The 53,701-nt window shown below is 55.1% G+C and carries 41 protein-coding genes and 1 pseudogene; 16 read left to right on the top strand and 26 right to left on the bottom strand.

Going from position 1 to position 53,701, the window contains the following annotated elements:
* Positions 1–32 precede the first annotated feature (32 nt).
* Together G9X64_RS29325 and G9X64_RS29320 are read left to right on the top strand one after the other, a co-directional pair.
* Entirely contained in the window at positions 33–329 is a 297-nt protein-coding gene (locus G9X64_RS29325) for a hypothetical protein (RefSeq protein ID WP_171377931.1), read from the top strand.
* Between the two features lie 1,197 nt (positions 330–1,526).
* Entirely contained in the window at positions 1,527–1,964 is a 438-nt protein-coding gene (locus G9X64_RS29320) for a hypothetical protein (protein WP_168317638.1), read from the top strand.
* A 48-nt stretch (positions 1,965–2,012) separates the two neighbouring features.
* Here G9X64_RS29320 and G9X64_RS29315 read toward each other — a convergent pair whose 3' ends face one another.
* Both G9X64_RS29315 and G9X64_RS29310 read right to left on the bottom strand, forming a co-directional pair.
* Complete coding sequence (locus tag G9X64_RS29315) at positions 2,013–3,812, bottom strand: AAA family ATPase (protein WP_210259733.1); 1,800 nt, start codon at positions 3,810–3,812, stop codon at positions 2,013–2,015.
* Between the two features lie 597 nt (positions 3,813–4,409).
* Entirely contained in the window at positions 4,410–4,694 is a 285-nt protein-coding gene (locus tag G9X64_RS29310) for a hypothetical protein (protein ID WP_171377929.1), read from the bottom strand.
* 745 nt (positions 4,695–5,439) lie between these two features.
* On the opposite strand from G9X64_RS29310, the gene G9X64_RS29305 reads away from it, so the two are divergent.
* Positions 5,440–6,522: a hypothetical protein gene (locus G9X64_RS29305; protein ID WP_171377928.1), complete on the top strand. Its 1,083-nt coding sequence runs from the start codon at positions 5,440–5,442 to the stop codon at positions 6,520–6,522.
* 138 nt (positions 6,523–6,660) lie between these two features.
* Here G9X64_RS29305 and G9X64_RS29300 read toward each other — a convergent pair whose 3' ends face one another.
* Both G9X64_RS29300 and G9X64_RS29295 read right to left on the bottom strand, forming a co-directional pair.
* Entirely contained in the window at positions 6,661–7,923 is a 1,263-nt protein-coding gene (locus G9X64_RS29300) for a phage tail tip lysozyme (protein WP_171377927.1), read from the bottom strand.
* A gap of 25 nt (positions 7,924–7,948) precedes the next feature.
* Entirely contained in the window at positions 7,949–8,854 is a 906-nt protein-coding gene (locus G9X64_RS29295) for a hypothetical protein (protein WP_171377926.1), read from the bottom strand.
* Positions 8,855–9,852: 998 nt separating this feature from the next.
* Between G9X64_RS29295 and G9X64_RS29290 the strand changes: the two genes are divergently transcribed.
* Both G9X64_RS29290 and G9X64_RS29285 read left to right on the top strand, forming a co-directional pair.
* Positions 9,853–11,385, top strand: a complete 1,533-nt coding sequence (locus G9X64_RS29290; protein WP_171377925.1) for a toll/interleukin-1 receptor domain-containing protein — start codon at positions 9,853–9,855, stop codon at positions 11,383–11,385.
* A gap of 170 nt (positions 11,386–11,555) precedes the next feature.
* Positions 11,556–11,762, top strand: a complete 207-nt coding sequence (locus G9X64_RS29285) for a hypothetical protein (protein WP_171377924.1) — start codon at positions 11,556–11,558, stop codon at positions 11,760–11,762.
* A gap of 53 nt (positions 11,763–11,815) precedes the next feature.
* Here G9X64_RS29285 and G9X64_RS29280 read toward each other — a convergent pair whose 3' ends face one another.
* Positions 11,816–12,001, bottom strand: a complete 186-nt coding sequence (locus G9X64_RS29280) for a hypothetical protein (RefSeq protein WP_171377923.1) — start codon at positions 11,999–12,001, stop codon at positions 11,816–11,818.
* A gap of 152 nt (positions 12,002–12,153) precedes the next feature.
* On the opposite strand from G9X64_RS29280, the gene G9X64_RS29275 reads away from it, so the two are divergent.
* Positions 12,154–12,702, top strand: coding sequence for a hypothetical protein (locus G9X64_RS29275; protein ID WP_171377922.1), 549 nt, complete (start codon positions 12,154–12,156; stop codon positions 12,700–12,702).
* Between the two features lie 209 nt (positions 12,703–12,911).
* Here the strand turns inward: G9X64_RS29275 and G9X64_RS29270 are convergent, their stop codons facing one another.
* The 7 genes from G9X64_RS29270 to G9X64_RS36785 form a co-directional block, all read right to left on the bottom strand.
* Positions 12,912–13,868: an HNH endonuclease gene (locus tag G9X64_RS29270; protein WP_168317624.1), complete on the bottom strand. Its 957-nt coding sequence runs from the start codon at positions 13,866–13,868 to the stop codon at positions 12,912–12,914.
* 892 nt (positions 13,869–14,760) lie between these two features.
* Positions 14,761–15,714 carry a COG3904 family protein gene (locus G9X64_RS29265; protein ID WP_168317623.1) on the bottom strand — a complete coding sequence of 318 codons (954 nt, stop codon included), beginning with the start codon at positions 15,712–15,714 and terminating at the stop codon, positions 14,761–14,763.
* Entirely contained in the window at positions 15,711–16,820 is a 1,110-nt protein-coding gene (locus G9X64_RS29260; RefSeq protein ID WP_171377921.1) for a hypothetical protein, read from the bottom strand. Before G9X64_RS29260 ends, G9X64_RS29265 begins: the two co-directional genes overlap by 4 nt.
* Positions 16,821–16,847: 27 nt before the next feature.
* Complete coding sequence (locus G9X64_RS29255) at positions 16,848–17,258, bottom strand: hypothetical protein (protein WP_171377920.1); 411 nt, start codon at positions 17,256–17,258, stop codon at positions 16,848–16,850.
* A 104-nt stretch (positions 17,259–17,362) separates the two neighbouring features.
* On the bottom strand, positions 17,363–18,166 hold the full coding sequence (locus G9X64_RS36790) for a lysozyme inhibitor LprI family protein (RefSeq protein WP_246271058.1): 804 nt from the start codon (positions 18,164–18,166) through the stop codon (positions 17,363–17,365).
* Positions 18,167–18,258: 92 nt separating this feature from the next.
* Positions 18,259–20,190, bottom strand: a complete 1,932-nt coding sequence (locus tag G9X64_RS29245; RefSeq protein WP_171377919.1) for a toll/interleukin-1 receptor domain-containing protein — start codon at positions 20,188–20,190, stop codon at positions 18,259–18,261.
* 203 nt (positions 20,191–20,393) lie between these two features.
* Positions 20,394–21,326, bottom strand: coding sequence for a hypothetical protein (locus tag G9X64_RS36785; RefSeq protein WP_246271056.1), 933 nt, complete (start codon positions 21,324–21,326; stop codon positions 20,394–20,396).
* Between G9X64_RS36785 and G9X64_RS36780 the strand changes: the two genes are divergently transcribed.
* Positions 21,303–21,989, top strand: coding sequence for a hypothetical protein (locus G9X64_RS36780; RefSeq protein WP_246271054.1), 687 nt, complete (start codon positions 21,303–21,305; stop codon positions 21,987–21,989). The genes G9X64_RS36785 and G9X64_RS36780 overlap by 24 nt on opposite strands.
* Positions 21,990–22,096: 107 nt before the next feature.
* On the opposite strand, the gene G9X64_RS29235 is transcribed toward G9X64_RS36780, so the two are convergent.
* The gene (locus G9X64_RS29235; RefSeq protein WP_171377918.1) at positions 22,097–23,083 is read right to left on the bottom strand and encodes a S1/P1 nuclease; all 987 of its coding nucleotides are present in this window, start codon (positions 23,081–23,083) and stop codon (positions 22,097–22,099) included.
* A 135-nt stretch (positions 23,084–23,218) separates the two neighbouring features.
* Between G9X64_RS29235 and G9X64_RS29230 the strand changes: the two genes are divergently transcribed.
* Positions 23,219–24,286, top strand: coding sequence for a TIR domain-containing protein (locus G9X64_RS29230; protein WP_171377917.1), 1,068 nt, complete (start codon positions 23,219–23,221; stop codon positions 24,284–24,286).
* A 253-nt stretch (positions 24,287–24,539) separates the two neighbouring features.
* On the opposite strand, the gene G9X64_RS29225 is transcribed toward G9X64_RS29230, so the two are convergent.
* The gene (locus tag G9X64_RS29225) at positions 24,540–25,151 is read right to left on the bottom strand and encodes a TIR domain-containing protein (protein ID WP_312864179.1); all 612 of its coding nucleotides are present in this window, start codon (positions 25,149–25,151) and stop codon (positions 24,540–24,542) included.
* On the opposite strand from G9X64_RS29225, the gene G9X64_RS29220 reads away from it, so the two are divergent.
* Positions 25,152–26,615 (top strand): N-6 DNA methylase, encoded by a 1,464-nt coding sequence (locus G9X64_RS29220; protein ID WP_171377916.1) that lies wholly within the window; start codon positions 25,152–25,154, stop codon positions 26,613–26,615.
* Positions 26,616–26,644: 29 nt separating this feature from the next.
* Here G9X64_RS29220 and G9X64_RS29215 read toward each other — a convergent pair whose 3' ends face one another.
* The 11 genes and pseudogenes from G9X64_RS29215 to G9X64_RS29165 all read right to left on the bottom strand — a co-directional run bounded on the left by G9X64_RS29215 (position 26,645) and on the right by G9X64_RS29165 (position 45,006).
* Positions 26,645–28,753: a hypothetical protein gene (locus G9X64_RS29215; protein ID WP_171377915.1), complete on the bottom strand. Its 2,109-nt coding sequence runs from the start codon at positions 28,751–28,753 to the stop codon at positions 26,645–26,647.
* A 200-nt stretch (positions 28,754–28,953) separates the two neighbouring features.
* A complete protein-coding gene (locus G9X64_RS29210) occupies positions 28,954–29,778 on the bottom strand; it encodes a metallophosphoesterase (protein WP_171377914.1) in 825 nt (274 codons plus the stop codon).
* Positions 29,775–31,760, bottom strand: coding sequence for an AAA family ATPase (locus G9X64_RS29205; RefSeq protein WP_171377913.1), 1,986 nt, complete (start codon positions 31,758–31,760; stop codon positions 29,775–29,777). Before G9X64_RS29205 ends, G9X64_RS29210 begins: the two co-directional genes overlap by 4 nt.
* A gap of 56 nt (positions 31,761–31,816) precedes the next feature.
* Positions 31,817–32,413 (bottom strand): hypothetical protein, encoded by a 597-nt coding sequence (locus G9X64_RS29200; protein WP_171377912.1) that lies wholly within the window; start codon positions 32,411–32,413, stop codon positions 31,817–31,819.
* A 1,076-nt stretch (positions 32,414–33,489) separates the two neighbouring features.
* Positions 33,490–33,918: pseudogene (locus G9X64_RS29195) on the bottom strand (Ohr family peroxiredoxin).
* Positions 33,919–34,218: 300 nt separating this feature from the next.
* Positions 34,219–38,532, bottom strand: a complete 4,314-nt coding sequence (hyoA, locus tag G9X64_RS29190) for an NACHT domain-containing antiphage protein HyoA (RefSeq protein ID WP_171377911.1) — start codon at positions 38,530–38,532, stop codon at positions 34,219–34,221.
* Between the two features lie 275 nt (positions 38,533–38,807).
* Positions 38,808–39,581, bottom strand: coding sequence for an alpha/beta fold hydrolase (locus tag G9X64_RS29185; RefSeq protein ID WP_171377910.1), 774 nt, complete (start codon positions 39,579–39,581; stop codon positions 38,808–38,810).
* 65 nt (positions 39,582–39,646) lie between these two features.
* Complete coding sequence (locus G9X64_RS29180) at positions 39,647–40,165, bottom strand: Dps family protein (RefSeq protein WP_130794315.1); 519 nt, start codon at positions 40,163–40,165, stop codon at positions 39,647–39,649.
* Positions 40,166–40,192: 27 nt separating this feature from the next.
* Positions 40,193–40,378: a hypothetical protein gene (locus tag G9X64_RS29175; protein WP_130794317.1), complete on the bottom strand. Its 186-nt coding sequence runs from the start codon at positions 40,376–40,378 to the stop codon at positions 40,193–40,195.
* Between the two features lie 258 nt (positions 40,379–40,636).
* The gene (locus G9X64_RS29170) at positions 40,637–43,825 is read right to left on the bottom strand and encodes an efflux RND transporter permease subunit (RefSeq protein WP_168317612.1); all 3,189 of its coding nucleotides are present in this window, start codon (positions 43,823–43,825) and stop codon (positions 40,637–40,639) included.
* A 5-nt stretch (positions 43,826–43,830) separates the two neighbouring features.
* The gene (locus tag G9X64_RS29165; RefSeq protein WP_512700266.1) at positions 43,831–45,006 is read right to left on the bottom strand and encodes an efflux RND transporter periplasmic adaptor subunit; all 1,176 of its coding nucleotides are present in this window, start codon (positions 45,004–45,006) and stop codon (positions 43,831–43,833) included.
* Between the two features lie 208 nt (positions 45,007–45,214).
* Between G9X64_RS29165 and G9X64_RS29160 the strand changes: the two genes are divergently transcribed.
* From G9X64_RS29160 to G9X64_RS29145, 4 genes are all read left to right on the top strand, one after another.
* Positions 45,215–46,177 (top strand): GlxA family transcriptional regulator, encoded by a 963-nt coding sequence (locus G9X64_RS29160; protein WP_130794321.1) that lies wholly within the window; start codon positions 45,215–45,217, stop codon positions 46,175–46,177.
* A gap of 97 nt (positions 46,178–46,274) precedes the next feature.
* Positions 46,275–47,093 carry an alpha/beta fold hydrolase gene (locus tag G9X64_RS29155; RefSeq protein WP_171377909.1) on the top strand — a complete coding sequence of 273 codons (819 nt, stop codon included), beginning with the start codon at positions 46,275–46,277 and terminating at the stop codon, positions 47,091–47,093.
* Between the two features lie 130 nt (positions 47,094–47,223).
* Positions 47,224–47,982: an SDR family oxidoreductase gene (locus G9X64_RS29150; protein ID WP_168317610.1), complete on the top strand. Its 759-nt coding sequence runs from the start codon at positions 47,224–47,226 to the stop codon at positions 47,980–47,982.
* 76 nt (positions 47,983–48,058) lie between these two features.
* Entirely contained in the window at positions 48,059–49,297 is a 1,239-nt protein-coding gene (locus G9X64_RS29145) for an MFS transporter (protein WP_246271052.1), read from the top strand.
* 92 nt (positions 49,298–49,389) lie between these two features.
* Here the strand turns inward: G9X64_RS29145 and G9X64_RS29140 are convergent, their stop codons facing one another.
* Entirely contained in the window at positions 49,390–50,256 is an 867-nt protein-coding gene (locus tag G9X64_RS29140; protein WP_125849275.1) for an aldo/keto reductase, read from the bottom strand.
* 337 nt (positions 50,257–50,593) lie between these two features.
* Between G9X64_RS29140 and G9X64_RS29135 the strand changes: the two genes are divergently transcribed.
* The 3 genes from G9X64_RS29135 (at position 50,594) to G9X64_RS29125 (ending at position 53,660) form a co-directional block, all read left to right on the top strand.
* Positions 50,594–51,718, top strand: coding sequence for an HlyD family secretion protein (locus G9X64_RS29135; protein WP_171377908.1), 1,125 nt, complete (start codon positions 50,594–50,596; stop codon positions 51,716–51,718).
* A complete protein-coding gene (locus G9X64_RS29130) occupies positions 51,715–53,364 on the top strand; it encodes an MFS transporter (protein WP_246271050.1) in 1,650 nt (549 codons plus the stop codon). Before G9X64_RS29135 ends, G9X64_RS29130 begins: the two co-directional genes overlap by 4 nt.
* A 77-nt stretch (positions 53,365–53,441) precedes the next feature.
* Entirely contained in the window at positions 53,442–53,660 is a 219-nt protein-coding gene (locus G9X64_RS29125) for a hypothetical protein (RefSeq protein WP_171377907.1), read from the top strand.
* Positions 53,661–53,701: the final 41 nt, after the last annotated feature.

Genomic DNA, 53,701 nt, shown 5'->3' with positions numbered 1-53,701 from the left:
CGTATCGAAAACCGCCGAGGCTCTAATCGCCGTTGGATGAAGATTCAGAGGCAGGTCACGTCTACTTCAACTCGCCGGATAGAAAACGGAAAATCGACGACCGGGATCTACGATATTTCGAGACTTTCTTTCAGGTTCACGACTATTTTTCTCCTCGCATTCAAGCGTTGGCTTTGAGGACTTTGGCCAAAGACCTTGTGAGCGTGGCTTCTGTCATGCGCGAGGAGGATCTGCAGGATGCCCTGAGCCGGATTGCCTTGAATAGTGACGGCTCAGTCAATGTATTTTTGACCTACGAAAATTACCGTCCATATTTTGCCTTCGATTGATTGAAACCTGGAGGGCGCTCAACTCGATCATCGCTGAAAATCCGCAATGCGACTGTCTCAGTGCCGTGCCCCCTCCCCACCCTTCATCTCTTCTGAGATAGACCAATGTAGCTCTAGTGGGAGAGCATCAGAAACTGCGAGCACCTCAATATTCGGCGAGAGTATTAGCGGAACGCCGAATCCAGGGACCATGCCCTGGAAAAATTCTTATCCGCACACAAATCGGTCATCGAACCAACTGGCCTCTGGATCAGCGAAGATATGTTTAGTCCGGATGACTGCCCGAATATCGACCTTGTCGCCGATGAAACACTGAGATCTGTGCAGGTCAAGGCAGTCATTCGCAAGGGAGGTGTCATTGTCAATTCCGTGGATTTGCCGCGCATGGCTAAGGACACCCAGGGTTAGCCAGGCACAACCTCCTGACCGTACGGCGCCCACCGGCCGCCTGGCAAAAGCCCGCCTTCGAGTTCGACTGCTATCCCCGACTGTTACGCAAATCGCTCAAGCATTTTACGAAGTAGCTCGTTTTCGGAGAGCAGCGATTTCCGGTAGGCAGTCTCTTGCGCATTTCCTTGGACGAGCGCGTTGCCTTCGTCCTGTGCGCGAGCGACCACCCTCGCATGTGGAAGCGATGCATTCCGCCGGACCCTAGCCGTTCCGACCACCTTAGGTGGACCTGGCTTCGACAATTTAATTTGCTCACGCGGTATGCCGTTGGTTCCGGTTGCCTCGACGACCGGATGTACTTCGCTCGTTGACGAAGGCGCCTGCTCAATGGGCGGCCTGGCGGCCGGGATGACTGTCACCGTCTCCCTTTCCATTGACGCCCTTCCTGCGTCGACAATGCGCTGGTCTAGCTGTCGTATCCAATCTTGGTATTTCTCACGCCAGGGACTGCCTTCGGGGTGCGAAGCTAACTTTGTCACGGCCAAACGGCGTTGGTCGCGATATAGTGCTAACTTGAATTTCACTTGACCACCTGTTCTCACACGACACCTAACCGGAAAAGAACATACAGGGAACAGATTTCGATTGATAGGTCAAATCCCCTTCCGAGCGTGGCGGCCTTCTTGATAGGCTCGCTCTGCGACACACTGCGAATTACCGAACAAGCTCGTCTGAAATGGCCTTTGAGCGCTAGTTGCTTGCACCCCAACAAAGCAAGCTCCTCTGATGGTCCGTAGAGTATCCGGAATGAACGCAGATCGAACACCAGGTGGCCCCGAAATCAATCAATCGAGGCTGATGTGGCTTGAGCCCGATTGCTCGCTGACGCCGATGACCCGGGTCCGGGGCGGCGGCGTCCAGTGCTTCTCAAATGATGTCGATCCGTCAGCGTGTGGTCTGAATTTGGCTGGCCAGTTTTATGGAAGAGAAGCGATCCCACAGGAATTGATCAGCGAAAGTCTCAACGGCAACGCCCCCTTTTATTTGGTCTGGAGCAACTGCGACCTAACCAACCTAAGCCATCTCAACGGTATCTATCTGCAGCGAATTTTGAAGTTTCGAAGAGGCTTGACGGTCAGATGGCGGCCGGACCCCGATAGACCAGAGGTGACCTTTTCATTCATCATACCTTTAAGGCGTGCTTCCGTGGTAACAAAGATCTGTTCCGGTTCCAGCCGCTGCTGAAGCGGCCAGATCTGAAGCGCGAACCTGCCCTAACGCCCGACGAAGCTGTTAGCTTGCGAGACGACGCGAAGCACCCTCCTCCTCAAGGACTCTCATCCTCTCTGCCGTCACGACTGCGCCTTGGTCGAGCTCATCAGTGACCTTGAGCAACAGCTCTTGTTCGGCCATCAGAATTTCCCGTGCACGGTTGAGCTCAGTCTGAAGAAGGTCATCGATTTTACGGGCAGAAGTCGGATTGGCGAGGAAGGCAGCAACAATCTGGGGAGTGACCTCTGACGCTCGTTGGACGAGGCTGTCGCCCATTCCGATCTGCATCTCGATGCGCATTGCAATTCCGGTCGCTCGCCCGAGATCGCTGTCGGGACCGATCCCAGCTCCGTCGCCGTGCGAGCCAAAAAGGATCTGTTCTGCCGCGATACCAGCGAGTTGCAGGCAGATTTCGTCCAAGTATGACTGTCGGCCACGAAACCGAAGCGTAGGGTGCTGAAATACCGCACCGCCCGCTCTCTGAATATGTACCCTTGGGTTCAGTTGATCGGCGATCTCGACGAATAGGAACTCGCCGCAACTCAGACGTCGGCCGACAATCGCGTGACCGGCCTCGTGAACAGCAACAGATCTCCGAAAGTCACCCGCTAGAGAGACAAGCTCAGGTAGGTTGGCGGTCAAATCTGCCAAATTTAGCGGCTCGCGTCTCAGGCGTGCCGCGCGTTTGGCATCGCGAACCATTTTGGCGAGGTCGGCGCCTGTCATTCCCTGTGTCTGCGTAGCAAGGGCCGCCCGGTCATATGTAAACGGCACTTCACCAATCAGACTTTCAATGATGGCGATGCGATCGTCGGCGCTCGGCAAGGGAATAGCGACATGCTTGTCGAGGCGACCAGCTCGACGGATCGCTGGATCAATGTCCGACGGATTGTTCGTCGCGCCGATGACGACCACCCCTTCCCGTCCCCCTGCTCCGTCCAAGCACTCAAGAAATGCGTTCACTACTTGTACGGAGTAGGACTTGTTGTCGCTATCGAAGCTTTCGCGATCGCCGAAGCTATCAAGCTCGTCCACGAAAAGGATGCTTGGCGCCTCGGCTTTCGCCCGGGCAAAATCCGACCTCATCAGCTTGAGAAGGTCACCGAGATGACCCTTGGCTTGCCATTGTCCCAGTGACGAAGCGACGAATGTCACGCCGCACGTTTTTGCCAGCGCTTGGGCAAAGATAGTTTTGCCGACACCTGGCGGCCCACTGAGCAACAGCCCACGGTCAACATCGTCCCAGGACAGGATCCCTGCCCGCCAGTCAGCCAGATCCTTAGCGAGTTGGAGACCCCACTCCTTGGCCGGACCGTAACCATGCATGTCTTCCAGGCGAGGAGTTGGGCGGAGTTCTGCTCGCTTGACAGGCTCGGGTTCGGAAATCGGTTCGTCCCGTGCCTCTCGCCGTAACCGGCGCAAGGTTTCATCGACCGGACGCCGCGGTCTCAAAGCAATTGCAAGATCCTTCAACGGATATTTGAGCAATCGTTTGGCTTGCCCATAACTGACATTCATATCTAGGATCTCGCTACATGCCGCCTTCAGGTCGCCGGGCCGCACGGGTTCGACATCCACAATCCAGTCGAGTGCAAGTCGTAGATTTCTAGGGATATCTTCTCTATTGCAGCAGATCACGAGAGCCTTTGGTCGACCTTCGCATTCATTCTTAAATTTCCGCTCATTGTCCAACAAAGTGTCTCCCTGGCTGAACCAGCACGAGGCAACCGGGCCAAAATTCGTCTCATCCTCTTCGCCGAACAATGCAAGACGGGCAGAATTCACGTGTTCATGCGGTTCTGATGTTTCAGGTGTGACCAACACGAGAACTCCGGTCTCGCCTGTCAGAAAGGTCGGTACTCTCTTGAACGCGCGTTGCGTTGTCAGGTGGAGGGCGAAGTCTTTTACGGTCGCGCGGACGCGTTCATTTCGCGTTGGGCTTTTCGGAGACATAGTTACACCACGGATTGGACAGCAGGGATCGACGCAGAGGAAGTCAGAGTCCTGTGTGGGTTGCTATCCGCCCAGCTGTACCTGGCTGGGTCTCGTCCGGGTTGATGAGCCAGCTCCCCCCAATCCGGGATGGTCCATCAACCGCACCGGAAATGGCGGTTCTCTGATCAGCGATTGGGCTTCGGTAAGAATAAGGGAAAGCTTGGATAGCTGTGACCGCAAAACCGCGATCAAAAACAGAGATGCTCATCGTGAACCCTCGAACGAAAACAGCGACGAAACCCGCGAGCGGGAGTTCAGTCAGCTATTCGTATCAAGGTGCGAGCGAGAATATCCATGCGCGAACGAATAGAGAACTTGTCCGGGCGCGTCAAGCTCAAACTCGTCCTTTCTCGGGCGTCATTTGCGCCACCTGCTTGCGCCGCAAATTTCGCTCAATAGAACAACCGCCCTGACTTTTCACCGTTAAAGGCCAAGATCCTTGTGGAGCTCTTCTCCGTCGTCATCGGATGGAGGAAGCCCTGCCCTTTCGTTCGAAACCCATGTCCAGGTCATAACGAAAGCACCGTCGTCGTCACCGCGAGATATGATTGTGTCCAGATCGACCTCGAGATCGTCGCTGGTTTGCACCGCTGCGGCGAATGCCGCAGTGTCTGGATCCGTCGGCTTTCGCAGTTTTTCTGCTAGCGGCCCTTCCGGAATAGATTTCAGAATCAGATCGAGTTCATCTTTTTCGAGACGTATCCACATAACCCGAGCTCAATTGCACTGGTGCCAGTGTGCTTCGCACTTCTGTCGGCCGCAAAGGTGGATGCAAGGCACCAAGCGAATCTCGCCTCCAGGGTAGGCGGCGCTTTGGCCACATCTTCCGGATCATCTTATGATTGACAATGTTAGACCCGGAAAGAGCTCTTGGACATACTCAATTTCAGAGCCTCGGCATCGAGGTCGTCTTGAACCTATTGCGTGCCGTGTGCTTTTTACGCTTACCATGATTTCGGCGACCAATGACGCGACGAACGGGTTCGCCGCGTCTGGCGAAAGGACAAGCCCTCAAATGATCAAATGTTCAAAGCGCCCGCTGGTGCGCCAGCATCTTACAGCACGATCGCTGTGGTTATCTTGAAGGATGGGCAACCGGTCTTGTCTGTGTTTATTTCCGCTCGCAGCCTTTAGATTGGGAGACTGCGGTTCTATTGGTGGCCGACGCGATTACTGAGTGCGAACCATCCAATTGGATCTCACAACGGATTGAATTGTCCGTCACTCCCTACTGATTGAAGCCGGATCGAAAACTGATCGCGGCGACATGCCACAAAGCTCCGAGCATTCACTGAGGCGGAAATGACCGTGTCGGGCTGACAGGAGCCTCCTCTGCTGGACCTCCTACATAGGTCGAACAACTAGTATGCCGATAGGCAAAGGTTGAGCAGGCCAATTGACTGCAACTTAGATCGGGAGGATAGTAATGAAATGAAGCAATTGGAGCTTTGTAATGGCAAACGGCGCTCCAGAAAGTGAGGAACAGCATGGCTCGCCAGAATTGAGCAGCGATGCAGTTTTCGCACGCGATGTATTACTCAGCCATTTCTTAACCGCATTATGGATCAAAGTGGAATATCTAGCTGAACTCGTTGAGAATGGAAGTTCTGCCCATAAAATCCTGGTCACGGTTCGACGTGGGATCGCCGAATTTAAAGATGAGCGTAGGCTGCATTACCATGAACGATTGAACAGCGCGTGGACAAACGCTTTCCGACTTGAACTGCTCCTGGCGCTCGCTGAACCTCCTAAACGACTTCTGCCGGAGCTGCAGGCTCGGCTCGCGCAGGCCGACGAAGAAAAAGTTGCAGGCGCATCCAGACTGCGCGGTATCTTGCAGCAAATGACAGCGTCGCAAGATCAAACGCATCCACCCGTGATCGACGCTGACGAAAGGGAATCTCGACTCAGATCACTTCTTGTCGATATCATTCAGGGCATTCAGTGGCAGCTAACAAGGAAGTATGCATTTCGGAACCTCCAACGCGAAGCCACCAGGAAAATAATCTATGCTGCTGCAGCTTCGTTCGCGCTCTTCCTTCTCCCTTACATCGCGATATTTTTCGTTTATTGGAAGCACGACGGAAGCCTCAACGAAATCCGTAACTGGATCGGCCTTCCGCTTCTGACCGCTCTGGCAGCGGGACTCTTCGGCGCCTATTTTAGCAGGCTTCTGTATCTACAGAAGAACTGGAGTTTGTTGGAATATGACGAGCTTGCAGCGGCTGGTCAGTTGGCATCACTCATCCTGCGGGGCATCATCGGAATATGTGGGTCGGCGATAGTCTTTTTCTTTCTTCACGCAGAGATCATAACCGGCAGTTTTGTCCCCGATTTTAGTAAAATGACATTCGTTTCTCGTATTCCGCCGGATCATCTTCCGGCGACCTTCCTCATCGGCAAGGACCTTTCTCTGTTGATCGTATGGAGCTTTATCGCGGGATTTTCCGAGCGTTTAGTGCCGAGCATTTTGGGTCGGACGGAAGCCAGTCTGGACAGTTCGCCAAAGCCGCCCAATCAGCTTAATGGTCATTGATGTGTTTTGCTGTCGTCTCACCTCTAGTGGCGCGGCGACCATCAAAGCGTGAGGATTACCGCGGCCCCGAGTACGATAACTATGCGAACCAAGGCCGCAGCAACCAACGTCCTTCACTGATCTCACGTCGGACGTTGATCAGGCAATCAGCGTCTGAGCGATCTTAAAGCGCTTCTGAGTCTCTCCTGGCTTGTCTGCAGGCTTCTCGAAGTTGAAGACAAAGATCTCTACTGCTTCGTGCAAATTGGCAGTTGCGAGAAAGCGGGCACGGCTTTTCTTGAGGTACGGCTTCTGGATCTCATCAAGCATGATCTCGATGTTTCTGTTGGGATCCAGAAGCTCTGCGTCGCTATGACCAGTTCCAACACCCCCGTTCTGATTCAGTTGGAAGAGGCCAAAGCTCCGCTCGCCGCGCAGGTTGGTGCTTGAAGGATTCAGATTGGATTCCCCAATGGCATTTGCGATCGCTGCGATTTGTTGCAGGGTTCCGTACCCTCGGGATGCGAACCTCTCCGCGATCTTCCGTGCCATGGGTTCGCGGGATCGTAAGATCTTGGGCGACGAGAAGTTGATGTCACCAACGATCGTCGGAGCGAGATCCGTCAGTTGACGCAGCTTCTTCATGAAGAGCTCGACCTGTTCGCTTATGATGACATCCACTGATGTAAAGCTCTCACTGAGCTTCGCTTCGATGGCTGCCAACATATCGTTGACCGTCGAACCTTTGAGAAGTGCCGCATCTCGGTTGGCCAGGTTCGCAAGGTCGATACGATCCGTCTTGGCTTGGGCAGGTGCGATAGCTGCAATGAGCGCCGCGGCGTTTTGACCATCGTTCCCAATAGCCTGGCGAGCAGCGAGGAGGCCGATGGTTTGAGCGAGCAGGAGTTGAACCATCGATACATCTGTCGCCAGCGCATCACTAAGGGCATCCGCCGTCTGGGCCGCCATGATCGCGAACAGCGTGCATTGTGCCCGCCAATCGCTAAGTTCAGCTAGACTGTAGGCGATCTCATACTCAGGATGGTTGGCGTTTAGTATCCATTCCTCACTGGTGAACGCGAATAAGCCACTGGTTTGCGGTCCCTGCGCGTCAATGATGTTTGTACGCATCTGTGCGATGGTCATTAGGTAATAGGCATTGCCGCCGTAGTTTGCCGCCAGTTCCACGCATTCCGCCGCCACAAGAAGTTTGTCGAGAGGGCCGACTGTGTCCCTAGTCTTATCGATGGCCTCGTCGACCACCCATCCCTTCTCGCCGGTCGCGTCGATAAGGATTTCAGTGAACGGGAGCTTTTTGTCGTCCAGAACTGTAACCTTCGTTCCGGACGGCACTGATCTTAGAATCGCTGCGTCGAGCGAAGGCTTGTCCCTCAAAACGCGAGCCACCTTCATGACAGCCATCGATTGCTCCTTTGTCGGTGTGACGTTATTGTTCTAGGCTCAACTGCCCGACTGCACGAGCATTGGCGGCACCCCGCTCGGCGCACGTTTTGCCCGGTGACAGCGCTTCTGTTGTTTCGAGGAGACGGATGTCTGATTCATTGACGCCGCCGACCTTCAGAACATCCTCTCGCTTATCGCCTCGGCCCCGATAAAAGTCGTGAATTGCTTGACGGGTCGTCTTGCCAAGAACGCCGTCTGCTGGCTCAATACAAAGCAAGGTCTGAATCTTGCTCCAAAGCACAGGCGTTGCGAACCCGTCTGGTGGCGCTCTGTCGGGAGCTCGTATGCGTGATAGCGGCGCCGTCACACTTGGCGGGCGCTCGAATGAACGCGGTAGCGGCGGATTGACTGCGCTAGCGATCCTTAGATCCACTCCAGAGCCGCTTGTTGTCGGGTCAGCCACCGCGATTGCCGATCCCACGTGCTCGACGAGTTCGCCTTCAATTGTCGCTGGAAGACATAGATCAAGATATCCACGGATATAGCCGTAGGCGGAAGGGGCGCTATCGATGCTACCCTTTTGCCTTGCCGTGCCATCGCGATAAGCGCGGGCCAATTCACCCACAAACTTCTTGGTCGTCGCAGGAGGCAGCTCGTAAAGATATGTACCTGCAACCACGTCAGTAAGGTTTGACGCCAAGCCAAAAGCCTGTGCTACCACGGTCATTGAGAGCTGGGTGGCACCAGTGACGCCAAGAATAGCATTGGTCGTTTGGCCAAAGGCGGATATCCCAGACTTAGCAGCTTCGCGTTGTCGGTTCAGCTTAAAGATCGAGTCAAAATAGATGGAGCAGCGGTCATCGACGTAGTTGTAGCCCGCTAAAGTCACATCATACCAATTCGGCGTTCCACCGTAAGCGTACTCAGCGTCAGCACGAAGCGACTCCATTATGCTTCGGCGGTCCACGGATTTTGTAGCTACCTCACTTGCGTTAAGGGTAGGCTCTACAGCTACTGGTGTCGTTGCGGTGCAGGAAGCAAACAAGCTGACGGTGACTAAAGGTATGATGAGACGATACGCTGCCCGGACAACCTTGCTGCTTCTCTTAAACCCAAAGACTACCATACGCTACCCTCTGAGTTGGCTGGCGTTCCGCTTGCAGAAGAAAATAAGATCCGTCTATTGGTGCTTACTCGTATAAAAAATCCCTCCAGGCACTGTGGAAAGTACCAAGGCAAAACTGTACATGCCCAGCTGGGAAATGCTCAGCTGTGGACGGATTAGGTAATAATGCTTATTTCCCTCAGGCCAAACACTATTACTCGATAAAGTTGATTGCAACAATAAATTTGATCGCCGAGCTCGAAACGAGCCAAGTGTCTCTGTAGATGTAACTGTTTACGGCTTGACAATCGTGCGTGCGCATTTTCGCCAGAATACCAGGACGTAGCAAAACAAGAACATACTTGTCCGAGTGACAATGTTTGCAAGAATGCCGAATTACTTTTCAATCATGACGTCCGCGAAGCACCAATGAGATCATAAACGTGGGATCTTGTGCTACGGAAGGCCACATATGCGATCGCTCATTACCTACCAAGAAAAGTCGAAGATATGCGTTTGCTTTCTGTAACAACACACGGGCGCTCCCCAAAACCGGTCGAGCGTCGTCCAACTGGTGTGCAAAACACGTTCCCCTATTCGTGGCCTTTGGGAATGGGGAATTCCGAACGGACGCGACTTGCCGTAGCGGGCTGGCATGCCAATGCCACTCTGCCCAACATACTGCGGAGTTCACGCCACAGGCTAGGATAAATTCAGTGCTCTGCAACACAACGGCCGTCCGTCGCCCCGTTGAGAAGTAAGATATCCCGATCGAGCAATTTATACTAGAGTGCAGAATAAATGCACGTACCGCTGAAGTGGTTCATATTGGGGAGGGAGAAATGCCCGAAGGACACCAAACTGCAGTCTTCTTGTCCTATGCGTCCGAGGAAAATGAAATCGTTCGAAGCTTCTTTGAAGGCCTTAGCCAATTCAATCCGCTTCTAAATATCGACATTTTCTTCGACAGGGAGGTCATCCATGCGGGAGAACGACTAACCGACAAAATCAAAGATGGACTGAGAAGGTCCGAATATCTCATCATATTCCTCTTTGGCACGATGAAGCCAAGCCATAGCTGGACAGGCTTGGAGGTCGGATTCTATGAGGCGCTGATGGAGGAAGACATCAGACTCAACGGATCGACGAAGCGGCAGATAATCCCGATCTTCCTTAAGGAGCTTCCCGCACTTTTTGCTGAAAGAAAGGGGATAAACTTGGATATTGATCCCGGCGATATCGCGCTTCCCATCGATCAGTTCTTTGAGCGCTGCAATGCGCCGACCGGCCAAGCGCGACAACTTTCGACGACTTTCAGAGAACTCTTTAATGACATAGCTTCGCTTGCGGAATCTCGCATCAACGACGATGATACTAGTGCACAGGCACGCCGCAAAGCTGACGAAAACACCGCGAAACGACTAAAGATTGTTGAGGAAAGTATCGTTCCTAACATAATGACGACCGTATACCACTCGTTGAGGAAGCGGATTACGGAGCGCAGAATAGAACAATACTTTATGGAATTTGAGTTTCCCTATGACGTTAAGGACGGTGAAATAATCCGCGACGAGGCCCGGCTTCTGCCATATGGGGAAGCTTTGGAGGTGTTTGGACTTCCCGGCGTCACAGGAGCGGTGAGTTGGAAGCGCTTTAAGGATTTAGTACAGCAGCGAACGCCATCCACGGCATTAGAGATTCTCGCTGCGGTCGAGCGCTGTGTGATCAGCGCGATATCGCCCAACGAAAAGCTCGACAATGAACAGATTTTCCGCTCGCCGAAGGACGGGCGCATCAATCGGATGATTATTACCCGGCAATACACCTATTACGACGGCCGCGTTACTCTCCACATGTACATCATTGATCTGCTGGATCTAGGCTTTGCCATAGACGAGAATACAGAGACGATCCTGACTTATATCAGTATTTCCCTGAAGTTCCGGAGCCTGTTCCTTAAATGGGGCGCCACATACTCCGTCCAGGAGTTTGAGACCATCTCGCGAGACCGCACGGAAACAGTGCATTTCATTCGGAAATTTATGCAACAGCTCGCGATCATCGAGGAGGAGTCGCGGATCTTCAGCCTGGATGAGCTTCAGAAAATTAAAATCTATTCCGGAAAGTTATCTGGAAAGATACTCGGCGAGAACATGCGGCTATGGGAGGAACGGTGCCAAGCTTTGCGGGACGCAAGCGCGGCGATGCTCAATCTCAATGTCGAGGCAGAATTTTCGGAGCGTGCCGAGCAGTGGCGGCAGGCGCAGGAGAGCTTTGTCGAGCTGACGGAAGTTCTCAACCGCGAATTCGGCCTGCGAGCTATCAAGCAACTATCGAAATCCTTCCGGCCAATGAGGGACGGAAACGGCGATTAGCGTTGGGCGGGCCAACCGGACAGTTTAGAACTGCCAGCGGACATGAGTCACTCGGCTATGGCCATCCCCGTGACCCGGCTTGACTGGCCAGCAAAACAAGAAGGATGAAAACCGCCATAAGCGGAAGTATCAACTTGGCTTGCCTTGCGTGAAACGACGGAGGCAATCTCATGATGTCGGTTTTCTTCCCGATCTCGGTCAGCATAACCCAAAAGACGGCGCCAAACGTCAAAGTTGCTGCGGTAACTAATGCCACATTTATCATGGCTGCGACAAACCGATCTGGCGATCCCACATCGAGCCATCAAGCGGAAGCGCATGCAGAGAAGCAATCCAAGCTTTCCACCAGAAGCCACGTACAACCTCGTATTCGTTGAAATCTCAGATCAAAGCTGGTTTTTCGCTCTATCCTGTTCGCCCATTACGGACGTCAGGCCACCACATCATTAGCGACGTCGTGGAGCTTGACCACTGAATCTTGGCTTGCCGACTTAACTAAATTCCTCACGTTCTTCATCCTCAGATAAGCCTGCGCGTCCTCGCAATCCTCTTCGCCTAATATGGCAAGCGCGGCTTCAAAACGCTGAAACACCTCCGCTCTGGTCAATTTGCTCATGGTTTCCGCTCCGTGTGAATCGAAGCAGAAGTATCGTCTCAAAATGGCAAATGTCATCGCCTTGGACGCGTGTTTGACTACTTTTCCGAGTTATCCCCGCTGTCCACGATGTAGCCCTATCCGTCAGCCGAATACGTTCAGAACGTCGTCTCATGGCACCTGCTTCGGCCTCACAGCTCGCGAAAATAAACAACCTGCTGAACGGGTCCCCGACGGTCGTCGAGATCTCGAACATGATCGCTACTGCAACCGCAACCCTTCAAACGATAATCCAGGAGCGAGCGGAACAGGATCGGCGTAGCGCGATCCTCGCTGGTCTCGGTGAACTCGGATACGAAGTCAAAGAGGGGATGCAGACAGCCTGGGTTGAGAACGGCCGGGTCGTTCTGAAGAGCAATAAAAGACCTGGGTACGGAGTGGAGATAGGTGGAAACCCCAATAGTGGCATACAGCTGCGTACGGTTGGCTTTGCAGGCTCAGCTGATCCCCGCGATGCAATCGCCGACATATCCGCTGAGACTGAGTTTTGCGGAGATTTTTCGGTACTGCAGGCCAAGCTAGCCGCGAGTGGGGAAGAATTGGTGGTGGTGAAGGCACTGGGTGTCGGAACAACGGCCGTCAAAAGAATATCTGCGGCCCCAGAAAACGAAATATCCGTCACGAACGCGCGGGGCACCGCTCCCACTGTTCGACGATCATAAGTAAATTGCAGCCACTAGACTGCCCTTACTAAATCCACATGGACCGGCCTGTCGCGAAACATCATATATCCTTTCGGTCGTTTTTGAATCAAGCGTGTTCATCGCGACCACGAGAGTATGGCACTTATGGGGGAAGTCAAGATCGCGTGAAAGCTGCCATTCCGGATGACAGGCGTTGCAGACGCTGCGCCCTTCCATGCGAAAGCTCTTTAAACAGCAGCCTCCGAATGTTTCGGCTGGCTCGCATCAGCCTCTGTAAGGGATTGTCGAGCAGCTTTGAAGAACTCGTAGTGTTCGATAAGGAATTCTTTCGCAGCGAAATGTTCGATCTTTCGGCCTCCAAACTGTCCATAGCTCGTGTTTTGCAGCTCAGATGCCAAGACGACTTCTCGAGTCTTGGGATGAATTGTAAATAGGAACTTGTCGAAAAGAGCATGTAGGTCTGCGCGTAAAAGGAGGCCGTTCCGCGGATCGTTCCGGAAGGCAACAGCCTCAGAGAACGGTATGACATGCGCGGCCTGTAGGACTTCTTCGACTCCACACTTGCTGACGGTGCAGCGACCCTTGTAAAGCTGCATGAGAGCTGCCCTGAATTTAGCTTGATCTGGCCTTGCTTCCTGCCTTGTAAAACGCCGCTCAAATCCGTCAAGAACCGCCGCTCGATCGAATTCGAGGGCCTTTTCCTCCTCCGACATATATTGCGTTGTAGCAAGTTGCGCCTTCTTCTTGGCAGCGAAAACATCGATAATCCGGCGGAACTCCGCCAGCTCAACGTCTTCCAACTCATATGACCGAAGATGACGATGGCTCAGGATATGATCAATGACGGAGCTACCCGAAGATCCACCAGGCCAACCTCGTAGCTTATAATGCGGCTTCAGCAGCGTTACATTGGTCAGCGTTGCAATCGTTGTCCCGCCATCATTTCTAACATCAATGGCGGTGCCCTCCGCCGTTAGGCCCAGACCACTCCCGAAGCCAGGATCCTCGTGAGCCCAAACAAGCAAGACGTCACCATTTTTTACAGCCTGACCTGCGCCGCCCGCAATGCGCGACGGATTTGGGAATGTAAGACAAATGTTTTCCCACTGCGAGGCTTGAGCGGGACGCGGTTCGGCACCTCCGAGGTGCAATTCGCAATTCAATTTCAAAAGGAATGTCGTCATTTTCGCCCTGCCCGCAAGTCGTTACCTGTCAGTTATCTATCACAAAGCGCATCCTTCGATGGCGCTCTCTTGCCGTTCATCTACGTCTCCAGTGATCCGCCACCCGGAGGCTCCGGCAAACCCGAGACCGCGTACCTAATATGATGTTTTCCAAATATTGAAGGTCGCTTGTATATGCCCTCTCGAAAGCATCGATAAAGGGATCTAGAGCAAGTCCCAATCTTTGAAAAGCGACATCTGAAGTCGACCATTCCGCCGTCGTCCCAAGTTTCGTATGTTCCACTCCGCACGCCAATGCGTAGGTAGAATCGATGATCTCCTCCAGTTCCCATCTCTTCTCCAAGCTTCCTTGGAGCGCATTCAATTCGTCTGCATACTGGTTTGCACGAGCTTCGAAATAAGATGGCAGAATACTGAAATATGGATCGTCCTCGCGGAGCTTGTTAAAGCCGCTTTCAGCAAACACGCTATCGTCGCAAAACCTTGCGAAAGGTGGATCCGCCCAGGTTGCGAGAACGGCGTCCCTGTCGTGGAACGGCAGAGAGAGAGTTGGCCCATCCTCCCGGAAAAACAGATGCGTGGTTCCCGGAGGGGCCAAACTGAAGACGGCGTTTACCTCGCGGGTGAGTTCGACGCGTCCTCCACGGCGGCCGCTTTCACATTGCATGAGGAGGCCACCTTTGAAAGGCGCATGGGCAACGCACATTCGGTACGTGTCAGCTCGAAGGAGCCACTCGATATCTGTGGGCGATACATGGAAAAGGCTGGCTGAAAATACATTCCTGGGCATGAACGGGTGAACTCAACGCGTCCCATAAATGATTGCCCCGATCCAGAAGGCTTGCAAGTACCTCTGCGATCAAAAATTCCCTCAGACTGCCCTTCAAACAGTTCAGTCTTTCAAGCCGACCGGCAGTGCGTCCTCGTCATCAAGAGGAGTGAACTCCAGATCCTTCCGAGAGATTTCGTCTTCGATAATTGTCGCAGCTATCGAGGCCTTACCAGTCTTCTTGGAGAGCCTCACGGAGCAATAATAGGATCCCTCGCCCGCGAAGCCGAAGAACGTCGTCTGCACAACGTCCTTGGCCACCATCGCAGATGTAAATGGCTGCTCGCATGCATCGGTTCGAGCGCGTCGCTCATTCCGAACGACACAGGCATTGCATAGCGCAGCGGTGGTCCACGTGGCTTTAGGCACTCCAATGAGTTCGATCCCTAGCTCCCGCGCCTTGATAACGTCATCAACCATGTAGAGGTCGCGGGGACCTGCCGCCAAGAGCTTCAGCATAACCCGTTCCGGAATGAAGCCGTCCGCACCCATTTCAGCGCCGAGTTTCATCATCCGCGCCACGGCCTGGAGGCCTTCGGTGTACGTCGCTTCTAGATCTGGACCTGAATAGGTTTTGCTGAGGGCAATGAGATATGGTGCGTGGAAGCCCAATCGGCCGCCAACATGCAGCTTTCGCCTGGACAGATAGATCTGCTCCCACTCGCTGCCACCCATAAACGCGATAGCGCAGGCTGAGTAACAGGAAGAACCGTTTCCAATAACGGTCGTGACGTTTCGTCCGGCCAACCACTCGGCGATCGCCAAACCTTCGAGGAAATCTCCACCCGGGCTGTCTAGGCAGAGCGAGGAGCCCACTGGCGCGAGAACTTTCAACCGATCGAGGTCACCGGAAGCGATTGGTCCGGAAAGCGCGACTTGGCACTCGTCCCTGTCGAGCTTTTTGACTATTGCCGCGGCAGCCGGAACAGGGCAGAGACCCCAGCAAATAATCAAAAGCAACAGCAGAGCAATGGCCAGCTGTCCACCTGCCGAGCACCTGAAACCAACGTCTTTCAAGGCCCGTTCTCTTCAATGTCTTTGTAGCAAGCGTCGAGAGGACCGATCTCTCGCTTCGCGATTGCGCTCCAAATTCCATTCGCGAAGTCGAAATACTCCATGTTGCATTTGCCGCTGTCATATGAGCCCCACTGCGCCACCATCAGGCGGCTGTCGAGCTGGTATTTGAGGGTGAGATACATGTTGTCTTCACCACCTCGGGGAAACGAATATGGTTGACCGGTTTTGTTGCTGGCGACGATCACCGCTGAGCAGCCCGTGCCGCAGCCAAACTGAATGACTGAATATTCGCCCGCAAAGCCCGGTCCCCCAGCCATTCCTTCTCGGATCCGAGTGCGGAAGTCTCTGAAGTGAGCGTTGCTTCCGGAAAAATTAGGCTTCGCTGTCTTACCGCGATAAACACGCCCGACCGGGAAGTCGGTGGCACCTGGTTTCTTGAAAGCCGTCGGTGAGGATTTCGACTCCTGACCAGGCCCGTTTCCCGGCCAGTCGATGGCGGAGTAGTTGGGCGACGTGAGTTTATCGCTGCCCCAGATCGTTTCGAGATAGTCCTTTTCGCCGACGATGACCGCTTCAAGAGTCGCTATGTCGCCAATGTTTGGGTCTGAGCCCTTTTCCTTGATGGATTTTACGGTCACGGCAGAAACGCTAGTCACGAACGTGGCGATATTGCCTGAACCGTTTACCTCGTACGAATTGAAAAGCGCGAGTCCGCCGTCCGGGGTTGGAGTTACGGGAGGACGATCCTTGAAACTCATCCCGTTGCTTCCGAGCTTGGTGCGGATCTCGCTGAGGGTGGTCTTGCCGAATTTGAACCCTTCAAAGTCCGAGAAGGCTCCGGCCGTTTCGCCTCCCCAGTCCGTCTCCAGGTAGACGATCTTGCCGGAGCCTCGATGGTACGTAACGGAAAGCTCGTTGCCGCCGGAAAGCTTGTACTTCTCAATGGTGTGGGGACCCATCGCCTCTGTCGCGACCGGACTGCTGCCTATGCTGACAAGTTGCTGACGATCGCCGCCAACGGATACGCCGGACATCGACTGAGCAAAGGCTGTCGATGCCGTGGAGATCAAAAAGGCGGAAAGAGCCTCTGCGAAAAGATGTTTCATCGAGTACGGGTCCCCTGCCGGAAAAGATCAATCGGATACTGAGACGTCAATCCAGCGGCCAGCCCCCTGGCTGCCGTAGATATCCACATCAATCCAGACATTCCCGCGAACGATCATGTTGGCGGCGTCCCTCGTCATTGTGCCGTTGCGAAGCATCTGTTCAAGCGCTTGGCGGTTGACCGGATCTGCAAAGAACGAATCCGTCTCGTCGTCGCGGTCGCGTACACCGTATTGATGGAAATTTGCTCGGTCTTGCCGAATGATCTGCCACGGCTGCGCCAGCCTTGCGCCGTTTGAGTTAAACAGGTCCGCCTCACCGATATAGGCTCGGTAGCTTTCGACCAAGCCATTCCGACGGGTTGCAGTGACCCTCGCCTGAGCGTGCGCGGTTCCGCTCATGGACGCTACGCCAAATAGTATCAACAAAAGTTTTTGCATGATGCCCTCTTTCGAGGACGTTCGTACTCAGAGTTGTAAGAATTGACTAGACGAAAAAGCGCACCTGGTTAACACCGACGCTGAGGGCCGCCTGAACCAAGAGCTTAGCGCACCCTCGTCGGGCATAGCTCCTTGAACTGGTCGATTGCCACGGGATAGCCGCTGGCCATGCTCCCATCGAGCGGCTCATTGGTATCCGGGTCGATCACCACAAAGTCATTTCCAATGCCAGCGTCGGTAGCGGTATTTCTTCCGAAGAAAACGTATGTTTGCCCTGTAATCGTCGTGAAGCGTCCGGTCTTGCAGTCGCCTGTGAACTTGTTTTGAAGATCGACGGCCAGCTCGTCTTGGATGCACTGATCCGTTACCTTCAGAACGTAGTCACGGCAAAACGCAACTGCGTCTTCGCGGCGGTGTTCGATCTGGATGACGGCCCGGGGCGTATCAATGCCTGAACGAGACACCACTGAAACCTGCATCCCGGCGCGACTGCCGTAGTAAACCTTATCTTTCCGATCACCGTCGACCGGCTCACCCAGGATGATTGACTTGTAAGCACCTACGGCCTTTGTCATCGTCAACTTCAAGCAATCTATATCCGCGCCACACGCCCGCCGTTCTGCCAACAAGGACCGCGACAATGGTTTGACGACCGCTGGCGCCTGTCTGCGAGCCTCCCTGAAGCCCGCTGCCATCGCGTCATCCAGGCCCGAAAGCTCATCGTTGGAGCAAATCGCATGCTCGTCGGCACTGGACGCCTTTCGGCAATCGAAGCTAGCCGCGGAAGCCGGGGGTGCTTGAGATGCGGCGGCCAAGATCAAACCGACAAGAACCAACGCTGAGACATTCAAGAGTAGCCCGAATGCACATCTATTCGGCGAAAAGAAAACTTTAGCCATTGTCATCATTGATCTCGCCTCAGATGGAACTTGCCGTCGAATGTGTGCTCCGGAAACGGCATCCGGCAAGCAAGTTTGACGGAGTCTCGCCCATGCCACTGCTAAAGGCCATAACGATTGCGCTCATCATCGGTGAAATCGCGGACGCTCCGTTGAACGGCAAGTTCATGAAGCTGAGCATCTGTAAGCGGCTCGCCGTCGAGAAGAAAGTGGACTTCGTTTGGCTCAGGCCCCTCTGATGTTCCAAGCGAACCATCCTTGCCCCCAAGGTTAGCTTGCTCGCCGCCATCTGTCGCATGCCAAACATTTACGAAGTTGTCTTCACCACCTGACGCGATCTCGTCTCCGTTAGGACTCCATACGACGCTCATCGCCTGCCGGTGATCTGTCGGAATGATTGTGCTCGAATAAATCGTTGAGTATCGAACGGGGTGCCAAATGCGCAGTTTTCCATCTGCACTCGCGGTCGCAACGGCAATGTCATCAAACAAGGCGATGTCGTAGACCGCCCCCGTGTGACCGGCTAACATAGCCTCCTCACTCGGAGTGCCCTTCGATGTCTCCGGAAAGTCGAGATAGGGCACACTCCATATTCTCGCAGTATGGTCATAACCTGAAGTGGCTATGACCGTCGGGTTAAGCGGGTCCCATTGAACACGAAGTACGCCCTCCGGCTCAGTCATACTGATGTTAACTGATCCATGACCTTGTCGGCCCACCTCGACCGAATGCTCAGCTCCAATTGGCCAGAATACTACGCCATGACCACCCCCAATTCCGATGGCGCGGCACCTGGGGCTCCAGCTGACACTGTTCACGCTGCCAAATAAGGGATCGGAAAACTTTAGAGGTGGCGCATCCGGCTTACTTAGATCCCAGATAAAAACCGTGTCGCGCCCGTCGGTCGTCGCCACCTGGTCCTTAACCGTGCACCATGAGACATCGGACCGGATCACCGTCAAAACCATATTGCCGGTGGGAAAGAGGGAGACATCATTCGTAGTCAGGTTCCAGATACGCAATACGCGGCTAGAATCCGCGATGGCAAGTCGCGAACTCTCTTTATCATTCGGAGCGAAGGCCAAGCGGTGCACGTTGCGCCCGATAGAAAGCGCAGGCCCATATTGTTGAGTGTTGCGGTTCCACGTCGTCACATTCCCGCGCCGCTCTCCGCCCGCCGCAATGATGCCATCCCTGCTCCAGGCCAGGCCACGAATGTGGCTGTCGTCCACTCGGAACCGAGCTCGCAACCGACTCTTACGAATGGTGTTTTCTAGAGCTGCGCGGGCTGCCTCTTTGTTGATACCCAGGTATCTGGAGCTTGTTTCGAACGCCCTACGGGCCAGGAGGAGACTGAGCTGGGGATCTAGCTGAAGGCTGTCGTGGCTGTTCGCTATAAGTTCTGAAACCCGTTGCTGAACAAGATAGCCGAATCCGCAGGTCCCAAGCAAAACGGTGGCTGCAATAGCCGTTGCGACGTAGCGATTACGCCGCCGTGATCGCGCTTGATCACGCTGGATAAGAGTGTCAAGTGGACAATTAAGTAGTGCAGCAACGAGCCTTAATAGGGGTAAATGCGCCCATCTTCGGCGAAACATGCCCCCTACCTCTGCAACGTTAGCGGCAAGAGGCATCTCCGTACTTGAATCGAAATTTCCGAGGGCCAGAGGAAACGATGTCGTATGATCTCCTTCAATCAAGAACAGCAGAACATTCGAGCGGCGTCCTAATTCGATAAAATACTCAACTTCCTTCTCGACCCAGAGACGACCTCTGATACGCGGCGAGCAAATGACAACAAGAAACTCTGACTCCCTCAGTGCCTCTCTAATTCGTTCGCTCAGATTTGGTGTGGCTTCGAGTTCTTCTGCATCGCGAAAGATCCGCCCAATCCGTCCCCTTACTCCCGTCGCGACCAGGGCCTTGGGCGTGCGATAGGTTTCAAGGCAACGATGTAGCCAACGTGCCCACGATGCATCCTTCGTGTCTTGCCGGTAACTGATGAACGCCGCAAATCGGTAGGTTTGGTCCATGTCATTCCCCCGAGGCGAAGGCATTGAGAATGCCCGCCATTCATTTTTCCGCTAGGCGGAATATTGAATCGCTGGGCGCTCATATTAGTGAGTTCCAGCTTCAGCAAGCAAGTTCATAAGATCGATAAGGGCCTGGCACTGGTGCTACCTAGCGGGCCTTTTCGTAATCGTCGACAACTGTTCAACAGTCGGCGGGTGATCATTCAGTGTCCAGTCATTTCGACGTTGCCGCGATCACGGAAGAGGGTCGGCTGCATCGCGCTATCCGACGGCATCGGCCAAACATCGAGAAAGCCTGGATCGGGGAAAGCAATGATACCGTCCGACTGCCATGCGCCGACCACATAATCGACGGGACTGAAGACCGCGGCGGTCTGGTCGGGCGATTGGATGGAAAATGCCTGGCCTGCCGGTGGCGAAGGGATTGCCAAGCCATGTGGAAGGCCGACCGTTTCATCGGCAAATTTCACCGAGCCTGAATGCACGTTGTGCCCGACTTGGTAACCGGCCTCTCTCAAGGCGTCGGGAAAGTCGGGATGCCCAATCAAATCGCCATCGAAAACGATCCCAAGCCGCTTCCATGAGCGCGTGAAACTTCCTCGTTCAAATATCAGCCGATCTTCAAGCTCGGTCGACGGTATTTCCTCCGTACTCCAGCTGTTTCCAAGCGGAGAACAAGAAGGCCACTTGAACTTGTCTGCGGCCTCGGCGTAACCGATGAGATTGTTGCGGTGCTCGAACCCAGAAATCCGCTTCTTTTTGACGATCGGGGCTCGGAGCAGCCAAGTGTTATTGAAGATGTAGTGCGGCCCGTCAGCCTGGTGCTGCTCCGGCAGTTTGAAAAGGGCGCCGCTTGCATGTGTGTCGCCGTGAGGGCCTGGGAGATGGAAGTTCCAGCCGAGGTTTCCATACACGTAGAAGTGCCCGGACTGCTGCATCTCGAAGGAGAACGGTACGTAGCAATCGACAAACTTGTTTCGTCGTATGGTCCAGTTCCAGGCAAAGTCCTCGGGTTCCACCGCATTGTCCCGGACACGAACGAACCAGTTATCTTCGATGATGACGTTGCGGGGGTAGTTCGCTTTGGTCGAAACCGATGCCTGATTGAAGAAATGCACGCCGTTGAAGGCGTCCACGATAATGTTATTGCGGATTATGACATAGCCAGCGATCGTCCAGGCACGGAAGAAGTCCCCGTCGTATGCACGCGCGTCCGTTTCGACGGCAATTGGACCATCCTCGCCTCCGGCACCGTGGACCGCTTTCCAAGGAATCTGGCTCCACAGCTTACAATCCGATGGCGGCAGGTCCGACCGCGTATGTCCTTCAACTCGGATCGAGCGAACATCGGCAGTGCCGTGGCTTTCAAGATCTTGAACCCAATCGCAATTTTCGATCAGCAGGTGACGGGTGTATGGCCCCGCCGCACCGATTGCGAAGGTCCCTCCCCTGAAGCTCACACGTCGGATGAAAATGTGCTGGCAATTGTCGAGATAGATCGCGGTGGGTCAGCAATTCTCGAAATACAGATCCTCGATGATGACCCATTGGCAGTCCCTCAGAACCAACGCCGCGTCATCAGCAAGGAAGTAGACGCCTGGAAACGATCCAGCCTTTTGATGTGCGGCCGCCAGCTTGTTGGCTTTGCCCTGATAACCCTCAAAATCAAGATCGGACCCGATTTTTGCTTTAGGCCCGCGAATGGTAACTGGCTTGGATTGAGAACCACGTTTGCCATTGATGGTGATTGGGTCATGGAAGCGACCTTTATTCAGATGAATTTTGCTACCTGGCTCTAGTCGAGCGATAGCTTTATCAATACCGCTCGGTCCAGTCCTCATCCCAACACTCGACCCTTTCCCTTGGGCGCTTACCAGCAGGCACGATGTGGCCGCAATGGCGACTATTACTTGAAAGCTTCGTTCAACACATTGGCCAGCCTGTATCCTGCCAACGAGATTTGTGCCTCCGCGACTTTGCGGGCATTCGTTTCATACTCTCTGCTCAACGTAACTGGCTGCTGAGGATCAAGGGCAACCGGTGCTGCGTAAGCGAATTGAAGCGCCAGGTCATGACTTTCTTCCAGCCACTGCCCGGGATCAACTTCCTTCGCGAACGCATCTCCCGGTGCCGGGATCCTATCAGTTCTATTGTCCGCGATTGCACCCAGCGGCGTCGAGTATCCGCCAAACATACTATCCCAGTAGAAGTGCAGCTTTGTCTCCTTACCGTCCGCGGGAACTACGGCAATCTCATTTCCACCTCGGTCGCCGAGGTCGGGCTTGTTTCGGTCCATCCACATCATATGAAGGGCCTTGTTGAAATAGGCTGTGCTATGCAGTGGTTGGTGAACATCTCCCACAAGGTGAATTAGCCAACTAAGATCGCACGATCTGATACCATCATCTTTGCCTGCGCTCTTGGGCAGGGCAGCCAAGAACAGTTTGATCTGGGTTTCCGCATTCACTGGGTCCTGTGTTGGCCAAGTTGACCCATCCGTCGAGAACGGAATGTCTTTGTAATGCCAATATTCGTGGACGAGCTTGTCTGAATACCCGATATTCCGCGCAGCGTCTGGTCCGGTGGCAGTGTCGTTGTCGCGGGTGTAGTCCTTGTAGGTCTTGATATCGTCCGCCCAGACCGATGCCCTGATGAACGCATATTGGTCGACGTCACCTGGTGTCCCATCCGGTTTGGCGGGCACTGCGGCCGCCCATTCGCTGTATTTCGGGTTGAGCTTCAAGAGCCGTGAAGCCTCGGCTTTCGCCTGTGGGGAAAGTTGTTCGTAGGCGATTGCCGCCACTCTCATGTGCCCTGCATCCCACCAAGCATATGAGGTAGTTGAGAAAAGCATTGAGACCGCCAAGGCTGCAGTAGTCGCGAATTTGCGCATGATGCTCATCCCTCACCGTTGCTGATAACGGCCATCTTGCCACGCTTGTATTGCAGGTTAAAGTAGTATTCCGACGGTTTTTCCGTGATAGTACCTTTAGAAATTCAATTTCCTCTTGCGGAGGGTTTGGCCCCGATGGGAATCCACCAGAATACTGTGAAGGATTTCGATGTTTTCTTGAGCTTCAATTCCGTCGGACGAAATGACGCTCGTGAATTGAGAAATGCTTTGCACAGCCGAGGCTTATCGGTTTGGTTCGATGAGGAGCAGATTCAACCTGGCATGCAATGGCAGCCGCGCATCGAAGAGGGCATCAGCCGCTGCGGAAGTGTCGTCGTGGCGCTAGGGGATTTCGACATGGGGCCAGTTCAAAGGCAAGAGGTTGAGCTGGCACTTATCGCTTCTCGGCGATTGTCGCGGCCGGTAATACCGTGCCTGTTGCCAGGTTATAAAGCACCCGATTACCCTACTTTTCTTGACACGCTCTCTCAGGTGGATTTTCGTAGTGGCTACACCTCGCCTGAGGTGGACAGGCTTGTATGGGGTGTCAAAGGGGAACGTCCTACCAACTTCCCTGAGGCGACTTCCGACTCTTTGACACCGACCAAATGGTTACTGGTTGCCGGTTCTGGGAGCGATCCCTTGCCAAGCAGTCTCGTATCCCTCAGTCGCGAACTTGGCCGCGAGCTCGCGAGTAGCGGATGGGGTCTAGTCACGGGCGGCTGGCGGGGGATTGATCATCTCATCGCTTTATCATTCTCAGAGCAAATTCGGTCTTCAAACATCAGTCTTTCCAGTAGGCTTATACAGATTATGCCTGAAGGGTCGCGCCCGCATTTCCCTGCGGGTCGTTTGGTGAATTTAGGGACCGAAAATGATGCTTGGCGACACTCGGTAGAACGAGCCGATGCGATTATTCTGGTGGGAGGTCTGGGCGGAACCTATCAAACCGGCACGCTCGGTCTGGAGATTGGCAAGGGCGTATTTTCACTTCCAAACACGCGAGAAGCAAACAAAAGCCACGCAGACGCTTTCAACTTTTACTATGATGTCCTTAAATGCTGGAGCGCAACTCCCCTCGCCAGTGTACTGAGGATAGACGAGTATGAGGAACTGGCGGGGCCTGCATCAACGACGGTCTCGACGTTGATTGATTTATTGAGATCTTATTTTGAGCGATTGCGCTGCGACGGTGCGGCTTGAGCTGTGTCCCGGCCTTCTCGGAAGACAACGCGAAGCCAACCGCAAATGGCAGGTCTGAGACGCCCAACAATCAAATGCTCAAAGCCTGCCGAAGGAAAACAAGACAGATCGCATTCCGATTGCCTAGCAGAAGTTGAGGCCAACGCTAGGCACCCTAAACAATTCGTCATCAAGGCGATGGCGGCCTCTGAAGGCAGCTCATTCTGACATGAGCTGTAGGCCCGCTGCGTCGGCGCGGCGCCGCTTCCCCCCTTCACGCATTCCGCTGCATTCTTGGTCGTGTGTTAGCGATATTCCACTTTGACTTCGCCAGCGTTTCTTCGATCTTTTGGTGCAGGACCTGCGGGTTGTCCGCCAGAACTTGCCATAGGGTCCAGCTGGCGTATCCGGCGTCAATATTGTCCTGCAAACGAGCGGGCTTCCAGGTCCCGGTTCCCTCCCATTTAATGGTCGGAAGACCGATACCAACGATGCCCATTTGCTGATCAAGCGATGCATGAATTTCCCAATCGACATAGCGGCGGTTCGGGGTCTCAGCGCCGCAAAGGACGATGGTGCATGAGCTTCCGTGAAGATGGGTCTCTCGAATTCGCCTCATAATGTATTCGAAGTTTGAGCTGTCGACAGCCCGCTCTAGAGAATTGTCGGTGATCGTCTCGTAGCCGTCATGGAAAAACTTCGAGAAGCTGTCGTAGTAGGGCTGATCGTTGTGGTGATGATAGCTGACGAAGACCCTTCGGCGGACTGGCGGATACGAAAAGAAGCTCACTGCACGAACCTTTTGGGGCCTTCGTTCTCTGGGCCGGTTGCCGCCGAACGATTTTGGATACGACAATAGATCAATCGCATATTCGACTGATCTCACATGAACTTTGTCCCCTCACTGGCCGTTTCTGGCAAGGCCGCCGGTCAGTTTTTCACACCTGAATCGGTTGCCAGATCGCTAGTGCAATGGGTTGTTCGCAGCCCTGGCGACGGTCTCATTGATCCATCCTGCGGCGACGGTGCCCTGCTCACTCACCATCCTCAGTCTCGTGGCATCGAGCAGGATCCTTACTCAGCATGGGTCGCCCGCGAGCGGGTACCGTCTGCAGCGATTGATTGCACTGATTTCTTCACCTGGGCCGCCGGTACGAGCGAGCGCTTCGATTGCGCGGCAGGCAATCCGCCATTCATCCGCTACCAAAGCTTCAAGGGGCTGTCGAAGAACGCGGCCGCTGCGATATGTCGGGCCGTTGGAGTTAGGCTGAGCGGCCTTACCTCAACTTGGCCCGCTTTCCTCATAGCAACGGCGTCACTGCTGAAACCGGATGGGCGCATGGCCTTCGTTGTACCGGCGGAGATTGGTCACGCACCGTACGCTAAAGAGTTGCTCGAGTATCTTCTCAGCGCCTTTTCGACTGTCCACGTTATCGCGATCCGCGAGAAATTGTTTCCTCAGCTGTCCCAAGACTGCTGGCTTCTCTACTGCGATGGCAGAGGCGGAATGACGCTGGATGTTTGTTTTTCGAGGGTCGATCACTTCGAACCCTTCCCGGAGCCGCCGATCCCAGACGAAGTCGTGCGTTGGTCGAGGTTGATCCTCGACTGGCGCGGTCGTCTTCGTCCACTGCTGATCCCAACGGACGCCCGCGAACGCTACCTGAGCATCAGCACCGATTCCAAGGCGATCAAATTTGGTGACTTCGCCAAGATCGGCATCGGATACGTTTCTGGTGACAATGAGTTCTTCCACCTCTCTCCGTCGCAGGCCCGCCTCCATAAGATACCGACAGAGTACCTTGTGACGACAGTCAGGCGAGGCCGGTCACTGCAATCCAATGTGGTCGATCAGCACCTGGTAGAGCGATGGCAAGCGGCTGACGAACCTTGCCTTCTCCTCAATTTGCCGCCCACCGGCGGACTGCCGGAGACCGTTTCCCGCTACCTCGGGACCGATCAAGGCAATGAAGCCAGCAAACGCTACAAATGTCGGGTGCGGCTCCCTTGGTATTCGGTGCCTGGTGTTTCGCGACCGGACTACTTTCTGCAGTACATGTCGGGCACCGATGTTCGGCTCGCGCGAAACGATGCCGGGGCGGTTTGTACGAATAGTGTCCACGCCGTCCACCTTCGCGATGCTCAAAAAGCGAGGAACGCGCTCTCAAGTTGGGGATCTGACTACACGAAGCTCAGCTGCGAACTGGAGGGACACCCATTGGGCGGCGGAATGTTGAAGTTGGAACCTAGCGAGGCAGGCCGGATCAGCTTCATCGGCGAAGGCCTCGTTCCGCCTCCGATCTTCGCCGAGGCGCTTTCGTTACTGCGCCGCTGGCGCCATCAGCGTTGACGACCCATTAAGCCCGGTAGTCTGGGAGCTCATTTTCGTAGGGCAGCCAAGAGATCGGAAAACGCGGCATTATTCGCCTTCTCGCATTCACGCTTTTCGTTCGGGTCCCGAGTCAGAAGCAGGCCATCAACCATCCTTCTGGCGTTTTCAGACAGCGCCCAATTCATTGGAACAGCGTATTCGCACAAATCGACCGCCAGAACAGCCGACGGGACATTGCTTCCGGCCCTCCTTGGGGGCGCTCTGTAGAGCAATGCCTTTAGCCTTTCGCCGTGAGCGCTCCTGCTACGGTAGAGCCCGACCAACGGTCCCACGAGATCGGGTGCGACAGAGGAAGCGCCTTTCTGGCCCGGGCATCCGGATTTTACAGCCTTTCCCCGACATCCAATAGGAAGCGAAGGCCGCGCCACTTGTCCGCCGGTGTCCGGTTCAAAGGGCGGATTGATGCCGTCATTTGTGATCAGCAAGAAGATGGGCTGGATGTCATCATTAGCTGCGATACCGCCAGGCCCGAGCATACTCTCGGCAAGTTCACGGACAGCTTCAACACCTGCCGCGTCGAAATACCCTCCATCCACGATATGGATCGCAGCGATTTTCTGCGGCGTTTTGGGCTCCACGAGGGTGCCCCCAGGGCTCACGTACGGGAACCGCGCTCCATTCAGAATAGCCGTTGAAAGTCGGACATCATGACCCGTGAGCGAATGGAAATCCCAGGCGTCAATTGAATCGCCGAAATCAACACTGCTGGTAATGATGGGTCTGCCGTCCTCGACCATGGCGCCCCCGATCAGCCAAACCGGAACAAGATTGGGAGTATCTCTCCATAACTCCATGAAATTCTCTGAAAGTCGCGACTTGTGATCACACGGTAGTTTATCGCTGCAATGATCGGCCCAGCCGTCTTCCCAACCAACTTCGAGCGCAGTTGCTCGGTCAGGGAAAACTGAAAAGGGAAAGAAGCGCTGCAAAAGGTCCGGGAAGAGCATGCCCGCGAGAGCCGGACTGAGATAATCTTGTCCGACGAACTTCGATACCGCTTCTCGAAGATCGAGCGATCCGTTTGCTATTGCCTTCTGCGCTTGTGCATCCTTCACTGTAGCAATGAACCCTGCCACCCCCAAGCTTCCGCCAGAAATCGAGCTGACTGCAAAAATGTGCTTGGAGAACTCCCCGTGCGTCTCGGTCTCCAGTTGTGACATCACGGCTGCGGTCCAGTACCCAGCTCGCGATGCGCCGCCTTCGCTGGCGACGAAGATCATAGGGATAGGACCGGTGGCCCCTTCAAAGGGCTTCTTCCACGCGGCGTAGGCATCCTTCAGCTGCATTCGTGTAGGAGCCGGTCCGGTGAGACGCACTGCGTGGTTGTCTACCCAAAAGCTCACGACCACAGCAATGATCAATAGGGTTGCTATGACGCGGACGTGGAACCTGCTTCCAAGAAGCACGAGGCTCGTAATGACCGGGATTAGCAAAGCGCATGCTGTCAGAACTACGGCCGCGGGCCCGAAGAGCACCGGCAGCGTCACCGGGTCATACGTCAGGACCACCATAGCGACTGCGGCGTACCCAATCCCTAACCACAGGATGATCCGGCGTAACCAGTTCAAAGGGATGTCGATGGCAGCGGCACTCCGCCGGAAACCCGAGTTCGTAAGGTGGCCGATTGCTTTTCGCATAGCTCTGGTGAGATTGACGCGAAACCAGACGAAAATGAGAAATGCTGCTCCAAGAGCAGCAAGTACGATCGCCAACCAAGGGTTGGGAACATGCAGGTTTCGGAGGGCCATGATAAGCAAGACGAACGGCACCAGTCCGAGAAGCCTTGGCATCCATTCAAGATAAAGCGGATATGGCCAACTCGCTCGCGCTCCGAACTCTTCCTCTACTATCACCCGCGCCCAAAACCACGCTTGGAAGCCCAGAGCCGTAACCGCCAGACACAGCCAGAGCACTTGCCAACTGAAACCGTCGTGGTTGATCCCCACGTCCGTGACAGATCGGAGCAGGTCTTGACCTTGACTCATCCACGCAAGGATCGATCCAGATGCGCCTGTAATCGCCAAAATGGGAACGAAGCCCCGAGTCTTGAACAGGACATTCGTGATCTGTTGCAGATTCAACGCCCAGCTACTCATGTTCGCCCCTCAGCAAGCATAGAACTGCGGAAATATTACGGGGATTGCACTATCCAAAATGCATAACACAGAATAATACAACTTATAAGCGGCAGGCAGCAGCCCCCCGTCAAGATCAGCTTTACTCCAGAGGTCGAGGATTTTCGGCCTGACCTTCTGGCGCGGCCATGTGATGTTAATGGGACTACGCAGCCCTTCACCTAACCCTTCAGTGGGGTTGTTTCGATAACGAAACCTGGCCTGAACCGGCCGCCTGCTTCGTGTCGGTATCCCCTTGGATTGCATAGAACGCGCGTTTCACTCTCAACGTAATCGTGAAAGCGATGAATGTGTCCGTGAATCCAGAACGATGGCCTGCCCTCTGTGATCGTCGAAGATAGATTCGAGGCGAAGGCCGCATTCGAAATGTGACCGTCGAAGCGGGGGGCTAGTGACCGGACGGACGGGGCATGATGTGTCAGCACCACCGTCGTGCCGTCGAACGGCCTCGCCAGCTCGCGAGCAATGTAGGTTCGGCTCTCCCGATGACGAGAGATCATTTCGTTCGGCGTAATAAGACCACTCTCATCCCCCGCTCGCGTATCAGACCGATGGATTAACCGAAAATCGAGTAGGTACCGCATGCATTCTCGAACGGCCAAGTCGCGCCGGGCATGAACCGGCAAATCGCCGAAATCATGAGCTTCAATCTCGAAATCCGTCCAAAGCGTGGCGCCCACAATACGCAGGTCGCCGCGTTCGTACGTGGCATTCTCCAGAATGTGGACGTTGGTCCCGGCGGTCCATTTCCGGGCGTGTTCCAACGCCCGATCAATCGACGAACCATAATAGTCATGGTTCCCAAGGACAGCGACCACCGGCATGTGCGGCGCGATCTCTGCATGCAGGAAATCAATGGCACGTTCAATGTCGCCTGCGATATCGCCAGCGCAGATGCAGATGTCGGCCCGAGGAACGCTCAGCTGCCTGCGGTGAAGCAGATCTAGCGGTGACGAATGGATGTCGCTGATTACCCAGGCCTTCATCGCCGCACCTCCTTCTCAGCAGGTGCTCGCGTGCTACCGCGTGTTTCCAAAACCTCCTTTCCCGAAGGAGGGTTTGGGTTATTCGCAGAGATAGTTCCGCTGCTCGCCACCTCATTTCTCAATTCGTCTAAGCGTTTGGGCAAAACGTCCCCGATCTCCTCTAACTCTCTGGTCAGAGTCATTAGTAGTGGACGATGCGCGGCTACAATTGCTTCGGCGCGAGCCATTTCTTCACGCAGGATTCCTTCAACTCGGTCCATCAACCACGGTGCGCTCTGCGCTCCGAAGTCTTCCCAGCCCGCGCTTTTGCCAAAATGATGAAGGCGAGCGCCCATCCCAGCTTTAGTTTCCATCTGCAACGCGAGATCCGTGGCAATGGCCAGATCGCTGGTTGGTCCGATGCCGCACCCGTCGCTGTGACTTCCAAGGATCAGTCGCTCAGCAGCGACTCCCGCAAGTCGAAGGCAGATTTCATCGCGGTATCGTTGCTCATTGCGAATATGTACGGCCGGGAATTCGAAGCTCGCACCACCCGACGATTGGATTTCGATCCTCGGATTAATCTGATGAACTACCGCAACGCCAACGAATTGCCCGAGCCCTAAGGCATTCCCAACAAGGGCATGGCCTGCCTCGTGAACAGCAACGGCATGTCGATATTCACCCTCGATCCTGATGACGGGCGGGAGTTGCGAAATGAGATCGGCTAGGGTGATGGGTCGGTCTTCGCGTCTCGCCCGCTTCTTTGCATCCCGGACCATTCGTGCAAGGTCGGCTCCCGACATCCCTTCAGTCTGCGGACCGAGTAAGCTAAGGTCTGGAAAGTCCGGGTCTTCGAGCATTTGCGACAGAATAACGATGCGATCTGCCGAACTGGGCATTCCGATCTTGATGTGCCGATCCAGCCTGCCTGATCGGCGGATGGCGGTGTCAATCTTCTCTGGAAAGTTGGTGGCGCCGATTACGACGAGTCCGTCCCGGTTGGCCGATCCATCCAAGGCTTCCAGCAGAGCATTCACCACTTGGATGGAATATGATGCGTACTCCCCTCTAAAAGAGTTTCTGTCCCCAACAGAATCGAGTTCGTCGAGCAAGAGGATGCTAGGTGCCTTGTCGATGGCGCACGCGAATTCAGCCCGCATCGCCTTGAGAAGGTCGCCCAGATGACCCGTCGCCTGCCATTGTACGACCGAAGTCGCGACGAAATTGACACCGCAAGTCTCGGCAAGTGCCCGAGCGAAGATCGTCTTCCCCACGCCGGGCGGCCCACTGAGAAGGAGACCTCGGTCCACATCTGACCATTTCAGCTTCCCTGCCTGCCACGACTTGAGATCCTTGGCTAGTTGAAGCCCCCACTCCTTGGCAGCACCATATCCATGGAGGTTCTCAAGGCGCGGCGGCCTCTCCTCGATCGGTTTGCCTTCCGGCTCGATCGATGAGACCGAACTCAGACGCCGGATTGCATCAGCCGCCGAGCTATTTCGCCTGAGTGCAGCAAGCATAAGGTCTCGCGGGAATGCCAGGAGGCGGCTGGCCTGCTTGGCGGTGATGTTGAGCTTTAATACCGTTGCGCATGCCTCTCTTAGATCGTCCTCGTTGATGGGGTCCAGATCGATAAAGATATCGGCGGTGACAGAAATGACCGGCGGGAGGTTGCGGGTCTCCGAGATGACGATTGCTCGCTCGCGCGTTGAACACCTATCGTCGAATTCCGATTTCATCCGTTCTGGCTTGTCCGTCGCGCTGATGCACGCATAGCCAACGTGATCCCAGTCGTCTCGCTCGATCCCTTGATACAAATAGGCGATTGCGCACGCCTTGTAGTCAGCTGCGGGTTTTCTGTTGGGTGTCACCAGCACTACGATGCCCGAACCGCCCAAGTGGAATGCCCTGCATCCTGCGAGTGCCCGCTCGAAGGTTCGATAAAGTGTGTAATGATTGATGGACGAATTGATCTTCTCATTGGTGGTGCCAATAGGCATAGCTCATCCTCCGCTGCTCGCGGCAGCGTCAAAAGTTTCCAAGATTTTTCGGGGAATTAGTCGCGCTTACGGCGCACTATGGTCTCTGGCCCGATGAGCCGTTCATCGAGATCCATGGTGACGAACCGCTGCAGGACCATGGATGCCAAGCCCGCGACGGGCTTCGTTTCGCGGAACACGACAAGCGCTTCTGCAACGGTCAGGCTTGAGTATTCGTCCAGTGCGGCAAGCAGCCTGATACGGTCCGACAGAGCCGCTTCATGCCGCGCGTAGCGCAATAGGTCCTTTGCGTTCTTCAACCGGATACGTGGAAGCGCAGAAGCCGCGATCGCCTCGTACGGGAAACCAGCATCGATGGATTTTGCCTTTGCCCAGGGCGGTGCTTCGTCATCTCGGACGCCATCAATAGCAAACCGCAGATCAGCTCTTTCGACCATAAAATCCGGTTTGTAGACCTGACCATCTTTGGATAGCGAAAGGGACCGGCATGACCACGACAGAACTTCGTCGTCGACGTCCAGCAGGCACGCGATGTCTCGGGCCAACTGATCTCTGAACAGCACTGGTCCTACGCAACGGACGGTGCTGAGAGGATATAAAGTTCCTACGGCATTTGATTGCGCCACAGAGCGCGGAGAAGAGATGCTCATCATGAACCCTCGAATTAAACACATGAAAAGCCCGGATTCCGGGTCAGTTTCAGCGTGCTATTCGTATGGTTCTGGCGCTCTGGATCATGCGTGAACAGATACAGAACACCTGAGGCGTCGTCAACCGAAAAATTGCGCCGCCTATGACGCTGATGACGGAGCGCTAGCTGCACCCTTAAAGACGGATCACTTCCGATTCTGATGACTTGCGGCATAACGCTTGTGGCTCAATCATCGGCTTCAATGATCGAACCGGCTTCGCGTGTATCGAGACCAGCCGCTACGAGGTAGCATCCTTGACGGGAAGCGAGGGCGGGACGTCAATGTCCCTCTGGCTCACTGGCTCCTGCTACGCACTATGAAGGCCCATTCTGAGATACGATGCGGCCATTGTTTCGGCTCTCAAACATTTGCCGGTATTTCCGAGCAATGTTCGAATTGCCGAAAGATAGCACTCGGGATTGTTCGGCAGCGTGAACATTTTCCCACCTCTTCACGCGCACGATTGATGATTGTTGTTCGCATCCAAACAATCGAGCTTCGGTGCCTGGTCTCACGTAGATAATACTTCGAATTTCGAAATATCCGTGTTCGAAAGTTAGGCGATTACTGTCGGAAGTTAGGGGATTGCGTATATTAGCCACCTCGAGAAGTCAACGAATCCAACGTGTTGACCCCCTCCCGAAAACTCGGAATCTAATGAATCTTTGCCAGTTGAACCGCGGGCAAACAAACTGCGGAAATCACATCGACGCGATCTCGTCGATAACGTCAGCGGGTGGCCGTGTTGATGTTCTCACCCACAGCGCCCGAAACCTGCCCGGTCTGCTCTGGCGGCCAGTGAAAGCTGGGCTCGAACTCGAAGTCCGAACGGATTCATCGCTGTGCTGGCAAAACCAAGCCAAGGCTCAAGCGGTCACTATCAAACAACATAATTTCCGCTCATCCCGTAACCGTGGATTATTGGATGGGATAGCTGCGTTCGGAATCAAGAGCGGCAAGGGGACCACGCGAGTTCTTTAAGGCAGGAAGGGCGGTCGATCGGCCCTCCCTCACACAACGGCCGATTTCGGTTGGGATCAGGTTCTCACCGTAAATGCTACGTCAACCGTCGCCTTGATGCTGTTCGAGTACGGGCAAATGTGCGTCGCTTCAACGAGGTGCTGGGCTTCGGCCTCCGTAATGCCGGGCAAATAGACGTCCAGGGCCGCGGTGATAGCAAAACCACCCTCTGTGCGCGGCCCCTTGCCGATTGTAGCGGACACCATCGAGCCCTCTGGAACCTTCGTCTTCAGCTGCTGAGCGCCGACTCGAAGTGCGCCAAGAAAGCATTTAGAATAACCGAGTGCGAAAAGCTTTTCGGGGTTCGCTCCGTCGCCGCCCGGCCCGCCCAGTTCCCCCGGGATGACCAGATCGAATTCAATCGTGCCGTCGGCCAGAGCGGTGTGGCCATCGCGACCTCCGCCCGTTGCTGTTGCATTGGTTTTCTATTTTGCGTCAACGGTCATTAGTTATCCCCGTGTGTGGATGGCGAAGCCATGGTGGGCGCAAGCGGCCAAATCGCGGCATTGCAGTCCTTGCACTTCTGCGCCGATTTGCAATTCATACCCAGGTGCTATTGCCGCGACGGGCTGCCTCCCCAAGAGTCGACCGGATTGATAATTTTCGCCGAATAATAGTCAATTTCCACGAACATTGTTCGAGCCTCCGAAAATTCACTTTTCGACAGTTCGAATAACAGGCTCCAAAAACCCAAATTCATTCTGCTCGGCGAGTAATGGCCGCAGGTTGATCTTGTTCGCAACCAGTCACTTTTTCTTCGAAGGCATTCGCTTGCTTCGCGGGACAGGGTCGGGACGACGCACCTTGAGGCGCTTCGTCAGGTCGATCCCAATGACCTTGATGCCGTCAATATCAGGCCGCTTTGCGATGTATTCGTCCGCGAAGTCCTGCAGCGCGATGCAGAGTTCGGCGAATGTCAGCGCCGCTCCGGTGATCGGGTGCTCCCAGCTCTTCCGCTTCACGGCACGGTTCGACATCAGGAACACACCATAAGATGAACGTGCGTCCCGAAGATAATCGTTACATAGCTGGTTCTGCAGTCGCTCAAAAAGCTCCGACCCACTCCAATTGTCTGCGATTTTGAACTCGATTGGGACGGGTCCATGAATGTCGGTGGCATGGATCCTGAGGTCTGGCCTTTTTGCGTCGGCAAGCTCTTCCTCATTGGGCGCAAAATACCTGCCGTTCGACCTGTCACGAAACAGCTTGCCAAAGAAGTTTCGCTGCACAGTCTCGGCGTCAACCTTATGAACGATGCTGGCGATACTATCGTCGCCCTCCTCCAGTTCCTGCTTGAAATCCAGCAGCCGATTGCAAACGAGATCGTACAACTCGCGGAGGCTTCCAGGATTTCGATCAAGATCCCTTGTGAAGGCGTGAAAGTCAGCAGCTGACCAAGGCTTCAGATTGGCATCAGCTTCCGCACGAGCGAGAGCAGCTCGTCGGATATGTGGGCGGATATCCTGATCGACGTGAGTGTCGGCTAGTTCCATCAAGGCAACGAATGCTTCTTTGCCTTCGATCTCACCAAGCATGGTCAAGACCATGTCGCGTTCCTGTTGCGCGTGATCTCGTTCTTCCGGTGAATAAGCTCGCAGATGAACACGCTTCGTGTCCTCTGTACGCTTTATGTGGCGGCAAAGGATTTCGAAAAGCCGCTTCAGCGACTGCGGGGTTTTGAAACTCGTCCGCTTAGAGACCCAGTCGTGGTCGGTGGAGAGAAAACCCGAACTGGCGGCCATGGTGAAGTTTTTGGCGTCGCACTGGTCGAGGCCGAGCAGATGACCGTCAAGGAAGGCGATAGCTTCGGGCGCTTGAACCGTTAGCCAAAGTGCCACCCAAAGAGCGGTGTGGCTAGACGAGGCGGCGCCCTTGGTTTTGTGCTCCGCCAACGCTGCAAGCTCGGCATCGCTGATCGTGTCGTCTGCCGAAACGATCTTCAACGCACCCCTCAGTACGCCAAGGGAGCGGGGTTCTTGTGCGGTTAAAAGCCCGAGAAGTCGGCGCCCAAGCATTGGTCGAAGTTGTTCGCCATGCCACACCAAGTTGGAAATTACGTAGCTCTCGGAGTCCAGTTGAGCAAACTCCCATTCGATTTCCGTGAATAAGACTTCCACAACTTCCGATGGGAACTTCTCGGCCAGGGAACCAAGCCAGTCCGAGAAGCCATTCATTTCCCAGAGCGCATATCGTGCGGCAAGCTTGGCGTCTTCAGAAGACATGGCATCAAGCCACCCTTCTTCCTGGGCGTCGAACTCGAGGCCGGTCAACCCGAGATAGGTTTGGTGCGGGATTGAGTTCATGGTCTGCACGCCCTCGGATCGGAGCTGCGGAACATGATGGCGCCAGTATCGCTGAGCTCCGTCCTTGAACGCTTGGACGACCTCATGGCCGTATTCGGGAACTAGGCCTTGCCAGTTAGGATGCGCCAGGCGGTTTCGATCGAGATCGAGGTCTCTTAGCGCCTCTAGCATGTGAAGCTGAGCGTGTGTGACACCATCGGGTGGGGCTGCTCCCAGCCAACTGAGATTTTGCGAAATCCGAAGCTTGTACTGCGCGAGACGAGCCCCCTCCTCAAGTTCGCGCCTCTCCGTCTCCTCCTCATGCTCGCGTCTTCGACGTTGAAGCTCCAGCTGTTGCGCAGTCGGGTTTGGATTTAGAAACTCATCGAGGCGAGCATTCAGGTTCGTGTCGTCGCCTATGGCTTTTCGAATGGTAGGGAGGCTTTCCTCTAATGCTTCTGTCGGCGTAACTTTTATGGCAACCGATAGGGCAACGAAGCGGTCATCTCCCTGTCGGTTGGTGATCTGTTCAACGAACCTTGGAAAGTCGACGCTTGAGAACTGCCAAAACGATGGAAGCCCACTCACCTCCCACCAATTTGTGATCACACGCCCTTTAGCTCGCTCAGCTGAAATCTCACGCCAAAACAGTTGTTCATTCAGATCGCTCCAAGCCTTAACCATGGCTCCAAGATCGGTCTTGATCGAGCTACGATCATAAGCCGTCGATTTTTCGATAAGGGACATAATATCTAGAGCGTTAGTGGAGAGAGCAAAGGCGTCCTTCGCTTCCACAAGCCTTTCGCACGCCCTGGCGGCGACCGGCAAAAGCCAATAGACCTTATCAGAGACTCTGTAGTTCCGGCCCTCCTTGAAGGGAGTTTCGCGCAACTTCACGAGGATTTCGTCGACCACCGTGCGGCATTCAGCCAAAGGCAAGCCGTCGACGAACGCAACAAACCGAACCTTGAGCGACTGGAAGCCGTACTTGTCGGGCCCAAGCAAGTTCGCGGCAATGTCGATCGCGAGCTTCGGATCGAGAATTGCGCCAAGGCTGCGAAGGCATTCCCCGAAGATAACGAGATCCCGCTCGCCCAGCGATCCAAGCAAATTGTCGCGAAATTGGGCTAACTCGGCTGTTCCAGCCGTCGCGGCAACCACCTGAATAGCCGCGCCACGAGTTGTGCCGTCATAGGAGGTGCCAAGAGCAAACGCCTTCGCTTGCTCAAGGCACCCCCGCATGTTGCCTTGCCATGCCATGCGCAGCAGGGTGATCCGAACGACTTCGTCGTCCTTGTAAGCCGACAGGAGTTCCCTAATAGCTGGCCCCACGTCGCTCATCGCCATCCGCCCAACGGCCGCGGCATCTAGCAGTCTACCAAAGCGCTCCCGGTTGCGCCGTGAGCAGATATCCCTGATTAAAGCTTCGCGAAAGTCGGCGGGAAATGCGCTTGGGTCACCGCCCTCGGTCAGAACTTCGGGCGCAATCCGGGCGAGTTTGTTGCGGATCCTCTCATCCTTCAGCGCAATCCAAGGCAGCAACGGCCGCATCGCTGGAACGATAAGCTCGATGCCATATTGGCTCTTGAAAAAGAGCTGCTCCACCTGTCGCCGAGAGTTCCCTCGCTCTAATAGCTCCACTATCCATTCTGCGGCCAGGTATTCCCTCACCGACCGATGATGAAAACGGACCCGGCCATAAATGGCTTCATCGAAAATCGGGCGCGACAGGAGAGTTTGGCAATTACCCTCGGTCCACATGCCAAGGATCGCACCGACATCGATCCCATCAAGATCGCTGTCAGTTTCCGGAACCCGGAACTGCTGGTCTCGCAGGAGTGACGACGCCGCAGCAAGAATTTTCACTCCGAGTCTAGCACTATCCGAAGCAAGAGGTCTTGCCTGTGCTCGATCTTGGTCGCGCTCCTTGAGCTTCAAAGCGATGTCGTTTTCGACTAGCTCCAGTTGTCCGCCGATTGATCCGTTCTGGAGCCAATACTCCGCCAGATCCTCAAGGTCCTTGGGCCTGCTCGCAAAGCCAACGGCGTCAGCCCGTTCAACTGCGTGGTAAAAGGAATTTGTGTCATTGACTCCGAAGTGGGCGGCCAGGTGCCGAATGCGTGGCTCATTCAAAGGCAGCAGCGTGTAGACCCTTGCTCCGGTCCGCTTTTCCATTCCGTCGACCGCTTCAGTCACTGAGTCGAAAATTCTCTCCAGATTGTCAGCATTGAAGTGCGACGCAGTTTCCTCCGTCTCGGGAAGGGGCAGGAAATTATTGACCAACCTTAGATCACTCTCAGGTCTCCATTCGCTTGCGCGGCTGGTGATGATGATGTTGGCCCGCTGCGCAGCGTCTCCAAGCTTGCCAGAGAGATGCTTGATGGCCCGTTGGAAATTTTTCGCGCTGCCAAGACGCGCCTCGTCGACCGAGTCCAGCATGAACCATCCGGTATCAGTCTCGTTCAACCAAGTATCCAGTTCTCGCAGCGATCCCGTATCTGCCCCATCGAAGGATGCTTGCGTCACGCCGTCGGAAAGCTCCTCAAGGCGAACGAAGAAGGCCACTTTGCCCGACTCCCTAAGTTTCCGAACTGCCGCCTTGATCTCCTGCGTCTTTCCCGCGCCAGCTTCGGCTAAGACGATCGCCCGGCGTTCCTTGGCGAGAGCTTCCCAGCCTATTCCCGGACCCGCGTAGATCCAATCATCCATGTCCCCGCCTAGCCCGTCATCGAGCTGCACGAATCGACGATCGAGGTCCACAAATGCCTGTTTGTTCATCAGATAAACTCTAGAAGTGGCGGGAAATGTACGGCAGTAGTCGCCGGACATTAGAAAAGCGCAAAGTGCATTGCAAGTCGCTGCCGCAACCACCGGAAGCGTGGGCTCCTTCACTCCCCTACATCCGTCCAATCGTCCGGTGATGCCGCAAGCTACTCGATCATCTTCATGATGGACAGATACGGAACAAAAATCGGCCGTCGATTGAAAAATGCGGCCACTGCGCTAGCGGCCGCACGTGATTTAACCGTTGAAAGAAGCGTTGCAGGCGTCACTCACTTGGCTGTCGCCGCCTCTTCGATGATCTTCGCAACCTTCTCAGGATGGGAAACCATGACGACGTGCGATGCGCCCTTCACAACGACGGTATCCTTGGACTTCGCGCGTTCGGCCATCCAGGCAATTGCTTTCGGCGGGATGTTTTTGTCGGCGTCGCCATAGATGAACCAGGACGGGATGTCTTTCCACGCGGCATTCACGGACTTCTCCCCCAGGGCAGCCGACGTGACAGGGCGCTGGGTTGCCGCCATCAACTTCGCGGCAGCTTCCGGAACGTCGGCAGCAAACTGGCTATGGAATTTGTCCTGCTTAATATACAGGTCCTCGCCTCCATCATTCAGCGCTACAGGTGCCGCGAGCGTGCCACCAAGCGTGCTCCCAGGAAACTTGCCCGAGAGGTCGATGGCGGATTCGCCGGTGTCTGGCGCGAATGCAGAGACGTAGACCAGCGACTTTACCTTGGCCGGATCAGCGGCCTCGGAGATGACCGATCCGCCGTACGAGTGACCGACCAGAACCACCGGCGTTTTAAAGCTGGCGACGAGATGGCGCACATAGTCGCCATCGGATTTAACACCACGGAGAGGGTTCGCGACCGCTGTGACGGAGTATCCATCCGCTTCCAGCTTTTTGATCACCCCGTTCCAACTTGACGCTTCCGCGAACGCGCCGTGGACGAGGACGATTGCTGGCTTTTCGGCAGCATTCGCCGAACCGGTCATACCGAGCGCCGCGGCGCCGAGCAGTGCGGCAGTTATCAACTTGATCATGGGAATTACCTTTTATTTTGGGGAACGTTATTCGGTGAGGCAGGCCTTGCTTTTGCGGCTCAAGGTCACCCGTTTGTGGAACGAAGGGTCTCAAAGAGGAACCACACCCTCATCTCACCTTGGTCGATCCAGTTTTCGAGTAGGCTGGCGGTCGCAACATCGCGATGTTCGTCGCAGAGCTCATGCAGGGCCCGCATCCTGGCGATGAGAACGCCGTTGTCCTCCCGCAGCTCGGCGAGCATCTCATGCGGGTGAACATATTCTGCGTCGTTGTCAGCGATACGCTGCTGTCGCGCTATATCGCCGATGGAGCGCAGTGTTGTTCCGCCGAGCTTGCGAACTCGTTCGGCCAAGGGGTCCGTGATGGCAAACAGTTCTTCGCCATGGGCATCAAGGAGCAGGTGATAGCTCCGAAAGTTCGGCCCCGACATGTGCCAGTGAAAATTCTTGGTCTTCAGATAAAGCGCGAAGACGTCAGCTAGCAGCGTTGTGGCAGCAGCAGAAATGTCCTTCACCGCTTCCTCGCCCAACCCAGTCGGCGTTTTAAGCGCAGCGGCGCGGTGCAAGTGATCGATCTGGTCCATTGAAAACTCCTTCTGCGTTTCTAGAGTTCATTCCATTCTGCCCGATGCCATTGGATCGCTTGCTGGGAATGACTCCAGCAGCGCCTCATCAACGAGTTCATCTGCAGTGGTGCGTTTTGCCTGGGGCATCTCAAGTGGCATATCGGCCATCTCGGGCATGACTTCGATGCCATCGCGGACCTCGGCTCGACTGTCGAGATTTTTGCTGTCCATTTCTAGATCTCCTTTTGCCTTTGGTGATCTTTGCGAAATGCAACGAAAATATCTTGGACATTTCAGCTCCTGCGCCGTCTGCAACGGCGCCTTATCACTCTCGAAGATTGATAGCTGACCACCCATTTAGGATATCGCGGCACCGAGCGACCAGATCGCTGTCTCGATCCAGCAAGCTGACCATCCTTTTTGGGGGCGCTTACAGGACCAAAAAAGCGGCGCCCTAGAGGGCGCCGCATGAAAGGTGCGATAGGGGGATCACTCGGCCGCTTGTTGATGCTCAATGATCACGTCGTCGTCTTCCTCGGCTGTCCGCGGCGAATATCTCGATCGAAGAACCACATAAAAGACCGGCGTGAGAAACAGGCCAAACACCGTTACACCGAGCATGCCACTAAACACCGCTGTTCCAAGTGACTGACGCATCTCTGCGCCGGGGCCCTCCGCTATTGCTAGCGGTAGCACGCCGAAGATGAACGCCAAGGCGGTCATCAAGATCGGCCGGAGGCGGAGGTGGCTGGCCTCAACTGCGGCCTCAACCGCCGACTTACCATTTTCCTGGGCCTGACGAGCGAACTCAACGATCAGGATTGCGTTCTTGGCCGCGAGACCAATCAGCACAACAAAGCCGATTTGCGTCAAGACGTTGTTGTCCATGCCTCTCAGGTAAACACCCGTAAGAGCTCCGAGAACCGCAAGTGGAACGATCAGAATGATTGCCAGGGGAAGTACCCAGCTCTCATACTGCGCCGACAGCGCCAGGAAAACGAACACCACGGAAAGGGCAAAGATCCAGATCGCGCTGCCTCCGATATGCGTTTCCTGATATGCGAGCTCGGTCCACTCGAACGTGGTGCCTGGCGGAAGAACCTGCGCCGCAATGCCTTGCATCTTGGCAATCGCCTCGCCTGTAGAGACACCGGGAGCGGCATTCCCCTGCAGCGGGACTGAAACGTACATGTTGTACCTCTGCACCAAAGCGGGTCCACTAGCCTCCTTTATATCTGCAAGGGTTCCGAGCGGCACCAGAGCGCCGGTTGCAGAGCGCACTTTCAGATCAAGCATGTCGTCTTTCTCAAGTCTGAACTTCTTGTCCGCCTGAGCTCGGACTTGATAGACACGGCCAAAAGCATTGAAATCGTTGACGTATGATACACCAAGGTTGCTCGACAGCGTTTCGAAGATATTTGGGATTGGAACATTCAAGAACTGTGCCTTATCCCGATCAATCGACAAGAAGTATTGCGGGCTTGATTCCGAGAAGGTCGTGAAGACTCCGGTCAAGCCCGGCGTCTTGTTGGCCGTCACCATCATCTGTCTTGCCAGCGCGAGCGCACGCGTCATGCTGGAACTGTCCTGGTCCATCACCTGCATCTTGAAGCCACCGGAATTCCCGATGCCCTGCACGGGCGGCGGCGGAATGGCGATGATGAAGGCCTCGTCGACAGCCTGGAGGTTTTTGTAAAGCGTTTGAATAATCTTCGTTGATGTGTCCCCGCTCTTCAGTCGCTCGTCGAATGACTTGAACGGTGTGAAAATCACGCCTGCATTAGATGCGTTGGTGAATGTTGCGCCGCTGAACCCAGCGAACTGAACGGCGTTAGCGACGCCTGGGGTCGACCTCGCGATTTCACCCGCCTTTTTGATCACCGCATCGGTTCGTTCCAGCGAAGCTCCGTCGGGAAGCTCGACTACGACGATTGCATAGCCTTGGTCCATGATCGGGATGAAGCCACTTGGCACCTTCGTGCTCAAGAACCATGTGGCGACCAACAAACATGGGAAGACGATCAAGGCACAAGTCAGTCCGGTTTTCGTGCTAACGATATGACGGATGCTCGTTGAATAGGCACTACTCACTCTGTCAAAGCCGCGGTTGAAGAGCTCGGCCGACTTATGACCAATTCTTCCCGCGATGCTTCGCTTTACAGATTCGTGCTCATGCCTCTTCAGCACCAGTGCCGCAAGAGCAGGAGACAATGTCAGAGAGTTGATTGCCGAGATCGCCGTTGCGATCGAGATGGTCACTGCGAACTGCTTGTAGAACTGGCCGGAAATTCCGGGAATGAAGGCGGTCGGCACAAACACGGCGATAAGCACGAGCGAGATAGCGACGACGGCCGTCCCGACCTCGTCCATGGTCCGATGAGCTGCCCGCCGAGGGCTCATACCGGCGGCGAGGTTTCGTTCAACGTTTTCCACTACGACAATGGCATCGTCGACCACAATGCCGATCGCCAGCACCAAGCCGAACAGTGTCAGCATGTTCAGAGACATGCCAAACGCTGCGAGGAAGGCGAACGTACCGACAAGAGAGACCGGGATGGCGACGATGGGTACTATCGCGGTTCTCCAGGACTGGAGGAAGATGAGAACCACGAGTGCGACGAGAACAATCGCTTCGCCGATGGTGCGGTAAACCTCATCGATCGAAGAAGCCACGAAGTCGGTGGTGTCGTAGATGATGCGATACTCAAGACCAGGCGGGAACTGAGCTGACAGGTCCTTCATGATAGATTTGATCTGAGCTGCCGTTTCCAGCGCGTTCGTACCCGGCCGGGCAAAGATGCCCATACCGACCGCTGGATTGTTGTTCACATAGGCGTTGGTAACGTAATCGCGGGCTCCAAGCTCAATGCGAGCAACATCCTCGAGCTTCACGAGGCGCCCGTCGGGTGTCGACTTGACGATGACATATCGAAATTGTCGGGCGTCGGAGAAGCGGCCATCTGTCCTGACGGTATACTGAAACGGATTGTCGACCGCTGCCGGAGGAGCTCCGATTGAGCCGCCGGACACCTGAACGTTCTGGTCACGCAGAGCACTCACGACGTCGTTCGATGTCATGCCGTAAGAGGAAAGCTTTTCCGGGTCCAGCCAGATGCGCATAGCGTATTGGCGTTCGCCGAAGATTTGAATATCGCCGACACCCTGCAGGCGTACGAGCACATCTCGAACGCGGTTTCTCGCGTAGTTAGAGGTGTAGAGCTGGTCATACCTTCCGTTGGGAGAAAGCAGGTGGACCACCATCAGGAGGTCAGGCGAGCTTTTGTTCGTCGTCACCCCCAGTCGCTGGACTTCTTGCGGAAGTCTCGGGAGCGCAATCGCAACGCGGTTTTGGACGAGGACCTGCGCCTTATCCAGATCAGTACCCAACGCAAACGTGATTGTGAGTGTCATCGCGCCGTCGGCACTCGAATAGGACGACATGTACAGCATGTCTTCTACGCCGTTGACTTCCTGCTCAATCGGCGTGGACACCGTGTCAGCTATCGTCTGAGAATCTGCGCCTGGGTAAAAGGTGCGGACGACGATTGTTGGGGGTGCGATTTCCGGATACTGCGCGACTGGCAGTTCGAAATAGGCAATTGAACCCACGATAATCAGCAGGAGCGAAATGACTGACGCAAAGATCGGCCTGTCGATAAAGAAGTGTGCGAACCGCATCTCCGCTACTCCGCATTCACGGCGGTCAGTGGTGCTGACTCGACCGGATCTTCGTTTTCAGGCGGAAGGGTAATTTCTTTCGGATCGACCTTAACGCCTGGGCGGACGCGAACGACGCCCTTCACAACTAGACTCTCGCTACCGTCGAGGCCGCTTCTGACAACACGGTATCCGTCGATTTTCGGACCTGGCCGGATGGCTTTTGTCGATACGACATTGTCCTTGCCAACGACGAAGACAACGCGTTCGTCTTGATCGGAGCTAATAGCCTCGTCCGGTATCAAGATCGCCTTGTATGAATTTGAACCTTCAAGCTCGACCCTGCCAAACAACCCTGGCTGAAGCACGAAATCAGGATTTGCAAACCTGGCGCGGGCGCGAAGGGTTCCGGTCGCCGCGTCGACCTGATTTTCGGCGAAATCGAGCGTGCCGTTATAGGTCGTCCCGTCCCGGTCGCCCAGCTTCACCGAGACCTTCAAACCTCCGCCACCGCTCTGCAGGACGGAGCCATTTTTGCGAGCGGTTTCGGCGTAGCTCAAAAGACGACGTTCATCGATGTCGAAATAGAAGTCGATCGGGTCAAGCATGACGATCGACGTGAGGACCGTCTGGTCTGCGGTGACCAGGTTGCCGACAGAAATCATATGGCGGTCGATGCGGCCGCTCAGTGGCGCAACAATCCGGCTATAGGTCATGTCGAGCTCAGCGCGATCGACACTCGCTTGAGACCCTTGGAGATTTGCTTGCGCCGAGTCCAATTCCCTCCGCCGATCATCCAGGGTCGCAACCGTCTGGCTCCCCGACTTAACCAGAGCGTTGACGCGATCGAATTGGGCCTGCGCATAGGTTAAGCCCGCATTTGCTGCAGCGAGGCTGGCCTTAGCTTGGCTCAATGCGGTCACAAAGGGGCGTTGGTCGACCTTGAAAAGTTCATCACCTTCCTTGACCAACTGGCCGTCTGTGAAAGCAATGCTCTGCAGATAGCCACCGACTCGCGAACGGATGTCGACCTGTTCGGCGGCCCGAAACCGGCCAATGAATTCATCTCTGTCTGTCACGTCGCGAACCAGTGGCTTTGCTACAACCACCTGCGGAGCGGCCTCTTGGGCATTGACGAAGTCAGTCGGAGCTACCGTCCATCCGGCCATGCAAAGCGATAATACTAGAATTCGAGCTTTCATTTTCCACCTCACAAGTAGCAGCGCAACAAGGGTTGACGCCGACCTCGCATGAATGCGGGTCTGGCTTTGTGAAAGCAGACTGACAGCCTAGCAGTGCCAGTTATTGTACAATCAACGACTAGCGTCTGGCCTTTAAACTGCGCTCTTGACCGAAACGGGCCTTATGTCTCAAAGCTGGGGTATGCAGCAGTTTAAGACGGAGCAATTAATGCGATCTGTGGGCTTTATTCTTGAAGACGGTTTTCAGGTCATGGGTCTTGCGGCCCTTTCGGCGTTTGAATTCGCCAATCAGGGGCAGGGTACGGAGGCCTATAAGCTGACTGTAATGTCCGAGAAGGGAGGCACCGTTCGATCGTCGCTGAAGATTGGCGTGGAGACCGAACCCCTTGGTGATTTTCCGGACACCTTGATGGTTGTTGGCGAGCTAAACCCGAACCCTTCATCTCCCGTATTGCGAGATTACATTTCCAAGGCGGGTACAGAATCGCGGCGAGTCGCCGGGCTTTGCACCGGAGCTTTTCTGCTGGCCGAAGCGGGACTGCTGGACGGGAAGGTGGCGACTACGCATTGGGCACACGCTCGCGACCTTCAGAGACGGTTTCCCTTGGCGCACGTCGATGAGGATCGAATTTTCACGCACGATGGAAATATCTGGACGTCCGCGGGCATGAGCTCGGCGATCGATCTCACGCTGGCTCTGATCGAGGATGACTTTGACGCGGCCGTTTCACGGTCAATTGCGAGGAAGCTTGTCGTCTATCACAGGCGGCCCGGAGGTCAGTCGCAGTTCTCCGCGCTTTTGGAGCTTGAGCCAAGGTCCGACCGAATTCGTCGCGCTTTGATTTACGCGAAAGAGCATCTCCGCAATCCATTGACGGTTGAGGAACTGGCGGAGGCCGTTAGCCTGAGCCCAAGACAGTTCAGTCGCCTTTTCAGGGAGGAGACTGGCCAATCGCCAGCGAAAGCGGTCGAGATGTTACGTCTCGAGGCCGCGAAAGCCATGTTGGAAGACGGTCGCCACCCAATGGAGATTGTTGCTCGCGACACGGGATTTTCCGATCGAGACCGGATGCGCCGCGCGTTTCTTCGTACACTGGGACAACCTCCACAAAGCTTGAAGCGGGCATTAAAGCTCATGGATGGCGAAGATGTCGAGCTAGCGGACGCCTGAGTCAACGTCCTAAAACGACGGATACCCGTCATTTAAGACTAGCCGGATTCTGGCTAGAATAGGTGCGTGCTGCAAGAGGTACGTCGGGAACCATATAATGTCTTCAAGGCCAGAGATCCGCTCAGTCCAAACCAAGTATGGTGAAATCGCCATCCGGACCAATGGCGCAGAAAGTGGCACGCCGCTTGTCCTCCTTCCTCGTTTCAGAGCCACAATGGACGATTGGGATCCGGCATTCATCAAGTCGCTTTCCCGCGACCACCAAGTCGTGCGGTTTGACAATCCGGGCATCGGGCTGTCTCAGGGGCGTTCGCTCAACAGCATAAAATCCATGGCGAGCGTTGCTGCCGAGGCAATTCTCCAGGTCGCTCCGCGCCAAGCTGATGTTTTGGGCTGGTCTCTCGGAGGGGCGGTCGCCCAGCAGCTTGCCTTGGAGTATCCCCACCTATTACGTCGGATGATCCTAGTAGGAGCGACGCCAGGCGCCATCGCCGAAGGACCGCGCCAACAACCCCGTGTTGCCAAAGTTTTGGCGAAGCAAGAAAATGACGAACAAGACTTTCTCTACCTTTTTTATCCTGAGACCGAAGCTGCAGTGTCATGCGGTCGAACCTCGATCCGCCGGATCGCAAATCAGCCCCACAGATCTCCAGGAGTAAGCGCCCTCGCCTTTATGGAGCAAGTTCAAGCCTTCACGCGCTGGCCAGGGATCCTACACCGAGCAAGAGAACTTAAGTTGCCAATACTCGTCGTCGCGGGCGCACAAGATATTGTGGCTCCAGCCTACTGCTCGTTTGTCCTGTCTCAGCAGGTCCCCGACGCGAAATTCATCGTCTACCCAGACTCGGGTCACGCGTCGCTCTTTCAACATGCCGAAGAATTCATTGAGGACGCAACGCGCTTCCTCGAAGCGTAAACGAAACATCGAATGTCCGAAATCGCCGTTTCAATGACATTTGAGCCAGCACGATTTTCCGCCATCATCCTCCCATCGAAACGCGGTTGCCCAGCCAGAAAGTTGGCGCCGAAAATAGATGGAGCGACTTATGAAAATGACTGGCAACACAATCTTCATCACGGGCGGCACTTCGGGGATTGGACGCGCCCTTGCTGAAGCGTTTCACAAGCTTGGCAACAAGGTGATCATCGCCGGGCGCCGCAAGGCCCTGCTTGATGAAGTCTCGGCCGCCAATCCAGGGATCGACGGGATCGAGCTGAATATTGCCGACGCTGCGGATATCGAGAGGGTGGCTACAAAGCTGATCTCGGAATATCCGAAACTCAACGTGCTCATCAACAATGCGGGTATCATGCCGTTCGACGATCCGGCAGGCAAAATCGACGATTCCGTTTCGCAGAAGATCATCGAGACAAATCTTCTTGGCCCAATTCGCCTGACTTCGGCGCTTGTCGACCACCTTAAGGCTCAACCGTACGCGACGATCATTCACAACACGTCAGTTCTTGCCTTCGTTCCGCTCGCTGGCAACGCCGTGTACTCCTCGACCAAGGCTGCGCTGCATTCCTATTCGCTGTCCCAGCGTTTTGCGTTGCGTGACACGAACGTGAAGGTTCAAGAGATCGCTCCGCCGTGGGTCGACACAGATCTTGTTAAGAAGAGCGGCGATCCACGGGCAATGCCGCTGGACGTGTTTATCGAAAAAACCATGGCGGGGCTCGCCACTGAGGCTCCAGAGGTCTTCGTCGAAGAAATCACGGCTCTCCGCGACAACCCTGGCCTGAAAGAACATCAACTCGTTCACGACTTCAACGCGGCCCTCGTGGCAGATCCAATCCCTGTTTGAGCATCGGACCGTAACGATCGGCCTTCCCGCGGTTAGACGGGAAGGCCGAGAAGAATGCAGTTAAGGGTACCTCACCATGTCTGACCGACTGAATCTGACACCCAAGATTCCCACTGAGACACTTTCCCGGACGCTGGAAACCCCTGAGCCAACGCCGTCCTTGATGCCTGCCTATTTTCTAGCTCTTGGAACCTTCGCGATAGGCACAGAGGGTTTCATGATCGCACCTTTGTTGCCGACGATTGCCTCTGATCTCGGCATGAGCCTGTCAGCGACCGCGATGCTCGTGGTTGTCTTCACGATCACTTTGGCCATAAGTTCCCCGATCACCACAGTGATTACTGGACGTCTAAATCGCCGTGACACATTGTTAGTTGCCATGACCATTTTCGCCGTGGGCAACTTCGTGGCAGCATTCTCGGCAACGTTCTCCACCCTTCTAGTTGCTCGCTTACTTATGGCCGTGGCAGCAGGACTATACGTTCCGAGCGCGAACGCTCTGGCTGGTACAATCGCCGGGCCTGCTCGAAGAGGAAGAGCGCTTGCTATCGTCAGTGGTGGCATGACCATCGCGATCGCTTTGGGGTTACCGCTTGGAGCCCTGGTCGGTCACGCCTTTGGATGGAGGACGACGTTTCTCGCTGTCGCTGTTATGGGCCTTGTGGCGATCGTCGGTATTATCGTGGGGATCGTCCGCACGGCAGGTGAAGGCATGTCCGTCGCAAGTTTGTCGGAGCGCGTGGGCGTCATTCGGCAAGCGCCAATTCTCAAATTGCTTGCCGTCACTCTGTTCTGGTCAATTGGCGCCTATACCGCCTACCCTTACATCGCACCATACCTCACCACGGTCTTGGGTTTCGGTACCTCAGGAATTGGCGCCACGGTCTCAATGTGGGGATTTGCGGCAGCGGTAGGTGTCACGACTGGTGGCGGCCTGAATGACCGGTTCGGATCAGGAAGAGTCGTGACGGCGTCACTCGTTCTGCTCGGCTGTTCCTTCACTGTTTTGGCAACGGTGACCGTCCTTGGTCCAGCAGCGGCTTTAGTACCTGCCTTAGTGGCTATCGGCGTCTGGGGTTTCAGCGTCTGGTCCTTCTTCCCCGCTCAGATGGCCAGATTGATTGCGGCATCGTCCCCTTCTCAGGCTTCGGTATCCCTATCCCTGAATACTTCGACAATGTATCTAGGCTTCTCGATCGGAAGTGCGCTCGGTGCGGGGATTATTGGCCTCGACGCTGTGTGGGCCATTGGTGTTGCTGCTGCTGTCGCAGAAGCAATCTCGCTAGCGCTAAACTACCTTTTCGCGAGGAAATAGCACTGGCAGTGAGGGCATAATTTCCCTGATACCCAAACATCAGCCTTTTGCCTGTCGGCCCGACAAACTCAGTTGTCGGGCCGATTGCTGTGTCACTGGCGACCAGCTGCATCGAGGGATGCGAACTCATCGTCACTAAGTTTGATGCCTGCCGCAGCGACATTTTCTTCTAGGTGGCTTACCTTCGACGTGCCCGGAATCGGGATAATTACGGGGCTTCGTTTCAGCACCCACGCCAATGCGATCTGGCTCGGGGTCGCTTCGTGGTTCTCAGCAATAATGTCAAGCACGGAGCCACGCTTGGTGAGTTGGCCAGCTGCCAGCGGGAACCACGGGATAAAGCCGATCCCATTCTGCTCGCAGTAATCAAGAACGTCCTCGCTGGACCGATCGACCAGATTGTATCGGTTTTGAACCGTTGAAACTTTGAAATATTTAGAAGCCGCCTCGATCTCCTCGACTGAGACCTCGCTCAGGCCTGCATTCAAAATCACGCCAGTGTCGAGCAGGCTTCGGATGGCGACAAACTGTTCATTGCGTGGGACACGCGGGTCGATCCGATGCAGCTGCCACAGCCCAATCTTCTCGACGCCAAGTCGCTCGCGACTTTCGTGAGCACGTGCAACTAGCTTTTCGGGGCGGCCATCCGGCGCCCACTGATCGGGGCCGGGACGGGTCAACCCGGCTTTCGTGGCAATCAACAGCCCATTGTAAGGGTGGAGAGCTTTTCGGATGAGCTCTTCTGAAACGCCAGGCCCATAGGAATCGGCCGTGTCAATGAAGTTGACGCCCAACTCTGGTAATTTCTTGAGTGTCCGTTCGACTTCATCTGGGTCTTGTGGCTGACCCCAAACTCCTCGACCGGTGATCCGCATTCCGCCGAAACCCAACCGATTGACCACCGTCGAGCCTATAGCAAAAGTTCCGGCTGCGGCTGCATTTGATTTCTTATCTGACATTGCTGAGATCTCTCAATTGCGAAGATTTTTGACGGCCCGACAGGCACTTCCCCCCCTCGTACAGGCGCTGGCCCGGGCTTTATTGTAAGATTGGAGCGTTTTGGGTTGGGTATGAACTGCCAACCAGTCGTTGGGGTGCCGGATATTACAATCGATCCAAACAGCACTGCATCAAGGTCCGCTTACAATCAGAATACATCCTCGTATGTCGAGCGGAGAAGACAATGCGATTTGAAGCGACAACCTCTTTGGCGGTTCAGGCGACCGGGCCAGCCGAAATTGAATTGACGCGCAGGGAACTACGGAACCCTCCCGCAGAAAGCGTGCGGATCTTCGAATGAGCGACAACGTAACGACCTTGTCGCCGACGTCAGCCAAGGCGCCACCCTCACCTGTCTCGCCCCTTCCTCCAAGCCAGCCCAGCCTAATAGCAAGGCTTTTCATACCGGCCACGGCAGTAATCCTGGCTGTAGCTGGTGTTGCATACGCAAACGCGCACTGGAATGGCTGGACCGCGTCTGCGACGACGCAGACGACCGATGACGCTGCCGTCGGGGCAGATTTCAGCACGATGAGCGCACGGGTCTCAGGAAATATTCGGACAATCGCCGTTGATGACTATCAACCGGTAAAAAAAGGCGACCTGATAGTAGAGATCGATCCCAGCGAATACGACGCGGCCCTCGCCCTTGCGACAGCAAATTTAGAGGCGGCAAAAGCATCACGCGTCAACCTTGGCAACCAGGAAAACCTGCAACGCGCGGTAATCAAGGCCGCTGAGGCACAAAACGCCTCCGCACTTGCGGTGGAGGAACAGACACGCCTCGAATTCGAACGACAGAAGAACCTTGGCCAAGCAAGCACGGAACAGCGCCTCCAGCAGGCTCAAGCATCGTTTCTGCAGGCGCAAGCCTCTGTCGCGTCAACAGCCGCAGCGATCGAACAGCAACGGGCCCAACTCCAAGTCTTGCAAGGTCAAGAGCCATTGTTGAATGCGCAGATAGATGCGCAGGAAGCCAATTTCACGACCGCCCAGCTCCACCAAAGGTACTCGCGCATCTACGCACCGTTCGACGGCGTAGTTGGCAAAAAGTCGGTCCACCTTGGCGACTACGTGGGCATCGGCGGCAGTATCGTTGCGGTCGTTCCAATCCCGAATGTGTACGTAACCGCAAACTTTAAAGAAACACAGCTTAGCAGGATGAGTACGGGGCAACTCGTTGATGTCCGCATTGACACTTTTCCCGGCAAAATCCTGCAGGGTAGAGTCGGAAAGCTTTCACCCGCGAGCGGCTCAACGTTCGCGCTGCTGCCGCCAGACAATGCGACTGGCAATTATACGAAAGTCGTCCAACGGGTTCCCGTTCGGATCGAATTTATAAGCGGCCAACCACTCGTTCGATCCCTACGCCCAGGGATGTCTGCTGTCGTGACGGTTTCCACTCCGGACACCAACCCATGAATGGCGCCGCCTCGACCGTGCTGGGGCCCTTATCACAAGACACGACGACGAAACGGCCGATACTCATCGTTGCGGCTCTTCTGTTGGCCGCATTTGTGGTGGGTTTCGATACCCGCGTCTTCACGGTCGGCCTTCCCGACTTACGAGGAGCGTACGGTTTTGGCGCCGACGAAGGTGCTTGGTTCGCCACTGCAGCCAACGCGCCCCAGATATTTATCGCATCGGCCGTCGCTTGGTTGATGACGGTCTATGGCGTTCGCAGGGTGATGATACCTTCGAGCCTCGTTTACGCGGCTCTCTCATTTGCGATTCCTTCTATCCATAACCACGACCTTTTGTTCGCCGCACACATTGTTCGAGCGCTTCTCCTTGGCGTCTTCGTTCCCGCCACGCTGATGATCATTTTCCGCAACCTTGCTCCTAAATACTGGATCATCGGCCTTGGGATCTACACACTTCGTATTCCCCTGTCCCAAAGCATGGGGTTTGCACTGGTCGGATACTACGGGGACGTCCTGGGATGGCAGTGGCTTTACTGGCAGGATGTACTTGTCGCTCCGCTGATCGCCTTGCTTGTAGTGTTGGGCGCCCCAAGGGAGCCGATTGACAAGTCACTTTTGGCGAACGCAGATTGGGGCGGAATGCTCCTACTCGGCGCGTCGATGACATTCATCTATATCGCGCTGGACCAAGGCAACCGGTTGGACTGGCTTGAATCGGGGCTGGTCGAGTCATTGTTCCTCGCTGGAGGGCTTCTATTTGTCGCCTTTCTCATAAACGAAAGCATCGTGTCGAGGCCGTGGGCACATGCCAGCGTCCTCGGTTCTCGCAACGTTATTCTCGGCCTGGCCGTTGTCATTGTCTTTACGTTTGCCAGCAGTGCTGGAAGCACCCTCATCCCGGGAATAATGCAGACCGTGGGGGGACTGCGGCCGTTCCAGATAAGCGGCGTCTTTATCGTTTACGCAGTTATTCCGGTAGCAATGATTGTAATGCTCTCAGGATTTGTCCTGACGTATGTTGATGCGCGAGTGACATTGATCGTGGGTTTGTCCGCGAGCGGCGTCGCTGCTCTTATCGGTTCAAAGGTCACCTCGGATTGGTACCCCGACAGTTTCGGGCTGATCGTGCTGCTGCACACGACCGGCCAGGTTCTGACGTTCTACGCATCGTTCGTCTTCTTGGTTGGAAATTCGGATCCAAAACGCTCGACCGCGATGTCGGCATACATTCAGGTCGCTCGCCTTGGAAGCGCTGAGCTTGCGGCTGGACTGATGGGGACCTGGATTCGCCGAAGGGAGCAGTTCCATTCAAATGTTCTTGGCGCTCACCTGACAAATGACAACCCGCTGTATAAGCGAAGTCTAGCCGCTTTGAACGACGCGCTGGGTCACAACGGCAGTGGTACCGCGAAAGCTGTCGGTACGCTTGCCACATCCGTCCGATCGCAATCCTACGTTTTGGCCTACAGCGACAGCTTCATCATTGCATTCTGGTTTTCCGTCGCTGGGCTGGTCCTGGTAGCGTTTATGAAGGCTTCACCGCCCAGCCCATTGAGCCCGCGTCCGATACTCAAGCCCAGAAAGCGTGAGGGATATGACGAGCGCCGCGACATGGACGAAAGCCGGAGCGAGCCTGGACGATAACATTAAGACCTCGGCAATTTCCATCACAACATGAAAAGCTCTAATATATTGAGCGTTCGGTACAGAGAGAGCTGATTGTGAAAATCGAAATAAAGAAAATAGAATCCGATGAGAATTCTCTTATGGATGGCATGCTCGATGTCTTTGCAGAGGCTTTTGACGATTCTGAATCCTATTCGAGTAAGCGTCCAACGCCACAATATATGGCTAAGCTGCTAAAATCCGAGAGCTTTGTTGGCCTCGTAGCCGTTCAAGAGGGCCAGGTAATTGGTGCGCTGGTGACCTGCCACGGGTAATTTCCTCCAGATTGCATTAGAGTCCGGCCCATCAAAGGACG

The sequence above is a fragment of the Rhizobium sophorae genome, assembly GCF_013087515.1.
Taxonomy (GTDB): Bacteria; Pseudomonadota; Alphaproteobacteria; order Rhizobiales; family Rhizobiaceae; genus Rhizobium; species Rhizobium sophorae.
Note: the sequence above shows the minus strand (reverse complement) of the source record. Positions and strands in the feature narration are given on the sequence as shown.

Excerpts from the sequence above, each read along its gene's own strand:
- G9X64_RS29145 (WP_246271052.1), top strand. The coding sequence starts at position 48,059 with ATGTCTGACCGACTGAATCTGACACCCAAGATTCCCACTGAGACACTT.
- G9X64_RS29220 (WP_171377916.1), top strand. The coding sequence starts at position 25,152 with ATGAACTTTGTCCCCTCACTGGCCGTTTCTGGCAAGGCCGCCGGTCAG.
- G9X64_RS29160 (WP_130794321.1), top strand. The coding sequence starts at position 45,215 with ATGCGATCTGTGGGCTTTATTCTTGAAGACGGTTTTCAGGTCATGGGT.
- G9X64_RS29130 (WP_246271050.1), top strand. The coding sequence starts at position 51,715 with ATGAATGGCGCCGCCTCGACCGTGCTGGGGCCCTTATCACAAGACACG.
- G9X64_RS29270 (WP_168317624.1), bottom strand. The coding sequence starts at position 13,868 with ATGACGACATTCCTTTTGAAATTGAATTGCGAATTGCACCTCGGAGGT.
- G9X64_RS29155 (WP_171377909.1), top strand. The coding sequence starts at position 46,275 with ATGTCTTCAAGGCCAGAGATCCGCTCAGTCCAAACCAAGTATGGTGAA.
- G9X64_RS29135 (WP_171377908.1), top strand. The coding sequence starts at position 50,594 with ATGAGCGACAACGTAACGACCTTGTCGCCGACGTCAGCCAAGGCGCCA.
- G9X64_RS29275 (WP_171377922.1), top strand. The coding sequence starts at position 12,154 with ATGGCACCTGCTTCGGCCTCACAGCTCGCGAAAATAAACAACCTGCTG.
- G9X64_RS29320 (WP_168317638.1), top strand. The coding sequence starts at position 1,527 with ATGAACGCAGATCGAACACCAGGTGGCCCCGAAATCAATCAATCGAGG.
- G9X64_RS29260 (WP_171377921.1), bottom strand. The coding sequence starts at position 16,820 with ATGAAACATCTTTTCGCAGAGGCTCTTTCCGCCTTTTTGATCTCCACG.
- G9X64_RS29230 (WP_171377917.1), top strand. The coding sequence starts at position 23,219 with ATGGGAATCCACCAGAATACTGTGAAGGATTTCGATGTTTTCTTGAGC.
- G9X64_RS29245 (WP_171377919.1), bottom strand. The coding sequence starts at position 20,190 with ATGGACCAAACCTACCGATTTGCGGCGTTCATCAGTTACCGGCAAGAC.
- G9X64_RS29290 (WP_171377925.1), top strand. The coding sequence starts at position 9,853 with ATGCCCGAAGGACACCAAACTGCAGTCTTCTTGTCCTATGCGTCCGAG.
- G9X64_RS29140 (WP_125849275.1), bottom strand. The coding sequence starts at position 50,256 with ATGTCAGATAAGAAATCAAATGCAGCCGCAGCCGGAACTTTTGCTATA.
- G9X64_RS29185 (WP_171377910.1), bottom strand. The coding sequence starts at position 39,581 with ATGATCAAGTTGATAACTGCCGCACTGCTCGGCGCCGCGGCGCTCGGT.
- G9X64_RS29170 (WP_168317612.1), bottom strand. The coding sequence starts at position 43,825 with ATGCGGTTCGCACACTTCTTTATCGACAGGCCGATCTTTGCGTCAGTC.
- G9X64_RS29310 (WP_171377929.1), bottom strand. The coding sequence starts at position 4,694 with ATGTGGATACGTCTCGAAAAAGATGAACTCGATCTGATTCTGAAATCT.
- G9X64_RS29235 (WP_171377918.1), bottom strand. The coding sequence starts at position 23,083 with ATGCGCAAATTCGCGACTACTGCAGCCTTGGCGGTCTCAATGCTTTTC.
- G9X64_RS29210 (WP_171377914.1), bottom strand. The coding sequence starts at position 29,778 with ATGAAGGCCTGGGTAATCAGCGACATCCATTCGTCACCGCTAGATCTG.
- G9X64_RS29150 (WP_168317610.1), top strand. The coding sequence starts at position 47,224 with ATGAAAATGACTGGCAACACAATCTTCATCACGGGCGGCACTTCGGGG.
- hyoA (WP_171377911.1), bottom strand. The coding sequence starts at position 38,532 with ATGAACAAACAGGCATTTGTGGACCTCGATCGTCGATTCGTGCAGCTC.
- G9X64_RS29295 (WP_171377926.1), bottom strand. The coding sequence starts at position 8,854 with ATGGAGTCGCTTCGTGCTGACGCTGAGTACGCTTACGGTGGAACGCCG.
- G9X64_RS29280 (WP_171377923.1), bottom strand. The coding sequence starts at position 12,001 with ATGAGCAAATTGACCAGAGCGGAGGTGTTTCAGCGTTTTGAAGCCGCG.
- G9X64_RS29300 (WP_171377927.1), bottom strand. The coding sequence starts at position 7,923 with ATGGCTGTCATGAAGGTGGCTCGCGTTTTGAGGGACAAGCCTTCGCTC.
- G9X64_RS36780 (WP_246271054.1), top strand. The coding sequence starts at position 21,303 with ATGCACGCCGTTGAAGGCGTCCACGATAATGTTATTGCGGATTATGAC.
- G9X64_RS29180 (WP_130794315.1), bottom strand. The coding sequence starts at position 40,165 with ATGGACCAGATCGATCACTTGCACCGCGCCGCTGCGCTTAAAACGCCG.
- G9X64_RS29205 (WP_171377913.1), bottom strand. The coding sequence starts at position 31,760 with ATGCCTATTGGCACCACCAATGAGAAGATCAATTCGTCCATCAATCAT.
- G9X64_RS29305 (WP_171377928.1), top strand. The coding sequence starts at position 5,440 with ATGGCAAACGGCGCTCCAGAAAGTGAGGAACAGCATGGCTCGCCAGAA.
- G9X64_RS29255 (WP_171377920.1), bottom strand. The coding sequence starts at position 17,258 with ATGCAAAAACTTTTGTTGATACTATTTGGCGTAGCGTCCATGAGCGGA.
- G9X64_RS36790 (WP_246271058.1), bottom strand. The coding sequence starts at position 18,166 with ATGATGACAATGGCTAAAGTTTTCTTTTCGCCGAATAGATGTGCATTC.
- G9X64_RS29285 (WP_171377924.1), top strand. The coding sequence starts at position 11,556 with ATGATGTCGGTTTTCTTCCCGATCTCGGTCAGCATAACCCAAAAGACG.
- G9X64_RS29200 (WP_171377912.1), bottom strand. The coding sequence starts at position 32,413 with ATGATGAGCATCTCTTCTCCGCGCTCTGTGGCGCAATCAAATGCCGTA.
- G9X64_RS29215 (WP_171377915.1), bottom strand. The coding sequence starts at position 28,753 with ATGAGTAGCTGGGCGTTGAATCTGCAACAGATCACGAATGTCCTGTTC.
- G9X64_RS29175 (WP_130794317.1), bottom strand. The coding sequence starts at position 40,378 with ATGGACAGCAAAAATCTCGACAGTCGAGCCGAGGTCCGCGATGGCATC.
- G9X64_RS29165 (WP_512700266.1), bottom strand. The coding sequence starts at position 45,006 with ATGAAAGCTCGAATTCTAGTATTATCGCTTTGCATGGCCGGATGGACG.